Here is a 57,671-nt window from a genome sequence, read left to right on the forward strand (position 1 = left end):
CAAGGATCAGGGCATCCTGTACGCCTTGGTCAGGCACAAAATAGGGGCTCGTGATCCAGAAGCGCTCATTGGCCGAGTGAATGGCATGTTGCATCAAGAGACTCGCCGTATCCTGAAGATCAGCCGGTCCCGAAGGGATGACGACGGCAAACTGATCGAAATGCTTCGCAGGTAAAGGCTGCCATTCAAGGCCCAATATTTCACCCGTGGCCCAATGCCAATCTTCCCAGAACGCCTCCTGCAGACCAAGAACAGCAGGCCCAGTCAGTTGAAGATGGGTGTCGCGCCAAAGCCCATAACGCGGGTCTTCCCCCATGTATTCATCACCGACGTTGAGTCCTCCGACCCAACCACGCTTACCATCGACCACCACGATCTTTCGATGATTGCGGAAGTTGACCTGAAAACGGTGCCGCCATCCTTTTGAAGAGCCGAACTGATGCACTTCGACACCCGCGTTCTGAAGCTCGTTGATATAATTCTCCGGCAGCTTCCGGCTGCCTATCTCATCGTATAAAAAGCAGACACGAATACCGTTCTCGGCTCGATTGATCAGACGTTGCTTAAGCTCGCGGCCAAGCCTGTCATCTCGTACGATAAAAAACTGAATCAGAATGTACTCTTCGGCAGCTTCAAGCCCCGCGAAAATACTCTTGAATGTTGCCGTGCCATCCACGAGCAGCTCAGCGTGATTGCCACGGGTCATGGGCATCATCGCTAGACGTTCGACCGTACGAATGCGGCCATTGGGATCGTCGGGACGGGCAAAAAATGGCTCAACCTGCTTACGAAAACGCGTCAGTACACGCCGCAGCGTACTGTCGCGCTCTTCGCGTGCCGAAATGTAGCCATAAAAGCGTGGTCGGCCAAATATCCAGAACGCCGGTACAGCCAGATAGGGGAAGGTGAGAAGAGAAATGATCCAGGCAATCGCACCCTGCGAAGTACGACTGGACATAAGTGCCATGATACTGGAAAGCGCGCCCAGAATATGAATGGCGACAATCAAAAGGCCGCCAAGTAAAGCTGTCATTGTGCTCCTTAATCCGTAATGGCCACGTTATCTGCGCCGTTCATGGAGCATACATGAGCCTATCAGCAGGGTCATCTGGGCCTCCCGGCCGGGCTCTAAGCGCAGATTAAGAAAGGCTGCGCGCGAGATACCGGCGTGAAAGGCCCTAGATTATCCTCTGAATCTTATCTCATGACTGTTGAGCAATGATTTCACGCCACTTTGCCGGTCCGAGTTTATGGATAGATTCACCACGGCTATCGACAGCGACCGTCACAGGCATATCTTCCACTTCGAACTCATAGATGGCTTCCATGCCCAGATCTTCAAAAGCAATGACGCGGGAGCTCTTGATTGCCTGAGCTACGAGATAGGCAGCCCCCCCTACCGCCATCAGATAAACAGCCTCGTTGTCGCGAATCGCCTCGATCGCCGTCGGTCCTCGCTCGGCCTTGCCCACCATTCCCAGCAGGCCGGTTTGCTCCAGCATCGTGCGAGTGAATTTATCCATCCGTGTCGCCGTGGTAGGTCCTGCCGGGCCAACCACTTCATCACCGACAGGGTCGACGGGGCCAACGTAGTAGATAAAGCGTCCTTTTAAATCAACCGGTAGCGCCTCGCCCTTGGCCAACATATCGGCCATACGCTTGTGCGCCGCGTCGCGGCCCGTCAGTAACTTGCCGGACAGCAGGACCGTATCTCCCGGCTGCCAGCGCTTGACCTCTTCCGGTGTAATATCATTAAGATTGGCACGCTTGACACCCTCGCCTGCCTCCCAGGCAATTTCCGGCCAATCATCAAGCTTGGGCGCGGGCAAGGATGCAGCACCACTGCCATCAAGCGTGAAATGGACGTGACGAGTTGCCGCGCAGTTGGGAATAATCGCGACCGGCTTGTTGGCCGCGTGGGTCGGGTAGTCTCTGACCTTGATATCGAGCACGGTCGTCAATCCGCCCAGCCCTTGAGCGCCAATCCCCAGCTTGTTGACCTTGTCAAACAGCTCAAGACGCAGTTCTTCGGCCCGATTGGACGCCCCCCTCGCTTGCAATTCGTGAATATCGATCGGGTCGAGTAGCGCTTCCTTGGCGATCTTCATTGCCTGCTCGGCAGTACCACCGATGCCGATGCCAAGCATGCCGGGAGGACACCAACCTGCGCCCATCTTTGGCACCTGTTCAAGCACCCATGCGGCCACGTCATCAGACGGATTGAGCATCGCGAACTTGGTCTTTGCCTCGCTGCCGCCGCCCTTGGCCGCAACGTGAATCTCGATGGTATCGCCCGGCACAATCTTGTGATGAATAATCGCTGGCGTATTGTCCTTGGTATTGCGACGGGCACCGTCGGGATCAGCCAGCATCGAGGCGCGCAGCACATTGTCAGGATGGCTGTAGGCGCGACGTACGCCCTCGTTGATCATGTCCTCAAGGCCCATGTCCGCTTCCCAACGTACGTTCATGCCGACATTGACGAAGACCGTGACGATGCCGGTATCCTGACAGATCGGACGATGGCCGGTGGCGCACATGCGTGAGTTGATCAGGATTTGAGCGATGGCGTCGCGTGCTGCCGGATTTTGCTCACGCAAATAAGCCTGATGCATCGCATCGATAAAATCCTTGGGATGATAATAAGAGATATATTGCAGAGCATCGGCGACGCTTTGAATAACATCGTCCTGACGAATCACGGTCATGAGAAGGCGGTTCCTTCATTGTTATGCATCAAGCATTGATAGCGATACGGACACCATCACAGTGAAGCGGAAGTATACCGCGATCCAACTTAAATCTTTTGTCTCTTACAGAAATATTGATAGCTTTATATTGTTAGCAAAGATAACGGTATAACTATAAGGAGCGACGCTGGCATTGCGGGCAAAGGTAAAGCCGACGCGATGCCACATTATGCCTTTCAATCATTGTCCCGCAGGCAAAACAAGGCTCGCCCGCACGACTAAAGACGGCATGCCGCCAGCGTTGGCGAGATGCTCCCTCCTCCTGCATAAGTTGACGCCACGGCTCGATATTGGTTACCCCGGCCAGCGCATAGGCACGATGTACCGTGCCATGAATCGAGCATGCCAGCCGCTGGCGAGACGCATCATCGAGCTCAGAGGGCCGTACATCAGGCAACAATCCGGCAAAGAACAGGATTTCCGAACGCAGATAGTTGCCAATGCCGGCATAAAAGCCTTGATCAAGCAACAGCACGCCAAGACGCCGATGCTTGAACAACGGATCCAGTAAACGCCTCTCAATATCCCTGATACTGACATCATGGGTCAGCAGATCGGGACCGAGCCGCGCAATGAAAGGATGGGTACCGATCGTATCGATGTGCCACATCGAGATATCGGAGGCACTGTAAAGCCACGCCGCATGTGTAGAAGTCGTCAGTTTTACGCGCAGCGAGCGAGACGTATCGGGAGTGTGAGAACGACGGGCAATCTTCCACACCCCATAAAGCTGATTGTGCGAGTAGAGAACATGGCCATCCTCGAAGCGTGTCAGCAACGCCTTGCCCCAGTTATCAACGCGCATTACCCGCTGCCCAGCGAGCACCGCTTCAAATATTTTCAGCTCATCGAACGCAAACCAGACATCATCCAGCCTATGCCCTGCCAGTATCTTACCGAGCCGATCGGCACTGCGGCGAATTTCCGGACCTTCAGGCATAGCGATTCCTGACACTCATTCATAAAAAAGGCCGCGATGCGGCCTCCTATCATTATTTCAATTCAATGAGACGTTCATTGAGCACATTGATGCGATCACGCAGCGCAGCGGCCGTTTCAAACTCCAGGTTCTGCGCCGCTTCATACATTTCATCTTCAAGCCGAGTAATCTCTTTGGTGACGTCGGCAACACTCATGGTCTTGAGCGTCTTGGCATCATATCGAGCTTCCGGCTCCGCCGCCTGACGATCACCACGCTTACGACCGCGCCGAGAGCCCGGCGCTTGCGCGGCTTCCATGATGTCAGCAACATTTTTCGAAATAGTGCGCGGCGTAATGCCATGCTCTTCGTTGAACGCCACCTGTTTGGCACGGCGCCGTTCGGTCTCGTCAATGGCCTTCTGCATTGAATTGGTAATGCGATCACCGTATAAAATCGCCTTACCGTGCGCATTACGCGCCGCGCGCCCGATTGTCTGAATCAGCGACCGCTCGGCACGCAGGAAGCCTTCTTTATCAGCATCAAGAATCGCTACCAGCGAGACTTCGGGGATATCGAGTCCTTCTCGTAGCAGGTTGATACCTACCAGAACGTCGAACTTGCCCAGCCGCAGGTCACGAATGATCTCGACACGCTCAACGGTATCGATATCCGAATGCAGATAGCGTACGCGGATATCATGTTCATCGAGATACTCGGTCAGGTCTTCGGCCATACGCTTGGTCAGCGTCGTCACCAGCACACGCTCACCGACTTCAAGGCGCAAATGAATTTCGGAAAGCAGATCGTCTACCTGGGTCGTTGCCGGGCGGACTTCAATTTCTGGATCGACCAGCCCCGTCGGGCGCACGACCTGCTCAACCACCTGACCGGCATGCTCGGCTTCGTACGGCCCAGGCGTTGCCGACACAAATACCGTCTGCGGTAGAATACGCTCCCACTCCTCGAACATCATGGGACGGTTATCCAGCGCCGAAGGCAGCCGGAAACCATATTCCACCAACGTTTCCTTACGAGAGCGGTCACCACGATACATACCGCCTACCTGAGGCACACTGACATGCGACTCATCAATGAAGACCAGCGCATCATCAGGCAGGTAATCGAAGAAGGTAGGTGGCGCCTGACCGGGTGCACGGCCCGAGAGATAGCGTGAGTAGTTCTCGATCCCGTTGCAGTAACCCAGTTCCAACATCATCTCGATGTCATAAAGCGTGCGCTGCTCAAGCCGCTGAGCCTCGACCAACTTGTCATGCTTGCGCATCCAATCCAGTCGCTCCTTGAGCTCACCCTTGATACTCTCGATCGCTTCAAGAATGGTGTCACGCGGCGTTACATAGTGGCTCTTGGGGTAAATTGTCATGCGCGGCAGCTTACCGCGCACTTCACCAGTCAGCGGGTCGAAAAGGCTGATCGAGTCGATCTCATCATCGAATAACTCGACACGCACCGCCTCCTCCTCCGAATCAGCAGGAAATACATCGATGACATCACCGCGCACCCGGTAGGTACCGCGCCGAAAATCCATGTCATTGCGTGTATATTGCAGCTCGGCAAGACGACGCAGGAAGGAACGCTGATCGATCTGCTCACCGCGCGTAAAGTGCAAACGCATCTTCAAGTACTGATCGGGATCGCCTAGACCGTAGATAGCTGAAACCGATACCACAATCAGCGCATCGCGACGCTCCAGCAGCGCTTTGGTCGCCGAGAGACGCATCTGTTCGATATGGTCATTGATCGAGGCATCTTTCTCGATAAATGTATCCGAAGACGGCACATAAGCTTCGGGCTGATAGTAGTCGTAATAAGAAACGAAATACTCGATAGCATTATCGGGAAAAAACGATTTGAATTCCCCGTAAAGCTGCGCAGCGAGCGTCTTGTTCGGGGCCATCACGATAGTGGGCCGCTGCAAGCGCTCCACGACATTAGCCATGGTGAACGTCTTGCCCGAGCCGGTTACGCCGAGCAGCGTCTGATGAGCCAGACCCGATTCAAGGCCGTTGACGAGGCTTTCAATCGCCTTGGGCTGATCGCCCGCTGGCTGATACTTGGAATTGATACGAAACTGCTTGGCCATGCATGCCCTCCCCGTCAACGACAAAGACGACGCTAAAAACGCCGTCTCAGTACACTCTGTCCATCGGGTTCAGTAGTCAGAATAGACAATGAAAACGTTATATGAGGGCGAAACGCCACGCTTCAAGACCAGGACGCTAAACCGTAGTCATATGTGCAGACGTGGAAGTTTCGACCGCACTGGTGGTCATCAATTTATGGATAGGGCAATTCTCAGCCACCTCAAGCAGGCGATCACGCGCTTGTGCGCTGAGCTCCCCCGCTAGTTCGATAGTCACCTCAAGGCGATAGTGGCCGTTGCGTTCATCGCTATCATCACGGGAGACGCGAACAGTGACCCCCTCAAGCGGCATTTCCTTTTTTCGGGCATAAAGCATGACCGTTAGCGCCTTGCAGGTACCCAGCGACATATCAAAATAATCATGTGGATCCGGCACGCCACCTTCACCGCCTTTATCTAAAGGCACGTCTGCATACAAGGCATCAATATTAGCGGCAGTGATGCGTTGACGCAGGGCGCCTTGCCGTTCGGTTTCGATCAGGATGCTCATGACTGCTCTCCGATTCGATGGCATCGTTTGAGGAGATAACTACGCAGGCAGATTCTGCCTGCGTATTGACCCACTGCAAGATATTGCCCAGCAGCTAATATTAGCGTTTAACCCGATAACCTAGACGTTCTACGGTCTGGACCAAGGTACTTTCCTTGACCCGTCCTTCAATTTCGGCCCACTCACGTGCCACCTCGACACTATCGACGCCATCGAGCTCCATCAGTGCGGTCGTGACGCGGTTGACGTCATCAACCCCTTTCAAGCCTTCCAACGTTAATGAAACAGCCATCATATTCTCCTGCTACTGCCTCAACACGGCAGATTGATCATGCACCAGCCTAGTTGCAAAAAAGGCTGCTTGCCCACATATCATCACGTTAACAAATCCTTGCGGCCAGCGCAGCCGCCCGCAAACAGCCTTCCCATGCTCGGAGATCGACATGCATGCAAAGACTCCAAATGACAATAGTGCCTGGCATACGCATTTAAGCGCACAAGGGGGTCAATTTGACGCTCATCACCGGATTATCTTCCACCTCCCTGTGAGCGAGACAGATACGGCCCTTATTCCGCTCGTCCATCTGGCAATCATTGAAATCGAGGGTCCGGACAGCGAAAAATTTCTTCAAGGCCAGACGAGCGCGCAGGTCACTCAGGCCAATGGTCATGTAGCGCCACCCACCGCGTTCTGTACTCCGAAAGGCCGCATGATTGCCAATGCGCAGCTGATGCGTGTCGACACCGAGCGCTACTGGTTGTTGCTCGATGCCAGCGTTGCCGAGACGCTGCGCGCGCATCTAGCCAAGTATGCGGTGTTTTATAAAACCGAATTACGCCTGCGTCAGGACCTTGCCATCGTCGGCCTCTCAGGGCAGAACACAACTACCGCGCTAAAGGCCTACAGCGCTGTCCCTTCTCATGACTGGACCATGACGCTGCACGAGGAAATGGTTGTCACACGTCATCCTGGTGAGCCCTCTCGTTTTGTCATGATCGCTGATGTCCAGACCATGATTGCGCGCTGGGATACAGTGACGACAGTAGCCAAGCTCAATAGCAACGACGTATGGAAGCTCCTGGATATTCGTGCTGGGCTTGCATGGGTGAGTGAAGCGCAGCGTGAGGCATTTCTGCCTCAGATGCTCAATTGGGAAGCACTAGGCGGTATCAGTTTCAAGAAAGGCTGCTATACCGGTCAGGAAGTCGTGGCGCGCGCCCATTACCGAGGGCAGGTCAAGAAACGTCTGATGCGATTTGGAAGTAAAGACATCGATGATATGCCCATAGGCAATGAAGCCGCGCTTACTGACGCCACAGGCAAATCACTTGGCGACGTAGTGCTTGCCGCGCCAGTGCAGGAAAGCGGGATTGAGTTCTTGGCTGTTGTGACACAGAAAGATGTCATGCCTGAGTTCAGACTCAATGACATGCCGGTCGAACTGCTACCTCTGCCTTACCCACTCGAACGGCTGGACCCAGAAAGCTTTGCCACTATGCAAGACGGCGTCATATCTTCCTGATGCTGCTGACAGACAGCTTGTCGATTACTGCCAGGCCAGCACGTATCACGATAAATCGAGCGCAAAAACGCGCTCGATGTTTCGCTGCGTATTCGCTATCAAGGTGGCGTAATCCGTGTTACGTAGCCGAGCGACTTCTTCGATGACTTGAATCATGTTGCCTGGCTCATTACGCCCTTCTAAGCCCTGAGGCACCATGTCAGGCGCATCCGACTCAAATACGAAGCCATCATCTGGCAACTTCTCGATCACGCCCTTGAGCTTCTGCGCGCGATCATGGGTGACCGGCCCACCCACACCCAGCACATAACCGAGATCAAGAAAGCGCTCGGCTTGCTGCCAGCTTCCGGCATAAGCGTGCACAACTCCCCTGCGCGGCAAATCAAGTTGTCTCAGCCGCTTGGCTACTTGATCATTGAGATGAACGCAGTGAATCACCACCGGCAGATCGAGACGCTTGGCCAATTTTAGCTGGGCATCAAACAGAGCCCACTGGCGGTCATCTTCAACGCGGGCATCAACACCGCATTCGCCAATGGCGATTACATGCTCGTTGTGCTTCAAGGTATCTTCAAGCGCATCGACATCATCATCACCGTGCTCATCCAGAAAATACGGATGCAGCCCAAGGCACACGCTGACATCAGCCCGTTTCCCCAAGGTCAACACATCCGGCCAGCGCTTACGCGTCGTGGCCGGCACGATGAAGTGTTCCACTCCGTTTTTCTTCGCACGTTCAAACATCGCCTCGCGATCGGGTTCGAACACATCGAAATCGAGATGGCAGTGAGCATCTATCAGCATGGCATTAAATATTCACTAGATTGAAGGTTGTTCAGACGCAGGCTGCTCTGATGTACAGGCAGGACAGCGCGTCGCCTCGATGGGAATCTTGCTGATACAGAACGGGCAGCTCTTGGTTGTCGGCGCGGTCGGCTGTGCTTCCGGCTGGTGATGAAGATTCTTTAGCCTGTTGATGTTCTTGATCAACAAGAACGCAGCGAAGGCAACAATCACGAAGGTAATCATCGAGTTGATGAACATGCCGTAATTGACCGTTACCGCCCCGGCCGCCTGAGCATCCGCAAGCGTAGTGTATGGCCCCGGCGTGGCGCCTTGCTTGAGCACAGCGAAGAGATTGGCAAAGTTCATCCCCCCGGTGACCAACCCGATAAAGGGAGTAAAGATATCCTTAACCAGACTGTTGACGATAGAGGTAAAGGCCGTACCTACAACGATACCCACCGCCATGTCGACGACGTTACCTCTAACCGCAAACTCGCGGAATTCCTTCAAGAAATTGCTCATACAAGACGTCCTTGTCACCAAAATCTGGCCTAGCTTGATTCCATCGACTTCAGCATAGCGTATCTATTGCTCAGTGCTCGCGCGTCGCTCTGAACTCGATATCCGGCCAGCGCTCCTGCGTCAGCTGGAGATTCACACGTGTAGGCGCCAGGTACGTCAGATAGCCTCCGCCATCCAGCGCCAGGTTATCACTGGCCTTGTTGCGGAATTCATCAACCTTTCTGGCATCACCGTAAATCCAGCGCGCGGTTTGTACGTTGACCGGCTCATAGATACAGTCAACCTTGTATTCATCCTTGAGACGGTGCGCGACAACGTCAAACTGCAGCGTTCCCACCGCGCCCACGATCAAGTCATTATTATCAAGCGGCATGAACACCTGCGTAGCGCCCTCCTCGGATAACTGCTGCAAGCCTTTTTGCAGCTGCTTGGCCTTGAGCGGATCACGCAGTCTTACGCGCTTGAAAAGCTCCGGTGCAAAGTGAGGAATACCGGTGAAACGCATATCTTCACCTGCGGTAAACGTATCACCGATCTGAATCGTGCCGTGATTGTGCAGACCAATGATATCGCCCGGCCATGCTTCTTCGACGTGCGCACGGTCAGCCGCCATAAACGTCAAGGCATCGGCAATTTTCACATCCTTGCCCAAGCGTACATGACGCATCTTCATATTCTTGTCGTACTTACCGGAACAGACACGCAGAAAGGCAACACGGTCGCGATGGCGCGGGTCCATATTGGCCTGAATCTTGAACACAAACCCAGTGAAGCGTTCATCATTAGCATCCACTTCACGCGCATCAGTGTCGCGCGCTTGGGGCCCCGGCGCATATTCGACGAAGCCGTCGAGCATTTCACGCACCCCGAAGTTCCCCATCGCCGTGCCGAAAAACACCGGCGTCATTTCGCCGCGACGATAGGCCTCGAGATCGAACTCGTGGGAAGCGCCACGCACCAGTTCGATTTCACCACGCAGTTCTTCAGCAACATATTTACCCAGTACCTCGTCGACCTCAGCACTATCGATACCTTCGATGCGAACATCATCGGGAATACGATTGCCCTGCCCCTGCTTGTAGAGATGGATGGTGTCATTCACCAGATGGTAGACGCCGCGAAACTGCTTACCCATTCCAATCGGCCAGGTGATCGGTGCGCACTGGATGCTCAGTACTGTCTCGATCTCATCCATTACTTCGATAGGATCACGTGTTTCACGATCCATTTTATTGACGAAGGTCAGGATCGGTGTCGTACGCAGGCGGCAGACTTCCATCAACTTGATGGTCCGTTCCTCAACACCTTTGGCGGCATCTACTACCATCAAGGCGGAATCGACCGCAGTCAGCGTTCGGTAGGTATCTTCGGAGAAATCCTCATGCCCTGGTGTATCGAGCAGATTGACGATGCGCTCCTTGTAGGGAAACTGCATCACCGACGTGGTGACGGAGATCCCACGCTCCTGCTCCATTTTCATCCAGTCGGAAGTGGCATGGCGTGCATCACGCTTGCTCTTAACCGCTCCGGCGATCTGAATGGCATTACCAAACAGAAGGAGCTTCTCGGTGATGGTTGTCTTACCCGCATCAGGGTGAGAAATGATGGCAAATGTTCTTCTGATGCTGGCTGCCTGAGCAATAGCAGTATCTGTCATATAGGAATTTCACAATAAGAGTGGCATGCATGTAGACGCGATTATATGCCTGAACATGCGAGCTGAATGTTGGTGCGTATTGTAGGGCAAATGACATACAGGAAGAAGCGGACCTAAAGCAGGCGCAGCGATAAAGCAATCATGTCCTTCAAGTGTTTCTCAAGCTATTCGCAAAAAATGTAGTAAAATTACTTTCACAAGACCTTAGTCTAATCTAGAATAACCTCATCAGACATTGGGATTGACCTGATGACTCGCTAACCACCTGAAGGAGGCGGTTATGAAAGGCGGACATGAAATTATGCTTCAGGAAGATGAACTGATGCGGCAGCGCAGGAATCAGGAGCGCCATCAGGCCATGGCGCCCAAATCGGTTTCCTATCGCCGCTATGATGTGAAAGCGACCGATACCCAGCAGTACGCCGTCGAGTCGTTTGGTCATCTCATCAGTCATCCTGCGTCTCTCTCTCCTACGCTGTAATGCAATAGAGAGCCAAGGTCACCGTGCCATGAACGGTGACTGGCAACACTATCAGTGGCCAACCCATTCGGGTTGGCCATTTTGCATTTAGAGCTAAATATGTAGTTATATTACAAGGACGCATAAAAGCATTCTTCCATAGCACTGTTGCTTTTATCAGCAGGCAAACAAGCGCTATCTCATCTTACCCAGCCATGCATGAAACCTTTCTCCCGTTCTTTTAGCTCAATACAGGATGGAGACTTATCTTCGCGCAAGGATGAGTTAACATAAGGTTGAAATGCTTTCCTCTTACGGGCTCATGAAGCCTTCCGGACGCTATCGATGCATCAACCGCTGCCACTTTCCACGCCCAACCTCAATCTTATTCGCCTGACGATCGCTCGTGGGATCAGTTGGACAGGGTTCCTCGGCGCGATCATCTTCGGCATTGAAGTCATCGGTTTTCAACTTCACGTCTTGCCGATCATCACGACCATCGTGCTGATGGGGTTGATCAATGTGGCTACCTGGTGGCGCTTGGGCCAACCCCGCGCAGTGACGGATACCGAGTATGTCATTCATCTTCTGTTCGACATCATTGGCCTGACGGTGGTGTTCTATTTCACCGGTGGGTCGACCAATCCGGTGGTCATGTACTACTTGGTACCGATTACCATTGCCGCCGCGACCCTCTCTTGGCGTCATACGCTGATCATCGCGATAGCCGCCATATTGGCGTATACCTTTTTAATGCTTTTCTACGAGCCCCTTCCCGAACTTCGCGACACTATTTTCGGTACGGCCGTATCACTGCATGTGCTGGGAATGTGGCTGACCTTTGGCTTGTGTACAGTACTGGTGACGTTTTTTATCTACAAAATGGCCCATGCGCTCCGGCACCGTGACAGCAGTCTTTCCCGTACACGCGAAGCTGTCCTACGCAACGAACAGATTCTTGCTGTTGCAAGTCAGGCAGCAGGAACTGCCCATGAGTTAGGCACACCACTGGCCACCATGGCGGTTTTGCTCTCCGAAATGAGGGAAGACGCCAAGGATAATGCCCTGCTCCAAGAAGATATTGCTTTACTGAAGGGGCAAGTCGAGTCATGCAAGAAGCATCTGCGCGCACTTGTTGCCAACGCTGAAAGACACCATGCCGATAAACCCCAGTATTACGATCTCGTGCAGTGGTTCGAAAAGGTGGTCCAGCATTGGCTCGTCATTCGCCCTGACGTTACCTATCAGCTTAACGTTGCTGGCAAACGGCAGGCACAGATCGCTGTGGACACCACACTTGAGCAGGCGTTGATGAATCTGCTTAACAATGCTGCCGACGCCAACCCTGACGATATCGAGCTTCAGCTCGACTGGAGCGAAGAGGAAGTGGTTATTGATATTCGCGACCACGGCCCCGGCATCCCTCTGGAAATCGCCCATCAGCTTGGTGACACCTTCGTATCGACCAAGTCAAAAGGCATGGGAATCGGCCTGTTTTTGACCCATTCAACGATCAACCGTTTCGGAGGTGGGGTAAGATTGTACAATCATGAAGACGGCGGAACTCTGACGGAAGTACGTCTACCTCGTGCCAGCGAGCGCGCTTAAGGTGAGAAGATGGAAGAAAAGATACCCTTTCTAATCGTTGACGATGACGAACTGTTCTGCCAAGTCATGGCGCGCGCCATGAAGCGTCGCGGATATGACGTGATGGTAGCCAACACACCCGAAAAAGCACTGGAGCTCGCCAAGGGCAATCCGCCGGATTATGCCACCATTGACCTGAAGCTGACCGAAAGCTCAGGGCTTAAGTTGTTGCCTGAACTGCTTGATATCCAGCCGGAATGCCGAGCTGTCATCCTCACCGGTTATTCCAGTATTGCTACCGCCGTCGAGGCTATCAAGCTGGGCGCTGTCAATTATCTCTGCAAGCCCGCCGATGCCGATGAGATTCTAGCCTCACTCGATAGCGAAGCCGGTAATCCAGATACGGAAATCGCAGAGAATCCTCCTTCGGTCAATCGGTTGACTTGGGAACACATCCAACGCGTGCTGCAGGAAAACGATGGCAACATTTCAGCTACAGCCAGAAGCCTTGGCATGCATCGGCGTACCCTGCAACGTAAACTGCAAAAGCGTCCGGTAAAACGTTGAATGGCTCTGGTACCATCTATGCGAAGTTAGCGCTGCGAACTATCCGTGTTATGCCAGAGTGCAGTACCTATCGTCTATCTTGACATAGCGCTTCAAGGATTATGTCAGCCTGGCGCTCAAGCCACACAAACTACTACGGGAGACGGCATGACCCCCGAACGACGACTAGCCATAGCCATCGAGATCGCTCAGGAAGCGGGTGAGCGCATCAAGCAAGCTCGACAGAACGCAGACTTCAAGCAGAGCTACAAGTATGGTAGCGAATTGGTCACTGAAGTGGATGTCGCGATCGATGAGTACATCGCTTCGGCGCTTGAAGAAGCCTTTCCCGGTGAAGCCAGACTGACCGAGGAGCTGTCGCCCGATCGGGACATGCTCAATCAGGAAGGACCGCTATGGATAGTCGACCCGATTGACGGCACGGTCAATTTCGCCCATGGGCAACACCATGTCGCAGTCTCCATTGCCTGGGCAGAAAACGGTAAAACCAGGTTGGGTGTCGTTCATGCTCCTTTTCTTGACGAAACGTTCACTGCACTGCGTGGCGAGGGTGCTAACATGAACGGCCAGCCGATAACCGCGAGCAAAGCCAAGCGTCTTGAAGAAGCACTGGTAGGCACGGGATTCCCTTATGACCGTGACGCCCGCCTCCCACTACTGCGCCGCTTGCAGCTGATACTCGAACACTGCCGCGATATTCGCCGTAATGGCGCCGCTGCCCTGGATTTGTGCGCCGTCGCATGCGGTCGGCTTGATGCCTATTATGAAAGCACATCGCCATGGGATTTTGCCGCAGGTTTGCTGATAGCACGTGAGGCAGGTGCCAAGGCCGGCCATATCTATCGTTGCCCGGACGGTATTCCACCTGAACTCTACGGTGAAAACTTACTCGTCTCTGCCCCCGATCTTCATGCCGAGATCAAGCAGTTGATCGAACGCGCAGATAGCGGGCAGTTGCATTAATCAGCGTCAACGTTCACACATAACGTTTTCAATGCATTGAGTTCAACGTATACATAGCTACATCGGAGAACATTCGTTTTATGCTCGCTGAGATTTTCGGTCGTCCTGGTTGTTCATTTTGTGTCCGCGCCCAAGCACTCGCTGAAAAAATTCAATCACAGCGCGACGATTTTCAGTTTCATTACATTGATATCTATCAACAAGGTATCAGCAAGGCAGATATGGCAAAAAAAGCCGGCAAGCCCGTTGAAACCGTGCCGCAAATATTCCTTGATCAGGTTCACATCGGCGGTTTTACCGAATTCAACGATTACGTCACTACGCACGCGCTTTTGCCTGATTAAAACGATTTTTGCCACTTCTTCATGCTGCGACAAAACAAGTAGCGTAAATACAATCAATCATGACGCTGGTTCTTATCAGGCCAGCGCTTTAGCATGGGCCATCACACATAAGGAAACACCCCATGTCTTTCTTCGTCGAAGCTGCGATCTTGCTCGGCGCCGCTGTCATTGCTGTTCCTCTTTTTCAACGTCTTGGCCTGGGCTCGATACTGGGTTACCTGTGCGCGGGACTTATTCTTGGCCCTTCGATTACAGGCTTTATCGCCGAGCCGGAAGCCGTTCTTCATTTCGCCGAGTTCGGCGTTGTCATGCTTTTGTTCATCATTGGCTTGGAACTGCAGCCCTCTCGGCTATGGGCCATGAAGAAGCGATTATTCGGGCTAGGTAGCGCACAGCTACTGCTATGCGGGGCACTGCTTACGCCGCTGGGACTTTTTCTCGGCCTCAACACGGGGCCTTCCATTCTACTCGGGCTGATTCTGGCGCTATCGTCCACCGCTTTCGCTCTGCAGGTACTGACCGATAACCAGCATCTGGCTACGGCTCATGGCCAATCAGCATTTGCTATTTTGCTTTTTCAGGATCTGGCGGTTATTCCGCTCCTTGCGCTACTGCCCTTGTTTGCCGGGGATATAGGCAAACATTCAGGTGATACCTGGCTGGCCATTGGCCGTGGTGTTGGCATGGTCGTAGCAGTTATTGTCGTCGGGCGCTTTGTGGTCCCACGTGTGCTCCGCCTTGTGGCGCGCAGCGAAGTGCATGAAGTCTTTACTGCTGCTGCGCTTTTCATGGTACTAGGCACAGCGCTGCTGATGGAATGGGTCGGTCTATCCATGGCGCTGGGTGCCTTTCTCGCCGGGGTACTGCTGGCGGACACCGTTTATCGTCATGAACTCGAAGCCAACATTGAACCGTTCAAGGGGCTTCTGCTTGGGCTGTTCTTCATTGGCGTAGGCATGGCTGTCAATTTAAGCCTGGTTTTCAGTAACCTGTTCACCGTCATTATCATTACTCTTGCCCTACTCGTGGCCAAGCTCGTGGTACTGGCACTGATTGGCCTTGTGGCACGATTACCACGTTCAAGCATTCCCTTGTTTGCCACGGTACTTTCCCAAGGCGGTGAATTTGATTTCGTGTTATTGACCACAGCGGTCACTGCCGGAGTGTTCGATCAGCGTATTGCGAGTCTCTGTATTGCCGCAGTAACTCTCTCTATGGCGCTCACGCCATTTCTCTACCAACTAGGCGGAAGACTCGGCAATCGTCTAAAGGATAATCGTCCTTTTGATAATGACTTTGGCGAGGACACGCCTCCCGTGTTGATTGCCGGATTAGGTCGTTTTGGCCAGATGGTGGCCCGTGTCTTGAAAACGCAGAATATCCCCTTTACTGCGCTTGACCCCAACATCAAGCAGGTCGAATTCATTCGACAATTTGGCTCACGCATTTACTACGCTGACGCTACACGGCTGGAGCTCCTGCGTGCTGCAGGTGCCGAACAAGCCCGGATGCTGGTCATTGCAGTCGATGATGAAGAAGCGGCCTTGACCATTGGCCGTCTAGCTCGCCAGCATTTTCCGCATTTAAAAGTATTTGCCCGGGCCCGCAATCGCCACCACGGGTGGAGATTAATGGAGTTAGGCATCACATCCGTTGTGCGCGAAACCTTCGCTTCCAGCATGGAAATGAGTGTCGAGGTACTACGTGAACTCGGCTATCCCGGCACCTACGCCAATGATGCCGTGCGCACCTTCAGAGAGTTCGATAACGAACTCCTGAAGCAAGGTTATCAGCATCGTAACAACAGCGATGAGCTAATACGCAGCGATCAGCAAGCGATGATGGAACTACAGAAGCTGTTTCAGGAAAGCCAGAAAGCCTTTGACAACAGAGACAGAAAGGTCAAACCAGAGCCATCGACGCGAGCATCGAGCGACCCGGTCACATCCTCCTCTGAATGAACAAGAAAACAGGCCTATGACTGCTATCGAACCGTCTGCTGTACTCAAATCTATCGGCCTGACCGCCTATGGCAAGGCGATACCGCTCAGCGGTGGCGATATCGGTCAGGTCTGGCGTGTCGACAGTGATCAGGGGCAAGTAGTGGTCAAGCACGCTGACACCTGCATGATCCAGGCCGAAGCCGATGGACTACGCGCACTGCGTGGCGCCGGTACTGGCTTGATCATTCCAGAAATCATCGGTGTGCTTGATGATGTCTTGGTGACGGAGTATCTCGAGAGCGGTAGGCCTAACCCCACCCAACTGGGCGAAGGCCTACGCCAGTTGCATGGCGTAAAAGGTGAACAGCACGGATGGTCACAAAACAACGCCGCCGGCACGACGCGACAGAACAATACCCTCAGTGACGATGGGCGCATATTTCAGCGCGAACAGCGCCTGCTTCCGCTTGGCCGCGCCTGTCTTGAGCAAGGCAAGCTTGATGAACAAGACATGCGAAACCTTGAGCATGTCGCCAACACCTTAGAAGAATGGCTGCCCGACGTTCCGGCCAGTCTGCTGCATGGTGATCTATGGAGCGGTAACGTTCTCTATAGCGATAGAGGGCCAGCGCTCATCGATCCCGCTGTATACCGGCATTATCCCGACGTCGATATAGCCATGCTTGAGCTGTTCGGCACACCCGGCGCCGCCTTTTATGAGGCTTACTGGAACGGGCAGCGCCCCGAAGACTGGACGCGCCGCCGCGCACTTTTCCAGCTATACCCGCTACTCAACCATCTACTGCTATTTGGCACGACATACCGCCGAGCGGTGCAACAGGCTATTGCTCAGTTGCGCTGATTAACACCCGCAAGACGCCACATGAACATGACATGGCATCAGGCAGCTTCACCAAAATTGATCTCGAGCTGCTGAGGCTCGTAACGGGGATCGAGATCAATATAGTGCGAGGTCGACTCCATAAGCGTTGGCGTCGGCACATAAGGCTCCTGTGCCACCTCGGGACGCCAGCTACGCCGCCCATGCAGACGGGTCATGACGAAAATACCAAGCGCCAATGCCACGGCTCCCAGGAACATCCATAATCCATCAGGACCGAAGGCTTCCATCGCAAGCGATGCACTGTACGGGCCGATGACCGAACCGATGCCATACCAGATCAGCAGCTTGGCATTGGCCTGTATCGTCTCTTCCGGCTCCAGCCAATCATTGGTATGTGCCAGACAAATCGAATAGAGCGTATGCAGCATGGCCGTATGCAGACAGGCCGCCAGCAGCAATATAAGGTAATCAAACCGCGCCACCTGAGAAATCAGCGCGCCTGAAAAAGCCATTACCACACTCATGAACAAAATAACCTTGCGACGATCGAGGTGATCGGAAATGCGCCCCAGCGTCCATTGTGCGAAAAGTGCCACCAACGTCGTAATCGCCATGAATTGTGCCGTCTGGGCGGTAGAAAGTCCGATTTCCTGACCATAATACGGCGTCATTGCAAAGAAAGCCTGGACCATCAAACCTGCCACAAACGCGCCTACCAGCCCGACCGGTGCGCGACTGTAGAGCGTCTTTAGCGGCAATTTATGCGCGGTTTCATGGCTTGATCGGCTCGGCCCATGAATACGGTAAATCGACAGCGGAATTAGCGATAGCGCAAACAGAATGCCACTGATCGTGAAGAGTACCGTAGTAGTGGGATCAGCCAGGTTGAGCATCCACTGACCGCCCGCCAGCGAGGCGGTTGATAGCACCAGATACCACGCCAACACTTTGCCGCGATTATCGTTTGTCGACTCGCCTGACACCCATGATTCCATGACCATCAGAAGACCGGCGGTTGCCGCACCGCCAAAGACGCGCCATACGAGCCACGCCCACGGATTAACCCATAACCCATGCAACATGGCGGTGACCGCGAGTATCGCGGCACAGGCTGCAAATACACGAATGTGGCCTACCGAGCGGATGCGCTTTTCCAGCAGATAGCTTCCTGCCACGAAGCCAAGCGAGAAGCTCGACATCAAGAGACCTGCCATCTGCGAAGGAAAACCTTCGAGTGACATGCGCACCCCTAGCAGAGTCATGATCAAACCATGCCCCAGCAGGAAACAGATTTCACACACAAACAAGATGGGCAGTGTCGCTGGAAGACCCCGCAATGGTTACCTCCTCTGATCCTCTCTGAATCAGCCAAAAAAAATAAGCCGTGCAGCAGCACGGCAACGGTATTTTTCAATGCACCGCAGTATAGGCTATCCCCATGATCGGGTCATGACGGCACTGATAAAATCACTCCCCGCTGAAGCACTGCTGCTCAAAGCTGGGCAGCAGTGTTGCTATCCAGTAGCATGGGCTTCGAAATCATGACGACTTTAGAGTAATGGTCAAAAAGAATCTTGGCACAGAGATAGCTGCAACAGGCAAAGGGCTGGTTAGCCTCATGCTGCTGGTCTTGAACACACTGTTCTGGTGCGTACCTCTGTATATACTTGCCATTATCAAGTTACTCATGCCGACACATCGCCTGCGCCTTGGTGTGCTCAAAGGACTTAACCGTATTGCGCTGGCATGGATAGCCACCAATAACTGGTGGATACGGCACTGGCTAAAACCACGCTTTGATATTCATCTTCCCGATGATCTCTCGCCTGATGCCTGGTGGCTGATCCTGGTCAATCACCGTAGCTGGACCGATATTTTCATATTGCAGTTTGCACTCTACGGGCATACGCCCATGCCACGCTTCTTTCTCAAGCGCCAGCTGATATGGATCCCTGTTATCGGATTTGCTTGGTGGGCGCTTGAATTTCCCTTCATGCGCCGCTATTCACGGGAGCATCTGGCACGTGACCCTGGCCTTGCCCAGCGTGATTTGGAAACAACCCGCAGGATGTGTGAAAGCGCTCAGGAATTACCCATGGCCATTTATAATTTTGCCGAGGGCACGCGATTTACATCCGCCAAACACTCCGCCCAGCAAAGCCCGTATAATCATCTTCTTAAACCCAAAGCCGGTGGCAGTGCCCAGGTCATTCATCTGCTTGGTGCGCGCTTGGCCGGGATCATCGACATTACACTTGATTATCGGCAGTCCTCGACCAGCTTCTGGGCATTTTTATGCGGACGTAGCGACGATATTTCACTTTATGCTCGCCGCCTCGACATACCGGACTGGATGATTGGCGGCGATTATTCCAGCGACATGATGTATAAGGAACGCTTTCAGGCATGGCTCAACGCACTTTGGCACGACAAGGACAGGCTTCTTTCCCGCTGCAGTGGTTGATATTGGCGGCCTTGCTCGTACTCGGTGGCTGTGCTGGCAGTGTGACATCATCATCGGGCGGATGGGTGACCGTGCAGCGCGGCGACACGCTTCACCGACTGGCGCGCCAGGGCAACATACCGCTGTTACGTCTGCAGCGCTTCAATCCTGGTGTCAACGCCACCGATTTGCGTATCGGACAGCGCTTACTGATGCCCACGCCTCAGGAACGTGCCCCCGGTAGTGGCGCATATCGTTATCAGATACGTCCTGGCGATACCTACGGCAACATAGCCGCGCATTTTGGCACTTCGGTCGCCCGTCTTTCGGCGGCCAATTCCGGCCTCGATCCGCGCAATCTGCGTATTGGTCAATTGATATCCATTCCCATGGGAAGCGGCAGTGTCAGTAAACGCCAGCAAATCGCCAAGGCGCGTCAAAGCCCGCCTGCACCGTTACCCAAGGGTGTCGGAAATTGGCCTTGGCCTCTCACCGGTGGTCACGTACGCCGAGAATTCGGTCCAGATGCTCGTGGTAGCTTGCAGCCAATGCTTATCGAAGCAGGCGACGAGAAAGTGGCTCGGGCCGTCGCTTCAGGCACGGTCAAATTCGCCGGTGGGATGCGCCAATTGGGAGAAGTAGTCATTATTCATCATGCCCATAATCTGCAAACCGTTTATGCTCAATGCAACCATCTAGAGATTACAGAAGGCGTCCAGGTAAAACCCGGTACGCCGCTATGTCGTATTGGGCGTAATGCGCGTACTGGTCGCTATGATTTGCTGTTTGATACTCGTAATGCAGGCAAACCTGTCGATCCAAGACGGCTGTTACGTTGAGCATAATGTTTAATTTCATTTTGGCAGTCGCGACAATGTCATGAAGCCTTTGCATAGTCATCAAGCGCATCCACGGAAACACGCCATGTCGCGTATTGCTTTCGTCAGTGAAACATGGGCACCGGAAATTAACGGCGTCGCCCATACCCTGGGGCATCTGGCTGATCACCTCGCTTCACGAGGATTCGAGCTGCAGTTGATACGCCCCAAACCCCGCGATGGTGCGCTCGATAGCAATATGAGCGCGGAACTCCATAGCTTCGCGATTCCCATCCCCGATTATGAGGGTGTCAGCATGGGGATACCCATGCCGCTCAAACTGCGTCGCTTATGGAAAGAACAACGCCCCGATGTCGTTTATATCGCTACCGAAGGTCCATTGGGGTTAAGCGCTCAGCGTGCCGCCAGACATCTCGATATTCCTGTGGTCAGTGGCTTTCATACCAATTTCGATCAGTACAGCACGCATTACATCATGCTGAAACTGCTGCGCCCGTTGGTGCGGCCTTACCTGCGTCGCTTCCACAACCGTACCGCAATCACCTTGGTGCCCACTCAAGCTCAGGCCAATACATTAACAGCCTGGGGGTATTGTAATGTTCAGGTCATGAGCCGTGGATTAGACTGCAGGCATTTCTCACCGGCACGGCGTGACATGACATTGCGAACACAATGGCAAGCCGACGAAAGCCGCCCCGTTGCGTTGTACGTCGGGCGCCTCGCAGCAGAAAAGAACATGGATCTACTGATCAAGACATTCGAGGCGATGCGTCAACGTCATCCAGCGCTCATTGCGGTATTGGTCGGAGACGGCCCCCAGCGCCAGCATCTGGAGCGTCGCCTGCCGTGGGCCATCTTCGCCGGCTTTCAGCGCGGTGAAACGCTTGCTCGTTACTATGCCAGCGCTGATATCTTCGTCTTCCCTTCTCTTTCGGAAACCTTTGGCAACGTGGTTACAGAAGCGATGGCCAGTGGCTTGGCCATAGTAGCCTTTGACTATGCCGCTGCCGGAGAGTTGGTTGAACATGGCATAGAGGGATATCTTGTGCCCACGGATAACGCCAATAGTTTCATCGACGCCGCAGCATCGCTTTGCGATGATGTGGATATGATCAAGCAATTTGGCGCCGCTGCACGCAAGAAAGTTGAGCCATTGGAATGGCATCGAATAGGTGACACTTTTGTCAACTATCTGCATCAAGCACAGGAGGTGGGAGATGGCAGATCGCATATATCCCGTATTTAAACGACTCGACTTGCTGGAATGGAAAGCGTGTAATCGTCTAGCCCGTCTTGGCGCCTATCGTCCCGTATTATTTATTCTGCGCTGGGTTAGCCGCTTGGGCGACGCCCCCGCCTGGATTGCATTATGTCTGAGCATTCCGCTATTCAAGGGCTGGTATGGCTGGGTCATTGCCGTAGAATTTGGCCTAACCGCAGCTGTCGGCGGATTACTCTATCGTGGCCTGAAAAATTGGCTATGCCGTGAGCGTCCTTACATCTCGTTTGAAATTCCCTGCACAATGCCACCATTGGATCGCTACAGCTTCCCCAGCGGCCATACGTTGCATGCCGTTATGTTCACTACTCTCACGGCAACGTTTGTACCGCAATTATTGGTTGTGGTGCTTCCCTTTGCCGTGCTGGTCATGCTGTCACGCGTCATACTGGGATTGCACTATTTGACCGATGTGGCCGCAGGTGCCCTGATCGGTTTCCTGCTCGCTGAATTGAGCATCCTGCTCATCTCGTTCACAGGTACAAGCTAGCGATGTCTTTAGACGAACATCTGCCTAATTGGCTACGTGTTCATCCCGATTATGTCCTCTGGCGGCAGGATAATTTTCTCTCCGCCCGAGAGGCTAACCTTCTCTTTGACACGCTCGAACATGATCTGGAGTGGCAGCGCCCAACGCTGACACTGTACGGTAAGCAGCATCTCATACCACGCAGCCAGGTCTGGATGGGAGATGCTGACGCTCATTATCGCTATTCTGCGACCAGCTTCGAACCTGTGCCATGGCATCATGATGTCACGGCACTTTGCACCGCGATTCAAGCTCACCTCAAAACGTTGCTTGGGCCTTTGCCACGTTTCAATAGCGTACTGATTAATCGCTATGCTAATGGAGATCAGCGGATGGGCTGGCACAGTGATGACGAGCCTGAACTTGGCAGTAATCCCATTATCGCCTCGGTAAGCCTGGGCACAGAACGGCCGATGCGCTTTCGCCCTCGCAAGAATAGAAGCGGCGATGCGTTCAATGTTGCCCTGCCGCATGGCAGCCTATTGATTATGGGCCACGATACTCAACGTCAGCTGCAACATGCGTTGTTACCACGCCGGTTGGAGGGTAGCCGTATCAACCTTACCTTTCGCGCCATTCATGTCTGAGCTTGTTCATCAAGTTTGGACTATTTGAAGCAACTTAATAAGATAACGGTATAAATATAAAAAAACGCAACCCTTCCAGAGTCGCGTTTAAAATTATTTACCTAAGAAACGGAAGTCTTTAAATACCGCTCAACCTCGATAATAGTGGGGCGTGATGAAAGGCATTTTGGAAACGGTGAGGGGTAAGCGTTTTCCGCGTACCTCAGCATGCAATACTGTACCCAGCGAGACATACTCGCGATCAACATACCCCATGGCGACTGGCTGCCCCACACTCGGTCCAAACGTACCCGAGGTCACCACACCAATTTCATGTCCTGACTCACTGTATAGCAGCGCCCCTTCACGAATCGGTGCCCGCCCTTCACCGATCAACCCCACCCGCTGGCGAAGTTGATCCTGATTGGACAGTTGAGTGAGAATTACATCGGCACCAGGAAAGCCACCCTCGCGCTCTTCACCCTGACGCCGCGCCTTGCCGATTGCCCAGCCGAGTCCTGCCTCGACAGGAGTGGTATCTTTTGCAATGTCATGCCCGTATAGACACAGGCCGGCTTCCAGGCGCAAAGAATCGCGCGCACCTAAACCGATAGGCTCTACATCTTTGTCCTCAAGCAGTAAGCGCGCCAAGCGCTCAGCCTGATGCGCCGGAACAGAGATTTCAAAGCCATCCTCACCGGTATAGCCTGAGCGGCTGACCCATAGCTCCATATCTTCCACATTAACTCTGCGATGCTGCATGAACGTCAATTGACTTGCTTCGGGGCATAACGCCTCCATCACCCGATGCGCTTCAGGGCCTTGCAAGGCAAGCAGCGCACGATCATCAAGTACATCAATATCCACTGCCGTACCAATACCACTGCGCAACAGCGCGATATCGGCATCCTTACAGGCGGCGTTGACGACCAGATAGAGATGATCCCCACCATTGACCACCATCAGATCGTCATGGATACCTCCATCGTTGCTGGTGAACAGTGCGTAACGCTGCGCGCCCGGCTTCAACCCGACTATGTCCGCCGTGACCAACTGCTCAAGCATGAGCGCTGGATTTTCACCACGGATAAGAATTTGTCCCATGTGAGACACATCAAACAAGCCACAGCGCTGCCGAGTATGCTCATGCTCACGCTTAACCCCAAGGGGAAACTGAACCGGCATGGCATAGCCCGCGAAAGGAACAAACTTGGCGCCGCACTCCTCATGAAGTGCGTGGAGGGGCGTATGGTACAAGTCTGACATCCTGCTCTCCTTGGATAATGAATCGCCAGTTCAAGAATACCCGAGCCATCTGCAGACCCGGAGGATTACCGATTGCCTTATAAAACCATTAATGCTTTGGACCGCTGTTATGCGTTGTCACATCGCGGCCTGCAAAATAATCGCGAGTCAACTTGAAGACCACCGGAGATAGGAAAATCAGGGCGATCAGGTTAGGAATGGCCATAAGCGCATTGAAGGTATCTGCCACCAGCCAGATAAAGTCCAGATGGGCAACCGCACCGAGCGGAATAGCGAGTACGAACAGGATGCGATACAGCATATTTCCACGCGTACCGAACAGATATTGGAAGCAGCGCTCACCGTAATAGGACCAACCCAGAATAGTAGTAAAGGCAAAGATGGCTAAGGCAAGCGCAACGATATAGTCGCCCGGTCCTGGCAACGCGGTACGAAATGCCAATGAGGTCAGCTGCGCGCCGGTATCACCGTTCAGCCACTGTCCAGAAGTAATGATAGCGAGCGCCGTAATCGAACAAACAATGATGGTGTCAATGAATGTGCCCAACATCGCCACGAGCCCCTGTCGGACAGGATTACGTGTTTGGGCCGCAGCATGCGCGATCGGAGCACTACCCAACCCCGCCTCGTTGGAGAAGACGCCACGAGCCACACCAAAACGGATAGCCGCTGCAACGGCCGCGCCAGCGAAACCACCGGTGGCTGAGATCGGCGTAAATGCATGAGAGAAGATCAGGCCGAACGCTTCACCGAGTTGGCCCGCATTAACAATCAAAATTGCAATGCCAGCAATGAAGTAGGCAATCGCCATAAAAGGCACCAACTTGCCTGCAACCTGTGAGATACGCTGGATTCCGCCCAGTATAACCCCACCGGCCAGCACCATGATGACAAGCCCGGTTACCCAGGCAGGAATGGAGAATGAAGATTGCAGCGCATCGGCAACAGAGTTGGCTTGAACGGTATTACCAATGCCAAAGGCTGCTATGGCGCCAAAGAATGCAAACACTCCACCTAACCAGGCCCATCTTTTGCCTAGCCCATTGCGGATGTAATACATCGGCCCGCCGACATAGTTGCCTTTCTCGTCAATTTCACGAAAACGCACTGCACATACTGCCTCGGCATATTTGGTCGCCATCCCGACTAGCGCCGTCATCCACATCCAGAACACCGCGCCGGGACCGCCCAGGGCAATCGCCGTTGCCACGCCGGCAATGTTGCCGGTACCGATTGTTGCAGAAAGAGACGTCATCAAGGCATTGAAAGGTGAAATCTCACCTTCATCGCCCTTCTCGCCGGTTCTGCCTTGCCAAAGCAGTCTGAACCCTGTGCCTATTTTGCGCACCGGCATCAACTTCAGTCCTAACTGCAAATAAAGCCCGACGCCAAGTAACAACACAAGCATGACAGGGCCCCACACCACGCCGTTGATGACGGTAAACAAGGCATTTAGCGTTTCCAAAATCCATCTCCCATTGTTTTTCTTGAGCAGTATCACACCGCCCCTAAACTCATATCAGCCTTACCATAGCGGAACGTAGGCTTTAATCACTACCCTTGAAGGAGCGATACACAAGGTTTTTATATTAACTCCTGAAAACTGCCCCTTATGGCCTTACGCCTTGTAACGTGATGGACATCAAGCGAGGCCACTATCACAGCTGAGCTGAAAATAAGTTTCCTATTGGAAACATCACGGTTCGAAACATGCCTTGATTTAAGTTCAGGCGCCAATGCTCATTCTTATGGGCTTTATCTATAAACCAACTCCCCCATCGACATGTACGTCACATTATCTGGTTGAATTCAGGAGCGTCATTAAATTCCTGTCTGCACCCCAGCCCGGTATTAGTAAGGGTAAACTCTTCCTTTAACGAAGCGCTAGACGGCTTTCGATTATCCAGCCACCCTAAGGGAGGCGGTCAGGTCAATTTATTGCATGCTGTAGGACAGCTACGGGGTTTAAGGCATAATGCCCTTAAGCATCAACGTTGAACAAAGTTTCTTATAGGAAATTTATAATGAGCAACATTCCAAAAACGCTTCGCTACACCGATAGTCATGAGTGGATACAGGATAACGGCGATGGCACCGTCACCATTGGCATTACCGACCACGCTCAAGAAGCCTTGGGAGATGTGGTTTTCGTTGAACTTCCTGAAGTCGGACGCGACATCGAGACTGGGGAGGAATTTGGTGTCATCGAGTCCGTGAAGGCGGCTTCCGACTTATATGCCCCTGTCAGCGGAGAGGTTATTGAAACCAACGAGACGCTGGAAGAAACCCCAGAAAGCGTCAACGAGAGTCCCTATGATGATGCCTGGTTGATCAAGGTGCGTGTCGCTGATGCTACTGATCTGGAAGCGTTGCTTGATGCCGAAGCATATGCCCATCTGATAGAAGCGGAAGAAGACTAACCGCCTGTATAGACAACAAATTTAATAACTAATTTTGGGTCTGACCGCCCTCCAGATTCAACAGGAACAAGCATGTCATTCGAAACGCGATCACTGGCTGAACTTACCGGTCACGATGCTTTCATTCGTCGTCACAACGGCCCCGATACCGACGACGTCACCGTGATGCTTGCAACACTCGGCGAAAGCACCATCGACTCATTGATCAACAAGACCCTGCCGGCCTCCATCCGCCTGCAGGGCGAGCTTTCTCTCGAAGGGCCGCGTGGTGAACACGAGACGCTGGCTTACCTGAAGCGTCTGGCAGGCCAGAACCGAGTCTTCAAGAGCTATATCGGCATGGGGTATTACAATACCCTTATGCCGCCAGTGATCGTTCGTAACGTCCTGGAAAATCCCGGCTGGTACACGGCCTATACGCCCTATCAGCCAGAAATCGCACAGGGGCGTCTCGAAGGCTTGCTCAATTTCCAGCAGGTCGTGATGGATCTGACCGGCATGGCGCTGGCCAACGCCTCGCTACTTGATGAAGCTACCGCCGCTGCTGAAGCGATGGCGCTGTGCAAGCGTGCCAATCGCAAAGCCAAGAGCATGGCGTTCTTCGTCGCTGATGACGTATTCCCGCAGACCCTCGACGTGCTGCGTACCCGCGCCGATTATCTTGGTTTCGAACTGATCGTCGACGCGCCAGAGCGTCTGGAGGCATACGATGTGTTCGGCGCTCTGCTCCAACACCCCGGCAGGCAAGGCGAGGTGCGTGACTACACCGCACTGATCGACACCGCGCACGGACGCAATATCATGGTCGCGATCGCCGCCGACATCATGAGCCTGGTCGTTTTGAAATCACCCGGCGAGATGGGCGCCGACATTGTGCTTGGCAGCGCTCAGCGCTTCGGCGTCCCTATGGGCTTCGGTGGCCCTCATGCTGCCTATTTCGCCGTCACTGACGAGCTCAAGCGGATGATGCCTGGGCGCGTGATTGGCGTGTCCAAAGATAGTCGCGGCAACCCTGCGCTTCGCATGGCAATGCAGACCCGCGAGCAGCACATCCGCCGTGAGAAGGCGACTTCCAACATCTGTACCGCCCAGGCACTGCTTGCCAATCTGGCCGGCTTCTATGCGGTCTACCATGGCGCTGAAGGCTTAAGGAGCATCGCTACACGCATTCATCGTCTGACGACTATTCTCGCCGAGGGCTTAGGCCGCCAGGGTGCTACACGGGTCAACACGCATTTCTTCGACACCTTGACCCTGGCCGGGCTCGATCTCGACACAGTACGCGGCCGCGCGCTGACCGAGCAGATCAACCTGCGCTACGGTAACGACGGAACGATCAGTATCAGCCTTGACGAGACGACCACCGCTGCTGATGTAGCGACACTGTTTGACGTGCTGCTCGGCGTGGAACATGGCCAGACCGTGGCCGAACTTGATCGCCTGGTTGTTGCCGAAGCGCGGCAAGGCATCCCCGCCACACTCGAACGCAAGAGTGAGTTTCTCATCCATCCCACCTTCAGGCGCTACCGCAGCGAGACTGAGATGCTGCGCTATCTGAAGCGTCTCGAGAACAAGGACCTGTCGCTGACCCACGCGATGATCCCGCTCGGCTCGTGCACGATGAAGCTCAACGCCACCAGTGAGATGATTCCAGTTACTTGGCCCGAATTCGCCAATATTCACCCGTTCGCGCCTGATGAACAGGTAGCGGGCTATCGCCAGATGATCGAGGAACTCTCACATTTCCTGATCGAGATCACCGGCTACGACGCTATTTCGATGCAGCCCAACTCCGGTGCCCAGGGGGAATATGCCGGACTGGTTGCGATCCGGCGTTACCAGCACGCTGCTGACGAAGGCCATCGCGACATCTGTCTGATCCCGAGCTCAGCCCACGGCACCAACCCCGCCTCCGCCGCGATGGCCCAGATGCGTGTAGTGGTGGTCGAATGTGACACCAAAGGCAATATCGACATCACGGATCTACGTGACAAGGCTGAGCAGCATCGCGAACAGCTGTCGGCCATTATGTTGACCTACCCTTCCACCCACGGCGTGTTCGAGGAGAACATCCGTGAGGCGTGTGAGATCGTCCATGCTAACGGTGGTCAGGTGTATATCGATGGCGCCAATATGAATGCTCAGGTCGGTCTGTGTCGTCCGGGCGACTACGGCGGTGACGTTTCGCACCTCAATCTGCACAAGACCTTCTGCATCCCTCATGGCGGCGGCGGCCCCGGCATGGGTCCAATCGGCGTCAAGGCGCACCTTGCGCCCTATCTGCCCAACCACTGCGTCACGCCGCAGGCGGGCCTCGAAGCGACGAGTTCAGCGGTTTCCTCTGCTGCCTTCGGTAGCGCTTCGATCCTGCCGATCTCATGGGCTTACATCAAGATGATGGGCGCACGTGGTTTGCGCGAAGCGACGCAACTGGCGATTCTCAACGCCAATTACATTGCCAAGCGCCTCGAAGGCCACTACAGCGTGCTCTATAAGGGTGCCAACGGCACGGTCGCACACGAGTGCATCCTTGATATCCGTCCGATCAAGGCAACGTCCGGGATTAGTGAAGAGGATATCGCCAAGCGCCTGATGGACTACGGTTTTCATGCCCCGACCATGTCGTTTCCCGTCGCAGGCACACTGATGGTCGAACCGACCGAGTCCGAATCACGTTACGAACTTGATCGCTTCTGCGACGCGATGATCGCAATTCGCGAAGAGATCCGCCACATAGAGCATGGCGAATGGACGCCGGACAATAATCCGCTGGTGCTTGCACCGCATACCCAGGCCGATATCTGCAGCGAGGAGTGGACGCGTCCTTATACGCGCGAGCAGGCGGCGTTCCCGAGCGATGCGGTGAAAGCATCCAAACTGTGGCCGGCCGTCAATCGCGTCGATAATGTCTATGGTGACCGCAACCTGATCTGCAGCTGCCCGAGCATCGACGCCTATCGCGATTGAACACAGGACAGGTTACTGCCATAGCGGTCACGACAGATGGGGCGCCTCGGCGCCCCATCACTATTCTCGAATCATCCGCAGCACAGAAAGGAAATGGTTATATGGCCAAACCCGTCCATCGCCTGTTCATTGGCCTGGCTCCCGATCAGGAAACTTGTCAGGCGCTAGTGCGCCTGCGTGCACGCGTGGCGCCCCACATCGACGAGATCCGCTGGACGCCGCCTGAGAACTGGCACATCACGCTGCACTTTTTGGGCGCCTGCAACGCCGAACAGGCTGCGGGTCTGACAGCGCAACTCCCTAACCAGGCAGAGGGCTTTACTCCACTCTCATTGGCCGGCAGCCAACTACAGGGCTTCCCCCATCCTCAGCGACCAGGCCGCATCTGGGCACTAACACTCGAAAGCAGCCCGACACTAAGGGACTGGCATGCCCGCCTAGGACATTGGCTCGAAGCCATGGGGCATGCAGTGGAAAGACGCTCTCTGAAGGCACACATTACGCTGGCACGTAGCGGCAGAGCACGTCACTGGCCAATGCGTGAGACACCGCTCATGTGTCGTTTCGACAAGCTAGCGCTTTTTGAGAGCGTCTCGACACCACAAGGGCCTCGCTATCAATCATTGTCAGCGGTGGGCACTTCAGCATAACCATAGAGCACATTACGACGTTCCAGCCTGAACTCACCCAACAATTGCTCATATCGTTTAGGTAGTTCGGTGCCCACTTTGGTTACCACATGCAGCGTTTCATAGACAGGTGTATGCACCGGAAGCTCACGCACCTGACGCTGCCAAGGCGAGGTTTCAAGCACGGCGCGAGATACCACAGTGAACCCCAAACCACGAGCGACAGCATCGAGCACCTGACCTACTTCATTGGTGAATCCCTTCTGGGGAAAATGGCTCATGGAGCGAAATTCCCCTGCATAGTTTTCACGCAGTAGAAGGCTGGCATTATTGACACCGTCGGCGTAATTCATAAAGCCCAGCGCCATTAACTCATTAAGCGTTGTACCACGAAAGTCAGCAGGGACGATCAAGCATAGCGGTTCATGATGCCAGAGCTCATAGTGCAAATCAGAATGCCTGATCGTGTCAGTGACAATGCCTAAATCGTAACGTCCTGCCAGCACGTCCTGCACGATTTCACTATTGAAAGCAAAACTGTAGCTGACCGTCAGTCCGGTATGAACTTGCTGATAGCCCAGTGTGAACGGATAGAACATGAGCCCGACACTAGCAGGACTAGCAATACGACACTCACCGCTATCAGGGGAATCATCGTCAAGTGAATGACGAAAGTATTCATGCTCAGCAAATAGACGAATGGCATAATCATAAGCACGACGCCCAGCCTCAGTCAGGGTAAACCGTCGACCATGGCGTCGCAGTAATGTCTTGCCAAGGTACTGCTCGAGCTTGCGGATATGTTGGCTCACACCAGGTTGAGTCATATCCAATTTGCGCGCCGTATGCGTGAAGCTTCCTGTCTCCACTAGTGTGATGAACGTACGAAAATATTGGGCATTAAACATGGGCCGATCAGCTACTCGCTCGACTAAATAAAGAGAGACACTATGTGTAACGCTTCCCTGCATTGATGAAGCGTATCGAGTAATGACTTACTCAAATGATCTCATTTAAAGGATAGTACCAGAGTCGTCGTCGACGCGCAGCGCTGAGGTTTTATGGCGTGCGTGTTAGCATCATGGCACAGCTTTCAACATGGATTGTGAACGATGACAGACCCCTTTACCGCACGCGCCGATGCCGTGCAGAACATACTGCTGGAAATGGAGCGCAAAGCCGCTCCGGACGATCTCTTCGCCCTAGGTTATATGATTCCACAGATCGGTCTTGTACTCGAAATGGCGGAATACGAGCCTCAGGATGTCAGCTCGGATGATTTTGACCACACTTACTGGCAGTGGCTAGAAATCGCCTTTGGCCAGGACAGCATGAACGATAACGACCGTCAGCGCATCGAGGAACTCTGGCATAGCGCCACCCTACGCGCTGACACAGCAGGCAGGACACAAGCGTAATGACCGATAAGATTTCAACTGTCATATCACCCGAAGGCAGCCTCGAAGTACTGTCGCAACTGGAAGTCAATCGGCTGCGTGATACTTCCTCTAGCGGCGCTCATGATGTGCTGCGCCGCTGTGCGCTGGCCATCCTGAATTCCGGTGCGCTGACCGACGATACGCGCAGCGTGATGGAAACCTATCGCGACTTCGATATCGAAGTACTTCAGCAGGACAGAGGCGTACGCCTGAAGCTCGATAATGCGCCGGCACATGCTTTCGTCGATGGCCGCATGATTCGCGGTATTCGCGAGCAGCTTTCATCAGTATTACGTGACATCGTCTATGTCGCTAATGAAATTCAGCAGCCCAACAAGTTCGACCTCGACAGCAGCGAAGGCATCACTAACGCCGTCTTCCATATTCTGCGCAATGCCGGTACTCTAAAACCATCGAACGAACCCAGCATGGTGGTGTGCTGGGGTGGGCATTCGATCTCGCGTGAGGAGTACGATTACAGCAAGTCAGTCGGCTATCATCTCGGCCTACGCGATCTCGATATCTGTACTGGCTGCGGTCCTGGCGCGATGAAGGGTCCGATGAAAGGCGCCAATGTAGCGCATGCCAAGCAGCGCCGAGGCAAAAGCCGTTACGTGGGCATCTCGGAGCCAGGCATTATCGCTGCCGAATCGCCCAACCCAATTGTTAACGAACTGATTATCATGCCTGACATCGAAAAGCGCCTTGAGGCGTTCGTACGTGTCGGCCATGGCATCATTGTTTTCCCGGGCGGCGTAGGCACTGCAGAAGAGATTCTGTACCTGCTTGGCATCCTGCTGCATCCCAATAATGCTGACATGCCCTTCCCGGTCATTTTCACCGGACCGCAGTCGAGCGCTGATTACTTCCGCCGTATCGATGAGTTCATTGCATTTACGCTAGGCGATGATGCACGCAAGCGTTATCAGATCATTATCGATAACCCGGTTGAAGTGGCTCGCGCCATGCGCCGCGGTATCGAAGAAGTCACTCAGTTCCGCCGCGAGAATCAGGACGCTTTCTATTACAACTGGCGTTTAACCATCCAGCCCGGCTTTCAGCAACCATTCATGCCTACTCATGAAGCCATGGCAGGACTTGCCCTGCATCGTGACCAAGTCGTGCATGAACTCGCCGCCAACTTGCGCCGCGCCTTCTCCGGCATCGTTGCGGGTAATGTCAAAGATCATGGTGTTCAAGCCATCGAGAAGTATGGTCCCTTCAAGCTTAATGCTGAGCCTGAGCTCATGACACGCCTCGATGACTTGCTTAAATCCTTCGTGGCGCAAAGCCGCATGAAGCTGCCTGGCAGCGAATACATCCCCTGTTACACTCTATAGTTATTATGCTCGGTGTGAGTATCTGATAGGCACGAAAAAGGCGGGTAGTCAGCCCGCCTTTCCTGCTACAGCACTTTTTATAGCTATCGATCAATGACTACGCTTTTCTTGTCTATCACTTAGCCACCAACACAGCACTACATGCATGATTACCCCTAACGTCATTCCCGACGGGAGTACTTGTACCCATAGCGGCAAACGACCAGCTGAGTCGGATGTCTCCATTAAAAATCGCCATCCTCCCACTAGCACGCAGCCCACAACCCACATACACAAGAGCAACAGGCAAAAGCGCACAACATAAGACCAAGCGTCAGAGGGAAGCTTCCTGACGGTCATTACGGTAATTACCGTAATACTAACGAAAGCAACGCCCATCAATATCAGACGTTCATGATCGCCAAGCAGTAGATAACCCGGCAGCGCTGCCAGCATGGCGCCCAATAACCCAATCAATGTAGAAATGCGCTCGGGAGAAGCCTTGAGCACGCCGATATTTCCCGCTTCACGCATCATAGTCACCGCTTAAGCTCAGGAATCCATGTTTCCGCCCAGGGCAACGCTGCTTCATCAGCCATGTAATCTTCCATAGCATCAATTTCAAAACGCTCTCCAACACGCGTTGCGCCATACTCCTGCAACAACGCATCAAATTTCCGCCCAGCGCCACAGAAAGTATCATAAGAGCTATCGCCCATGGCGATCAGGCCGTAACGCAGACCATTAAGATCAGCCCCCTTTTCGTGCAAGGCATTGGCAAATTCCATGAAATTACCCGGATAATCGCCGCTTCCTGTCGTTGAAATACAAAAGAGCGCTACATCGGGGCGTTCAACAGTCAAATCATCAAGCGTGGGCTGCTCAAAAATTTCAACGTCAAATCCCGCCTGCTCAAAGAGAGGACTTATTTGTTCTGCTACATCAAGCGCACCGCCATAGACCGTTGCAACAAATATTTTCAGATTGGGCATCGTTATCACGCCATCATGTGGATTTGCCAAAATGCTACCATAACCGCCAAGCAGCAATCGAAAGCGCAAATGAAAACGCCCATCATAGGATGGGCGTTTTGTCAGGTAGGAAATGATCCATTAACCAGAGCGTTCGTTTTCAAGGCGCATGCTTTCGAAGTATTCGGCAGCATAATCCTCAACACAGCTTTTGAGTTTTTGTCCCGGCCGAAAAGTAACCACACGTCGCGCTGAAATAGGGATTTCTTCTCCAGTCTTGGGATTTCTCCCGGGACGTTCGCTCTTATCGCGCAAATCAAAATTACCGAACCCCGACAATTTAACCTGCTCGTTTTCGCGCAGACATCCTCTGATTTCGTCGAAGAAAATTTCCACCATATTCTTGGCATCGCGCTTGGAAAAGCCCAGCTCGGTATGCAAATGCTCTGCAAGTTCCGCCTTGGTCAACGCGCTCATAGTCATTTCCTCGTTAAGGCGTCAGCCTCACCCTCTTAATGTGGCGTTATACCGTGTCTTTACGCCATCCACAATATTATCAATCAGTTGGTTGATTTCCTCGTCATTCAGCGTGCGTGAAGGATGCTGCCAGGTCAAGCCCAAAGCAAAGCTCTTGTGCCCTTCCTCAACGCCTTTCCCTTGATAAACATCAAATAGACGAAGATCGGTTAGCCATTCCCCTGCCTGAGCTCGGATCGTATCCATCAATGTCTGAACAGATAAATCCTGCCTGACGGCCAAAGCTAAATCACGCCGTACTTCCGGGTAACGCGACAGTGAACTAAAGGCAGGCAAGCGCCCCTGACGCGCTGTTTCGAGATCGATCTCAAATACGAACACATCGGGTTTTATGCCCAACTTGGCACGCACTGCGGGATGTAGCGCACCGATACAACCCACTGGTGTAGAACCATAGAGGATTTGTGCTGACTGACCAGGATGCAGCGCAGGATGTTCAGCAGGCTCAAATCGCCATGCATCTAATTCCCCACCCAGGGCAAGCAGGCCTTCCACATCCCCTTTGAGATCGAAGAAATCCACTTTTTCCCGACGCCCCGACCATCCTTCTGCGTCTCGCTCACCGCAGAGTAGACCGCCAATCTTTGCACGCTGAGAAAGCTCAGGAAGCTCACCCTGAAACACCTGCCCCGTTTCAAATATCCTGACCCGATTTTGCTGCCGATTCAGGTTATGCATCAGCGTCTTGACCAAGCCCGGCCATAAACTGCTTCGCATTACCGACATGTCACTGGAGATCGGGTTAGCCAGCGTTGGAGAAACAGCTTGCGGCGTTAAGGCCATCTGCAACTCGGGCGACACAAAACTATAAGTGATCGCCTCTTGATAACCACGGGCAACCAACTGGCGACGCAGATGTGCCAGCGGATGCTGACTCTCTTGAATGGCACGGGGCGCTAGACGGGCACTTGGATACCTTACCGGTAAACGGTTATATCCGTAGACACGTGCCAACTCTTCAATCAGATCTGCCTCAAGTGAAATATCGAAACGCCAGCTCGGTACAATGATATCCCAGACATCGTTGCCTTGCGCCGCGATTTCCATACCCAAGCGAGTCAGGATATCAGTGATTTCCTCGCCCTTTAGCGCAACGCCCAACACCCGCGCAACCTGACCTGCACGCAGTGTCACATGACGCTGGCTCGGCAGATGGTCGGGACTAGCCACCTCAACTAGAGGGCCCGGCGCTCCCCCTGCAATCGGGAGCAACAATTGAGTGGCCCGCTCAATTGCCTTGCGCTGAAGTTCGGAATCAACCCCTCGCTCGAAACGATGAGAGGAATCGGTATGCAATCCATAGGAGCGCGCTTTACCCGCTATAGCCAAAGGAGCGAAAAATGCAGACTCAAACAGAATATGGCGGGTACTGGCATTAACACCAGAGTGCTCTCCCCCCATCACCCCTGCGATAGCCAACGGACCACGATCATCGGCAATCACTAGCGTATCGTCACGCAGCGCGATGCTCTGATCATTAAGCAGCGTTAACTGCTCCCCTTCTCGCGCCATACGAACCTCGATACTGCCCTGCAGCGTCTCCAGATCGAAGGCATGCATTGGCTGACCGAGTTCAAGCATCACATAATTGGTAATATCGACAACCACGTCGATCGAGCGGATACCGCTGCGACGCAGTCTTTCGCTCATCCACATGGGTGTTGCTGCTGTAACATCAACGTCTCTGACTACACGCGCCACATACCGCGGACATGCTTCAGGCGCGTTGATGCTGACAGGGAAAGTATCTGTATTTAGCTCTGCAACATCATCTATGTGAAGAGCCTCAACAGGCAAGCGGTTCAATACACCTAGCTCACGTGCCAGGCCCTGCACGCTCAGACAGTCGCCACGATTAGGGGTAAGATCAACATCTATTGTATGGTCATCAAGTGATAACCAGTGACGAAAATCTTCTCCTACAGGGGCATCATCTGCCAGGACTAGAATGCCTTCTGAACGCTCTTCCTCAAGCCCCAACTCAGAAGACGAACACACCATACCCCGCGACTCTACACCGCGCAGTTTGGCTTTCTTAATCTTGAAATCACCGGGCAGTACGGCGCCTACACGTGCAAATGCAATTTTTTGCCCTTCAGCCACATTAGGTGCGCCACAAACCACCTGAACACTTTCACCCGAGCCGTCATCTACCTGACAGACATTCAACTTGTCAGCATCTGGATGCCGGGAAACGCTCTTGACATGAGCAACCACGACGCCGCTGAACGTTTCAGCTACAGCCTCGACAGCATCCACCTCGAGGCCCGCCATGGTAATCTGATCGGCAATACCTTGAGCGTCCATATCGAGCGACACCCATTGACGCAGCCATTGTTCGGAAACTTTCATCTCGCCTCGCTGGATGTCGAATTACTGAAACTGACGCAAGAAGCGCAGATCGTTATCAAAGAACAGGCGCAGGTCATTGACACCATAACGTAGCATTGCCAGCCGCTCGCCTCCCATGCCGAATGCAAATCCGGAATAACGCTCTGGATCGATGCCTACATAGCGAAACACTTCCGGATGCACCATGCCGCAGCCCATCACCTCCAACCAACCTGTATGTGAGCAGACACGGCAGCCCTCACCGCTACACATCACACACTGGATATCAACTTCAGCTGAAGGCTCTGTAAACGGAAAATAAGAAGGCCTGAAACGTACATCCAGTTCGTCACGTTCAAAAAACGCTTTGAGAAATTCTTCAATCGTGCCTTTCAAGTCAGCAAAACTGACATTCTCATCAACAAAGAGGCCTTCAACCTGATGGAACATAGGGCTATGTGTCAGGTCGGAATCACAGCGGTATACACGTCCCGGGCAAACGATGCGTATAGGAGGATTACCCTTTTCCATGGTACGTATTTGTACAGGAGACGTATGGGTACGCAACAAATGTCGCGCGTCAAAATAAAACGTATCGTGCATCGCGCGTGCTGGATGGTGCGCTGGAATATTCAATGCCTCGAAATTGTGGTAATCATCTTCAACTTCTGGCCCTTCAGCGACGTCATAACCAATATGGGTAAAGAAGTTCTCGATGCGCGACAGGGTATTTGTAACTGGATGCAAACCGCCCGGCATTTCTCCTCGGCCAGGAAGCGTGACGTCAATACGTTCAGCAGCCAAGCGTGCGTTCAAAGCTTCGTCTTCAAGCTTTGAACGGCGCGTCTCGAGCTCAGCGGTTAATTGTTGCTTGGCCTGATTTATAGCTTCGCCCGCAGCGGGGCGTTCCTCTGCAGGCAGTTTGCCGAGCCCCTTGAGCAGGGCGGTAATCTCGCCCTTTTTGCCTAGATAGCGCACTCGAACATCATCGAGAGACTGCATATCGTTGGCAGCCTCGATAACGGCACGGGCCTCGGAGACCAATGAGGAAAGATGTTCCATCCGTTGAGCTCCAATGGCTGTCAGGAAAAGAAGGTCATGTATCTTCACCTGACAAGAAATAAATAAACCTAATTATAAAAATAGGGGAAGAGCTGCCGCCCTTCCCCTACGTCTTTCGAACGTTAACATCGTATTAACGAGATAACGAACTGATTAAGCGGCCTTGGCTTTTTCAACAATAGCGCCAAAAGCAGCTTTTTCATGAACAGCCAGATCAGCTAATACTTTACGGTCGATCTCGATACCTGCTTTCTTCAAGCCAGCCACGAATTTGCTGTACGACAAGCCATGCAGGCGAGCAGCAGCATTAATACGTGTAATCCACAGCGCACGGAACTGACGCTTACGCTGACGACGGTCGCGATACGCATACTGACCAGCTTTGATAACGGCCTGTTTAGCAACACGGAAAGTGCGCGAACGGGCACCATAATAGCCCTTGGCGAGCTTGAGTACTTTGTTGTGACGACGGCGTGCGACGACACCACGTTTAACGCGAGGCATAGCGCTCTCCTGACAATATTAAAAAATGAACCAGCGTTTAAAGATTGGGCAGCATGCGGGCAATCAGCTGACGATCAGCTTCATGCACCTGCTTCATACCGCGCAACTGACGCTTACGCTTGGTCGATTTCTTAGTCAGGATATGGCTACGAAAAGACTGCTTATGCTTGAAACCATTCGCAGTTTTCTTGAAGCGCTTGGCTGCGCCACGGTTACTTTTGATTTTCGGCATGAGAAAGACTCCGCTCGATATTTTTAAGAAAACCCAAGGCCAACGCTAGTCCAGACAGCTGCAACTAGCGTTCGTTTACTTGCCTTTGGATCACTTCTTCTTAGGGGCAAGCATCATGACCATCTGACGACCTTCAAGTCTCGGGCGTGATTCAACTACTACCAAATCACCTAGATCGTTCTCGATCCGGTCCATTAGCTTACGGCCAATGTCTTGGTGAGCCATCTCACGACCACGAAAGCGCAGAGTAACCTTGCCTTTATCCCCTTCTTCCAGAAAACGAGTCAGATTACGAAGCTTAATCTGATAATCGCCTTCATCAGTACCAGGTCGGAACTTAACTTCCTTGATCTGGATCTGTTTCTGCTTCTTCTTTTGGGCAGACTTCTGTTTCTTCTGCTCAAAGCTAAATTTGCCATAATCCATGATCTTACAAACGATCGGATCGGCATTGGAGATCTGCACAAGATCAAGACCAGCCTCTTCGGCTTTCGCGAGCGCTTCCTCCATGGGCACTACGCCCAACTGTTCACCCTCGCTGTCGATAAGCCGGACTTCATCTGCACGAATACGGTCATTGATGGGTGCGCGTTTGTCTTGCGGGCGCCCGCGTTGATTATTCCGCTTGATCGTTACATCTCCATATTAGTTTATGAACTGTCGCTAACCACGCTCGGCATTCAGACGTTCTATCAACGCCTGTACCGACAAGGTGCCGATATCTTCACCTGTTCGTGTTCTGACTGCGACACTATCAGTTTCAACTTCCTTATCGCCAACTACTAGCAGGTAAGGAATTTTTTGCAATGTATGTTCACGAATTTTAAAACCAATCTTCTCATTCCTCAAGTCCGCATTGACACGAACCCCGGATTTCTGCAGGCGCTGCTCAAGCGCTTGCACATAATCGCGCTGAGCATCGGTAATATTGAGCAGCACAGCCTGCACAGGCGATAGCCAAAATGGCAAGGCACCCGCGTAATGCTCGATGAGAATGCCAATAAACCTCTCCATTGAGCCTACAATAGCACGATGGAGCATGACCGGTGCGCGACGTGTACCGTCTTCGGCCACATACTGCGCCCCTAGCCGCGTTGGCATCATGAAGTCCACCTGCATCGTACCGACCTGCCATTCACGACCTAGGCAATCTCGCATGTGATATTCAATCTTAGGTCCATAGAAGGCGCCTTCTCCTGGCAGCTCCTTCCAATCTACATGGCAATGGCCAAGTGCGTTACGTAGCGCAGCTTCAGCCAGATCCCAAGTCTCATCACTACCCAAACGCTTTTCAGGGCGTAGCGCAATCTTGACGGCAATATCCTCAAAGCCAAAATCGCTATAAACATCGAGTGCCTTGCGATGAAATGCCTTAACCTCCGACTCGATCTGCTCTTCGGTGCAGAACACATGCCCATCGTCCTGAGTGAAGGCACGGACACGCATTATACCATGCAATGAGCCTGACGGCTCATTACGATGACAACCGCCAAATTCCCCGTAGCGCACGGGCAATTCACGGTAGCTGCGCAAACCGGAATTGAAGACCTGAACATGTCCAGGACAGTTCATCGGCTTGAGTGCGTATTCACGCTTTTCCGATTCCGTGAAGAACATGTTCTCGGCGTAATTATCCCAGTGTCCGGACTTCTTCCAGAGGGACACGTCCATGATCTGCGGGCAGCGAATTTCCTGATAGCCGCTGTCCTTATAGACCTTGCGCATGTACTGCTCAACAATCTGCCAGAGCGTCCAGCCACGCGGGTGCCAGAACACCATGCCCGGCGCCTCTTCCTGCATATGGAAGAAATCCAACTTGCGCGCCAGCTTGCGATGGTCGCGCTTTTCAGCCTCCTCCAAACGCTGCAGGTACGCTTTTAGCTGTTTCTTGTCAGGCCAAGCCGTACCATAGATCCGCGTCAGCATGGGGTTTTCAGCATTACCTCGCCAATAAGCCCCTGCAAGCTTCAGCAATTTAAAAGCTTTCAAATGACGCGTATTGGGCACATGCGGCCCACGACACATATCGACATATTCTTTATGATGATAGAGACGTATGGTCTCGCCTTCAGGAATGCGAGAAACGATGTCCTGCTTGTAAGGTTCACTACGCTCTTCGAACGTATCCATCGCCTTGTCGCGATCGACATACTCACGAACGACATCATAATTTTCATCGATCAGTTTACCCATACGCGCCTCAATCTTCTCAAGATCTTCAGGCGTTACAGGTCGGCCAAAGTCGATATCGTAATAAAACCCGTCGTCAATTACCGGCCCAATTGCCATTTTGGCGTCAGGATATAGTTGCTTAACGGCGTGACCGACTAAGTGAGCGCAGGAGTGACGTACAATTTCAAGCCCATCTTCGTCCTTGATGGTAACTATAGCGACATTCGCATCATGATCAATGACGTCGCTGGCATCCACAAGCTCACCATCAATCCTACCGGCCAAGGCCGCTTTAGCAAGGCCTGGCCCGATAGACTCGGCTACCTGCATGATAGTAACGGGAGAATCAAACTGACGTTGACTGCCATCAGGCAGGGTAATGACGGGCATGGTATTTCCTTTCATTCAGTGGTGACCACCTACCAAGGGTCACTTGATGAATATAATGACGAAGAAACCAGATATAAACATGAATAACTGTTCCTACTTGAACAGCTGCCTTCATGAGGCTCGCTTGCATAGGGTCAAGTAAACTATCAGCGGTTATGACAGTCGTCCAGTCTTGCCTAGAACAAGAATAAAAAAAGAATATTAGTAATAAAAAAGAGGCCTCTTGAAGAGGCCTCTTCTACAGCGAACCTACGTTTATTGAACGTTGGTACGACGGTCCATAACCTGACCAGCGTCGCCAAGCGGTACAACTTCAGTACGACGGTTCTGAGCACGGCCTTCAGCAGTATCGTTAGATGCTACCGGACGGCTTTCGCCGAAGCCTTTAGTTTCGATGCGACTTGCATCGACACCATGAGAGGCCAAGTAGTTCTTCACGGCATCTGCACGACGCTGAGACAACTGCTGGTTGTACTGCTCGCTACCTACAGAGTCAGTATGGCCTTCCAGGCGAACCCTAACATTCTCGTTGGCAGCCAACTTATCAGCTACGCCATTAAGAATCTGTTCTGCATTTCCAGTTAACTCAGCAGAATCAAACTTGAAGTTAACGTCACGCAGAACGAGGTTTGCTGGGCAACCGAGCGCGTTGACCTTAGTACCGGCCGGGGTATTCGGGCACTGGTCCTTGAAGTCCGGCACGCCATCTGCATCGGAATCAAGCGGGCAACCCTTGGAGTCAACCTCGACACCAGCCGGAGTTCCCGGACACTGGTCAAGATAGTCAGCTACGCCGTCACCATCCGTATCAAGCGGGCAACCACTGGCATCAACCGCTACACCTGCAGGCGTACCCGGGCACTGATCGCGATCATCCGGAACTCCATCATTATCGGAATCAGAAGCAGCAGATTCCCCACCAGAGCACAACAGCGCGCCAGCAGTAGCACCAGCGACACCGCCGATTGCACCACCGGTTTCTTCATCATCATCACCGCTGACACCGTAACCGATGCCGCCACCGATCAGACCACCAGCAAGCCCGCAAACGAATGGGGACGAATACCAAGGTTGATCGGATGAAGATGAAGATTGGGTACCTGAGCTGGCACAACCAGACAGACCCAGTACTAAAGCAGATCCCAGCAATAAGCCAGACGCAGATTTATTCATGCAAGACTCCTTCTTTATACAGCGCCAAGGTAACGATAGTTACTAAGCGGCTCCGAGTATAGGCGCGTAATAGACCAAGCGAAAGATTTCCTTCAGTTCTTCTGGAACTAAAGCACATCTATACTGTCCTGACCAATCAAACACCATATCTCATCAAGGCATTTCCGTGCCATTGACGATGTACTTTCTTTTTCCATACCCAACGGGCAAATATACAATACTCGAACACTGTTTCCGACTCAAATAGTTAACGCAACCTTGTGCGCTAAAACCAAATGATAGAATGCAGCCTCTCTAAAGACATTCGCCGTTTTATCGAAAGCATCGAAAAAATCATAGCTGCCTTATGATCATACCACACCATTTTATATGCAACTAATTGTGAAACTAGCACACAGATTTATGGTTTGCTTCATTATGAAAAGGATCGATTACTTAAATAATTACACTAATTCCATCACTCAATCGAGTTATCTTATTTTGTTACACTGAAATCCAAAATAGCTAACGCTCAGGCGTACGATTAGTTCTTATTAGTTGCATCACATTCCGAGCCCCATCCCGTATCTTTTCGCGATTGAGAGCCATTAACTGCATCCGTTCACGGTCTTCCTGCATACGTTCTCTTGGTGTTAGTTCATTTCTTGCCTGATGAGTATGAAGATGAGCGGCTTGGTTAGAAACATGTTGAAAAATTTGCAGCTCATCACGTCTTAACAAAGTAGGGTCCATAATATCGAGCATCACACGGCACCGCAGACAACCCTCAACCAAATCCACTTGATCAGCCAGCATGGCTCTCGCAATAACATCAAGATTCTCTGCACAATTATCGTGTGCCCGACGAACCTCATTGCGTCGGAATGCTTCTCTACGCTTAATTTCAGCTATTAAATAACGTACATAAAGACCAAGAATAACCACAATTATAAAACCGCTAACCAACAGTGCCCAAGCCCAAGGCATTGTCATACATATCTCCTTAGGTAAATCTCACATCGCTGAAACAAACACGTAAAATATATAATGGGAAATATTGATAAAAACTTTTGACGACTCATTCTGATACTATTTAGTGAAGCTATCAGAACAAATTCATTCCAGACTTTTAAAGGTTAGCTAATTGCCTGAAAGATTTTTTTAACTTTTCATACTGTTTGAGGTGTGAGTAGCTTGTTGCCACGTCAGCAAGGCGCGCGCCTAGGATATCGCGATTTTCAGAACGTAATAGTGCCTCAATACGTGAAGCCCACTCTTCAGGAGATTCATCTGCCACTATTAGCTCGGCAAACTCATCGCGAATCAACTCCGATGCCCCCACCCAGGCTGACAAGACGACAGGTGTTGCACAGGCCATAGCCTCTAATGCAACGCGCCCAAACTCCTCAATATGAGCTGGTAATGCAAAAATATCCAACGCACCATACAGCCGTTCGACATCAGCAACTGTCGATCGCCAAATGAAACTCTTCTCTAATCCCAACTCTTTAGCGCGCTGCTGATAAGGCGCAGCATCGTCCTTCCCAACCACTAGGAACCGACAGCTTCCGGGTAGCTTTTGTTCGATCAAGGCGGCTGTCTCGATAAATGCAGCCACATTGCGTTTCTTGAAATTGCCGGAGGTAACCAAACCTACCAAGTGTTGGCCTTCACCAACACCAAGCGAACCACGCATGGTGGCCCGATCAATTCTCGCTCTGCTCGGATTAAATTGCTCAGGATCGTAACCTGGATAGCTGACTTCTATTCGTTCTTGAGGAATACCATAGCGCGCCTTGAAATCATCAGCCATCATTTGTGAATTAACCGCTACTCGCTTGAAATGCCCTCTTTTCAATACATAGTCATGAATAGCGGCGACTTCATGATGTTTAGGCAACGCTTGACCATGGATACGCTGACTCGCCAAATGCACACAGTTATGCATATACACCACATCATTACTCTCAACATCACCATGACTGACGAGAAGATCCGGCTGATGACGGCGACACCAGGCATGAACACGACGATTGAACCAGAAACGACGAAATGCGCCTTTAAAAGGCCAGCGCGGTAAGCGTACCAGTTGAGCACCATAGCGCTCAGCCAAGGCCGGCCGGCCACGCTCAGCCAGAATAACCACACGATAGCCAAGCGCCTGGAGAGCTGCTGCCTGTTCAAAGGCATTACGACTCGCCCCGGTACTTTTCTCGACCTGACGGATGGCAACGGCAGCCAGGGGCTGCCGTTGTGTTGATGCGCTCACTTATCCGTGACTCTTCTCAACTTTCATCAGCGACTCGCCCCGCCCGATCGCGTAATACAGCATGCCGGCGTCTTTCGCCGCCGCCGGATCGTACAGGTTACGTCCATCCACTACTACCGGGGTGGCGAGCTGCGCCTTGAGCCAGGTGAAATCCAGCGTGCGGAACTCCTTCCACTCCGTCGCGATCACCAGGGCATCGGCACCCTTCACGGCCTGAACGCGATCGGCCACAAGAATCAGATCATCGCGTTCACCATAGATACGGCGGCATTCCTTCATCGCTTCCGGGTCGTAGGCCTGCACCTTGGCCCCGGCCGCCCAGAGCGCTTCCATCAGCGTCCGGCTCGGCGCCTCACGCATGTCATCGGTGTTGGGCTTGAAGGCCAGGCCCCACAGGGCGATGGTCTTGCCGTTAAGATCGCCATCGAAGGCGCGGTTGAGCTTATCGAACAGGGTCGTCTTCTGGCGCAGGTTAACGCTTTCGACCGCATTGAGCAGTTCAGCTTCATAGCCAATCTGGGAGGCGGTCCGGGCCAGCGCCTGAACGTCCTTGGGGAAACAGGAGCCCCCGTATCCGCAGCCGGGATAGATAAACTGATAGCCAATCCGCGGATCGGAGCCAATACCGCGGCGTACGGCTTCAATATCCGCGCCCAACCGCTCGGCCAGATTGGAAATTTCATTCATGAAGCTGATCTTGGTGGCCAGCATGGCATTGGCGGCGTACTTGGTCAGCTCTGCGGCCCGCACGTCCATGAACATCAATTTGTCATGGTTGCGATTATAAGGACCGTAGCATTCACGCATCAGTTCCTTGACCCGCTCCGCCTCGGTGCCGACGACAATACGCGCGCCGCGCGTAAAATCTTCCAGCGCCGCGCCTTCCTTGAGGAATTCAGGATTGGAGCAGACATCAAAAGGCACATCGACACCGCGATCCTTGAGCGTGGCGGCCACGGCCTGACTGACACGGTCGGCGGTGCCTACCGGCACGGTAGACTTGTCGATGATCACGCGGTAATCGGACATGTACTGGCCAATGGTGCGGGCCACCGCCAGGACATACTGAAGGTCGGCGCTGCCATCCTCATCGGGCGGCGTCCCCACCGCAATGAACTGCAGTGTCCCGAACTCGACCGCTGTCTGTGCATCGGTCGTGAAACGTAGCCGACCGGCCTCAACGTTGCGCTTCACCATGCCTTCAAGGCCGGGCTCGAAGATAGGGATCTCGCCAGCTTCCAGGCGAGCGATCTTGTCGGCGTCCACGTCCATGCAGATGACATCGTGGCCGACGTCGGCCAGACAGGTACCGGTAACCAGGCCTACATACCCTGTGCCGAATACGGTGATGTTCATTTCTTTCCTTAAAGCTTAGCTTTCAATTTAGAAAAAATCTTATTTGAGAAGGTAGTAACAAGTTCATTCTTAATAAGAATGCCTAGTAATAAAGTAGCTAAGAGTTGTACCCCCACACCTAAAAACAGAGTCGATATATGTTTTACATAACCGTCAGAAAATTGTGAAAAAACCATATCTATAAACAAGTTTTTAAACAAAAACATAACCAACAAAACTATAATAAAAAGAACTATAATACCAATAAATCCTTTAAACACCACCATCGGATGAAAGGCACTGCTTTTTTTATTAAACAGCCAGAAACATTGAATAAAGCTTAAAATACTACTTGATGAAAGAAGAAAAGCGATCCAATTCAAGTCATGCAAATAAACACCCACACTAATAGCACTCACATTAACTATTGAAGCAAAAAGCCCGCAATAAAATAATGATCTAGCCATTCCCATTGCCTGCCAAACTGCACCCGTCGTCGATAGTATTATTTGAAAAATAATAAACCCTGACAACAGCCTCAAAATCTCTGCAGACAATTCCCATCCAGGCCCATAAATAATATAAATTATATCTTCGGAAAAAAATATTATCGTCAAGAAAATAAAGATTCCAGCGAACAAGAGGTATTTCAAGACCGTATTGTAACTTACAACAATATCTTCAAGCTTATTATTACTATACACCGGCTGTAATGCTCCGGAGGCAACACCAGATAAATTTTGCACCGGCAAAAGCATTAAACGATATGCCATATCGTAGAAACCTACCGCAGTTTCTCCCATGAATTTTGATATGAGAAATTTATCTGAGTTTCTAGAAAAATAATACATACAATTAAATAAGAATTGGTAAGAAGAGAAACCAAACACCTTCTTTACGCCATGAAACGACACAGATCCAAGCAAAAATTTCCTGCCAAAAAAAGCAAACACTATAAAAAATCTAACGCCGCTAAATAATATAGCTTTCCAAACTAGTGAATAAACACCATATCCAATATAAGCAAGGATACAAGCTAGCACACCTGATATAACAGCTACTGAAAATGTAACAATAGCAATTAGCCTGAACTTTTTATCTCGTCTTAAAAGAGTCTCAGGTACGATAGATGCACAAGAAAAAAATACCATTATCCCTAACAATGGCATTATGTTTATATATATCTCATTGTTAAAGAAATCTGCTACTTGGTTAGCCGAAAATGCTAAAATAGCGTATAAAACAGCGCCAATAATCACACATATTAAAAATATACCTCGTATTTCTTGTAAGCTCAGCTCTTTATGATAAATAATAGCCGGGCCAAAACCCATTTCACCTATAAGATTAAAAAAGAAAATAACAACCATTACAGTTGCTATTACACCAAAAGCGGCCGGAGAAATAAAGCGGGCCAAAAACATCATCACCAAAAACTGAACAATTAAATTAGAGTAGCGCTCAATAAATCCGAAAAAAAAACCAGACTTTAAATCTTTATTAAAATCACTTTGACTACTCATAGTACATTTAATTCTCTTTTCTGTAGGGATCTCTAGGATATGTTTTATTTAATTTCCCACTCATGTTTGGGAAATTTTACCTGAACGCCAATATTACTGGCTACATAGCCCTGAGTAACAGTAACTAGCTCAACTTCACATAGAATAATTATTAAGCCAATATGCCACACAAACTCAAGCACGATGCTCTTAGCAATTTATCACCGACGTTAACCTTTAGCGCCCATCATATAATTTAATTGTAATTAGCAATAGATAAGCATGAATTTTATTTATTAATAACTCAATGGGAATGTTAAACACAAAAGGGAGACCCCCACTAAATTAATAATATGTTCTAACATCCACCTTCATGTGAAAATCCACGTATGATGTACCCATCATCTACTCATGAAAAACTCTATTTCCTGAGTCATCTTTTAGCGGGGCCGAAAGTAAAATTAAAAAACAAGGTACAGTATTAACTACTGTACCTTGCCTTAAATAGCTCTCTCAGAATAAGTATTCTATCGCGCGCCAAAACCTGTCAGCATGGTTTTTATCGTACGTATAACGATCAGAATATCTAACCAGAAAGAAAAGTTCTTTATGTAGTAAAAATCATACTCTAACTTTGTTGTCATACCCTCCACTTCGGCAGCATAACCCTGCTCTACTTGTGCCCAGCCAGATATGCCAGGGCGGACAACGTGCCGATAATGGAAAAAGGGCACATCTCTTTCATACCACTCCGCCAAATTAATTGATTCTGGCCTAGGCCCAATCAGACTCATATCGCCTTTTAGCACATTAAAAAGCTGTGGTAATTCGTCAATCCGATACTTGCGTATTACTTTACCAATACGCGTGATACGTGGATCTTCACCTTCAGAAGTAAAGCCAAGCCCTTCATGATGCAAATACATACTACGGAATTTATATACTTTGAAGGGGCGGCAATGGAACCCCATCCGTTGCTGGGTAAAGATGGCAGGGCCCGGATCATCACGCTTAATGAGCAATGCGGTTACAGCCATAATAGGTAAAACAAATGGCATGACCAATATAACAGCAATAAAATCAAAAAATCTTTTAACTATTTCATAATCTTCTCTTGGAATTAAACTTCCATATCTATTTTCATAAAGATGATCAAGATGCACCCTACCGGTGATAGATTCATAAACTTGTCGCGCGTTATAAACGGGAATACGATGTATAGTGCACTCAGCAAGAAATTTTTGCCATTCATCGCTCAGTTCACCACGTAAATCGGCAACCACACCATCTACACGCATATCTTGAAGAGACGGCTCTGACAACCAGCGCCAATCAGCTCCGGGAATTTTGCAAAATTGATGTACCTTTCCATACGGTACAACAGCAAGCTTCTGTACCTTGTATTTGCTGCCAACTAAGTAACCTAAACAGCAGTAAAATCCAGCCACTACATAAGAAATGAAAAGAAATGTTCGTGAATATTCTAAGCCGAGGAATAGAACAACCCCAACCATAACCACATAAGCTATAGTTATAGTTGGTACGATATAAGCAAATGCTCTCGCACCAGGAAAACTAGAAAGATGACGAACGGCACTAATTGAAATAGCATACGCGATCATCGCACCTAGTAAGGAAACAGTATGCTCCTGATTTAAATCATGCCAAAAGCCCCAGCCCCAATATATAAGAGCTGGCAACATCAGAACAATTATTAGTCCGAGAAACGCTTGAAACCACCGGTTGAAAAAGAGTTTTTCATACCAAAGGGAATGACGACGATTTTTTTCCATAGTATTAATCAATATACCCATAATTCATCCCTCATTGAGGTACCAAATTCCCTATCCCTGGAAGCCTATTTATGAAAAATATAATAATTATTTAAATCTTCTCGAATAAAATGGCGGCAATGACTGCCGCCATAAAGTTTATCTATATGAATACTGGTAATTATCATAACCACCGCCATAGCGCATGCTAGCTGTACGCTCAACCGCGTTCAGTATGCATCCCCTGACTTCAATACCATTTTGCTCAAGGCGGCGCCATGCCTGCTCAATCTCTTTAGGAGGATTCTGACCAAACCGCGCAATCAGCATGGTTGTGCCTACCTGCTTGCCGACAATAGAAGCATCGGTAACAGCTAAAACAGGTGGCGTATCAATAATAACCAAATCGTAATGCTGATCGGCCCATTCCAGTAAACGTGTAAAACGCTCACTCATGAGCAATTCTGCTGGATTAGGTGGAGCCATACCACGTGAAATATAATCTAGGCCTTCGATCCCACCACTTCTTACCACTTGCTCAACAGTCATTTTTTGAGAAAGTAAATCACTTAAGCCTCCATCTGAAGGCCCTTGAAATGCATGATGTAGATGGCCTTTACGCATATCTCCGTCAATCACTAGAACTTTCTGTTGTGCTTGAGCACATACAGCAGCCAAGTTAGCAGTAACAAAGCTTTTACCGATTCCAGGACTAGGGCCGGTAATCATGATACGTGCGTTTGGAGCTTCCAGCATTGCAAAATGCAAACTTGTTCTTAGCCCACGAACGGCCTCAACAGACATGTCTGCAGGATCTCGGGCGGCCAAAATACCAATATCAACGGAAGTCCCACCGCGTTTCTGGCGAGTTCTGACTCTTTTAACTAAACGAGACTGCTCAGTTGAAAGTGGAATACTTGCATAAACTGGCATGCCCATATCTTCAAGTTGATCTGGGCTTTCAATACCCTTATTCATCATCCCACGAATCAAGACGGTAACAATGCTAACCACTAAACCAATAATGAACGCCAAAAGCACTATTAATGTCTTTCTCGGTTTTATTGGTGACGGTTGAACGATAGCTTTGTCAATAATCCGGACATTCCCGATGGCGCCAGCCTTTGCAATATTCATTTCTTGCATTTTATTCAAAAGCTGAACATATATGCCTTGAGTGACATTCACGTCTCTCTGTAAGCGCAAAACCTCCTGCTGAGTTTCAGGTAAGTTATCTACTCTTTTTTGCAGCTGCTTTTTATCATTTCTTAATTGTTGTTCCTTTTCTAGTAATGCCTGGTAAGCAGGATGATTTTTAGTAAAGCGACGAGAGAGATCTGCTTCATCGAACTTTAACTGATTTAACTGCGAATCTATGTCAACCAGGCGACTTAAGACTGACTGCGTTTCTTGAGTTAAATCGACAGAATCCTGATTAACCCTATAATTGTTTAATTTATTTTCAGCTTCAGCAAGTTTTTGACGTACTTCGGGAGCCTGTTGTCTTAAAAACTCTAAACTCTTTTCAGCTTCAGCAGATTGCCTTTCAATATTCTGTGTCAGGTAAACCTGAGTGATTTCCCTAAGGCTATCTTCTGCCTTTTGCGGATTTGTACTGGTCAAAGTTAGATTTAAGATGCCCGTACCAGAGCGTCCTTCCTCTGTAACTGTAAACCGACTACGTAGGCTATTGATAACAGAAAGGTCAGAATGTTTAACAACAGTAAACTCAGCTCCTTTACTGGCATTTAAATCCATTACACGCACTTCTACATTGCCGTCTCTTGACTGGGCCAGCTCTCCGACACGTCCGGTCAGTATAGTTTTATCATTTCTTAACAATTCATAAGAATCTGAACCGGTCGATTTTAATGTAAAAGCATTACCGATCCACTCACCAGGAATAACAAAACGAGTAAGATTAACGCTCTCTCCCGCCCATACAGAAGACCACCCTTGTGCGAAATCAGGCCGCTTAATATTGTGACGAATAATGAAGTCGCCAATAATAGGCAGTTTATTGGGCGTTACCGTTAATGGAAGATTAGCCTGATTAGCCGCTTGCCCAAGAACATATCTTGACTGCAAGATTTGGATTTCTGAAGTTGATTGGGGCTGGCCACCGCCAAATAATCCGCCAATGTCTTGTACCGGATTACCTGAATTACGACGAGCTTCAATTTCAATCAATGAATCTGCTTGATAGACAGGCGTAGTAAGCATTGCATTGAGTAAACCTAACAGGGTGAAAAATCCTGTTATAGCAACGATTAGCCACTTGTGATCCATTAACAAACCGAACAAGCGTCCCAGATCGATCTCATCGTTCGATTCCGCAGCCTGTTTCTTTTCCATCGATGAGGCCATAGGTTTTGTCGCTCTTTTAAACACTAATTTCTGCTACCAAAAGCTGGTGGCACATGATTTCACATGAACAGCAGAATTAATAACGGTTGACCAAATCTGCTTCTTTATGCCACATCCAATGTAGCTATTTGATCAATATCAATACTGCATCATATATAACACCTTATGCCTAGTTGCTTTAGTAACTAGGCATAAGGCTAAAAGCGAAGCTTTCTATCTATAGATCATTATAATCGTTACTTGTTCCAATAGCCTGCCGAGTAAGATTCGTAGACGGTAATAATTGGCTTATCACACGGTTCCAACGACTAATAGGCTCAGCAGTTACATAAATAATATCTTGAGGCTCCAACTCAAATTCTGTACCCAAAACAAATGCTACAGCATTCGCTGCATTTAATTGATAAACTGTGGCGAGTTTATCTTTATTCAAGGATTTTCTTATAACAAAGATCCCTGAAGCATCTGCAGTATCTTCATTGATACCACCTGCTTGGGAAAGAGCATCCGTTAAACTATAAGCATACCCGCCCATAGGGATACCGCCGGGCTGCCTTACCATCCCCATCACATATACTTTCTGCTTTCCAATATCCGGAACATGCAGAACATCGCCATTTTGCATTAACTGATTAATGCCCAATTGACCATTCTGCAACAAGTCGTAAATTGAAATAATGTGCTCTTTGCCATTGCGGGTAAGTACAACATGATGCCAATCAGCGTTTTGCGTCATACCCCCTGCTTGTGTAACAGCATCAATTAACGTCATAGGAACGTTAGTAATAGGCTGCAAGCCTGGATTTTGGACTTGCCCAGTAACATATACTTTTTGTGATTGGAAACTTGCGACGTTAACCTCAACTTGTGGTTCTGCCACAAAGTCGCCAAGAGCGCGAGTAAGAATAGCGCGAACTTCTCTAACCGTTTTCCCTAGAACCTGAACACGTCCAATATAGGGGTAGAAAATGGTGCCATCATTGTGAACAACGTTCCCACTTTCAACTGTGCTTCGCTCACTTCCAGCAGGAATAGTCAGTTCAGGGTGGTCATACACAATAATGCTGAGAATATCACCTTTGCCTATATGATATTCATAAGAGGCGAGGTTTTGCGCCAATGCTATAGAGGTTTGTTTAAGCTCAGAATTCTGCACTGCAGTCGTGCGGGTATGTGATTGTGACTGAACCAACCCAAAGGTGATTGGCTCCACATCCACGAGATCATCGATCGGCGGCGCAGAAGTGTCATAATCAATATCACCGCCCGGAGCAAGAACACACCCTCCGAGAGCCAATGCGCTTCCCATTAGCGCGCAACTAAGCAATCGTTTCATCAATCCGTCCGTCTCCTAATCGTGAATGGTAAGCCATTCAGACACGCTACCGCCCCAGGATTCAAGTTCGGCGTTCCCTGATGCCTGAAGCAGAATGTCAATCTGCTTCGTCTGTTTTGTTAACATGACGATTGCCTTTCAATCCATGAAAGACATGCTCACCCAGCATAAGCTCAGCCATCTCTGTGCAAAGCGAGTTTACACAAGATTTATTTAAATCAAATGCCCAATAAAGGATATTGATCAATTTCGAGTAAAATAATGTAATTTGATAGTATCAAAGGCTACTAGAATCATGTATGCCGTTTCGCGCATCATTAGTAATTAGATATCTAATACTTCGAATCATGAAATATAACTATTTTTATTTATTGCAATTTGCGCTAGAAAAACTTCCGCATAACTATCTGGTCAATTCCTTCGCCATAATACAGCATAAATGCATCGAGCAACTCCAAGCATCAATAATTTAGCTTCAGCCTTGGCTGCCGGTCAAAGTGATAAAGTCTTCATAGGGATTGTAAACCTTTGAAAAAATAGACTATTCTCAAATATTTTTGTAAGCTACACACGTCTCTTTTACTTTCATCTGTATACTGGTACCGTGACTAACAGAAAAGAAATTTCATATATTTAACGGCATATCCAGTTATGCTAGGCATTTATAACTATGGCTAGGCTATTAGCTTTTTTAAGAACCCGTCACTTGTCAGTCTTGATATTTCCTTTATTAAGTGCTTGCAGTTCAACAAGTACCGCGCCACTTGGCAGTTACGTATGGCACTTCTTCTCATCGGACACACCATCTTCTGAATATATATCCAACCACATGTCACCTTCTGTCGTAGTTAAAAGTACAGACAATGCTAATAACTTCTATCTTTTGGCGCTTCGAAGTGCTGAAAACACCTACTGGCAAAGCAGTAAAAACACCGCATTCATGTTGCATAATGAACGGCTTGCAAGCACTGGCGGCTTTAAACATGAGTTATTGAGCACACGATATTTATATGACGGTATTCCCCCTTGGCAACGATCATTAGATGAGTTGCCCGCTTATTATCAAGTCGAAGCTTATTATCAAGATATGCTCTACCAAGCAAGCAAGGGGAAAGCCACATTGCGCTGCAAATCCACGCCAGAGCATGTCAATTTGCCTTTAACGAATATGTTGCTGACCCCATGCATTGAAAAAATAGAATGGGCTAATGGTGAAAATACTTATAACTATTTGTGGCGGGAACCACGCACATCACATATCCGTCAAGCAGAGGAAACCCCTTGGCCTGGAGCCCCTACATTCATATGGAAGGCAGCCAAACCATGGTGATAAAGCGAACGGTCATATTAATGATGGGTATAGTGTTACTGGGCTTCCTGCCTTTAGCACACGCATATACTCTGCATGAAGCAGTAGTGAATGCTTTTGCAGAAAAAGAAGATGTATTCTGGCCTGCGGCATTTTATCATAATGCTGAAACTGACAATGAACATATTAGTGCCGAACGCTTGGCAGCCGAATTGGACAATTTAGCCTTACAGTTTCGTATTAATGGGGAGATTCAGTCACGTTCCGCCATTTTACAATGGCAAAAAACTGTACTTTCCTTGCAAGGCCGGCGCCGTACCGTTGCCAGGATAGATCCCGTCATGCTTCTTGCACACCCAAGACAGAACGTCACGATTAATAACCCTGTCGTTTTCGGCATGTGTAGCCCAAGTGATTTTATAGAAATCTGGAGCAGCAAGGGTGTTGTACGAAGACCATGGCACAGCGGGATAACTACTAACGATATAAAGCAAGAATTACCGCATTCTCAGGGAATATCATCTCAATGGGTAAATTTGATCACCCCTGATGGTCATATCCAGAGGCTCGGTATTGCAGCGTGGAATAACACCTCCAAACCCCTGCCTCCAGGTGCCCGCGTGGTTTCGGAGATTTCCCTGAACATTGTTGCAGCTCACTGGTTTAATCAAGCTCTGCCACAGTGGCTGGCCACTCGTTGGCCAGGCGACCATTGCCAGTCTTGGATCTATTCACCAAATATGACGCCCTCTAATGAAAACTAGGACTATCTCTTCCTTTGTGGCCGCTTGTTGTATCCCCTCCTTGGCGCATGCACAGCCTAATGTCATCCAGTCTGACTTTGGCGGCGTAGGATTACAGCAAATACCAACAGCGCGAATGGCTGCTCCTGGCGCTTTAACGTTCAATTTCAGCCGTACAGAACCATATGAGCAATATAGCGTCAGCACCCAACCCCTCAGCTGGCTCGAGTTGGGTTTCCGATACACAAGATTAAGTGGGCCAGCAAGTGAGTTGGACGCCTTGCTGTCAGGCTATGACTATTTGAATAACGGCATCGACGCCAAGATACTTCTGAAGGGTGAGGAACGGTATTGGCCCGCTATTGCATTGGGCTTCCGTAATCTTGGTGGCTCAAGTCTCTTTAGAAGCGAATATTTAGTTGCCAGCAAACGCTGGTACAGCTTCGACTTTTCATTAGGCATGGGCTGGGGTTATTTAGCGGGTGATGATGACATTGATAACGCTATCGACAACCTTGAGGTCGATAGCCAAGGCACGGTCACATCCAATTCCGATTACTTTTCTACTGACCGCCTATTTAGAGGCTCGCCTGCCTTGTTCGGGGGCATCGGCTATCAAACGCCCTGGGAGCCACTGCGCTTTAGCGTAGAGTATGATGCAAACGATTATAAAAATGAGCCATTGCCATCAAACCGCGATCAAGATTCGCATATCAATGCGGGAGCTCATTATCAGCTTACTGATAATGTAGATATGCACCTCGGCTGGGAGCGTGGCAGCACACTTATGTGGGGTGTCAGTTTGAGCACTAATCTTTCTGGATTGCCCCAGTTCCAGAGTGATCCCCCGGCAGAGCCAGTATCAGCTTCATCTGAGCATCCTATTGAAGCAAACTGGCAAGAGACCGCAGATAAGCTTGACAGCAATGCCGGTTTCGCTGTACGCCGCATAACACGCGATGACAACACTCTGACGATTGAAGGTGAGCCTACTCGTTACCAGTCGCTACGCAAGTCTGAAGGCCGCGCAAATAGAATTCTTCATAATCGCCTGCCTGAAAATATCGAAACATTTAGATATCGACAGACGAATCATGGGCTAGTGTTACGTGATGACGTACATAACCGAGACATGTTCGTCGATGCCGTCCAGCAAGATAGTAACTCAACGCTGTACGAACAAAGCATTTATGCGCAAACCAAGTTGGCTAAACCAACCGGTAACGTTGTATATGAGCATGAGCCAAAACGTTTCACATATGGCCTCAGCCCTGTATTGGTACAAAATGCCGGGGGTCCAGATGGCTATCTTTATCAGTTATATCTCTCTCTGGATGCCGAACTACGTACTGATAGTAACGGATGGTTCTCAGGACAGGTGGGTTGGACACTAGCGGATAATCTAGATGACTATAATTACAGCGACAATGGAAATGTTGATCGCGTTCGCTCGCATAGAAGTGATTATCTAGATGAAAGTTCTGTTGGGCTTTATAACCTGCAATATACGCGTGTTGGCCAACTGAATGATAACTGGTTCGTCATGGGATATGGCGGCATATTGGAAATGATGTACTCAGGCGCTGGTGGTGAAATACTTTACCGCCCGCTCGATAGTATCTTCTCTTATGGGATAGATGCCAACTGGGTCAAGCAACGAGATTTTGACCAAGGTTTTGGTACGCGTGACTACGATACCTGGACCGGGCATGCTACAGCCTATTTTGATACTGGCTATCATGATGTTCTGGCAGCCCTTAGCGTAGGCCGCTATCTGGCGAAAGACTTTGGCGCAACTATCGATCTTTCTCGTGAGTTTGCTAACGGCGTCAATATGGGATTATGGGCAACCTTCACTGATGCTGATGATGACTTCGATGAAGGCGACTTCAATCGCGGCCTATATGTTAGCCTACCCTTGGATGCATTATTTTCGGGTGCGGGCCGTCAGAAAGGAGGCTTATCTTGGCAACCCCTTACACGAGATAGTGGTGCTCGCCTAAATCGCCGTTATTCATTATATGAACTCACGCAAGAGCGTGACACTCAATATTACTGGCGCAACCCTGAAGAAAGTTACGAATAACGCCCTACCAATAGCAGCAGAGAAGCCTTTAGGCTTCTCTGCTGCTATTAATCCTCAAATTAGCTCAAAGCAATTATTTATAATATGTAAATCTTGTTGTTACACTGATTTTACTTATTGAGACTTCTCGTTAACTTGTCAGACAGGATCCAGTCAAATGGGCAAGCGATAGGTTAATCGTGACATCCAGTACTATTGTAGTCAGTAGACATCACATCATTACTAGCCATCAAAGCCAAATAATAGTCGCCATAAAAACGTATATCTAAAGAAAAATGGTTAAAGGGAAGCATTAAACTCCCCTTCTACGTCTCCCATGACAGAAAAGTGACCTGCATTAATCAGCTGTGTTTTCCACCCAGCTTTCAACAGTATCGTTACCGTAT

General features: G+C 50.7%; 52 protein-coding genes (2 of these 52 cut by a window edge). 21 read left to right on the plus strand and 31 right to left on the minus strand.

The annotated features are described in order from the left end of the window. From cls to C3Z11_RS12215, 6 genes are all read right to left on the minus strand, one after another. Positions 1-1,033, minus strand: partial view of a cardiolipin synthase gene (cls, locus tag C3Z11_RS12190; RefSeq protein WP_106478228.1) — the 5' portion only. The gene continues 392 nt to the left of window position 1, outside the view; the window shows 1,033 of its 1,425 coding nt (coding positions 1-1,033); it begins with the start codon at positions 1,031-1,033; its stop codon lies beyond the left edge, outside the window. A gap of 169 nt (positions 1,034-1,202) precedes the next feature. Continuing rightward, positions 1,203-2,708 carry a fumarate hydratase gene (locus C3Z11_RS12195; RefSeq protein ID WP_106478229.1) on the minus strand — a complete coding sequence of 502 codons (1,506 nt, stop codon included), beginning with the start codon at positions 2,706-2,708 and terminating at the stop codon, positions 1,203-1,205. Between the two features lie 154 nt (positions 2,709-2,862). Beyond that, positions 2,863-3,690, minus strand: a complete 828-nt coding sequence (nei, locus tag C3Z11_RS12200) for an endonuclease VIII (RefSeq protein ID WP_106478230.1) — start codon at positions 3,688-3,690, stop codon at positions 2,863-2,865. A 52-nt stretch (positions 3,691-3,742) separates the two neighbouring features. Beyond that, positions 3,743-5,773, minus strand: coding sequence for an excinuclease ABC subunit UvrB (gene uvrB, locus C3Z11_RS12205; protein ID WP_106478231.1), 2,031 nt, complete (start codon positions 5,771-5,773; stop codon positions 3,743-3,745). Positions 5,774-5,909: 136 nt separating this feature from the next. Further along, the gene (locus C3Z11_RS12210) at positions 5,910-6,323 is read right to left on the minus strand and encodes an OsmC family protein (RefSeq protein ID WP_106478232.1); all 414 of its coding nucleotides are present in this window, start codon (positions 6,321-6,323) and stop codon (positions 5,910-5,912) included. A gap of 100 nt (positions 6,324-6,423) precedes the next feature. Next, positions 6,424-6,615 carry a heavy-metal-associated domain-containing protein gene (locus C3Z11_RS12215; RefSeq protein WP_317450675.1) on the minus strand — a complete coding sequence of 64 codons (192 nt, stop codon included), beginning with the start codon at positions 6,613-6,615 and terminating at the stop codon, positions 6,424-6,426. 151 nt (positions 6,616-6,766) lie between these two features. Here C3Z11_RS12215 and ygfZ point away from each other — a divergent pair, with 151 nt between their 5' ends. Beyond that, positions 6,767-7,846, plus strand: coding sequence for a CAF17-like 4Fe-4S cluster assembly/insertion protein YgfZ (gene ygfZ, locus C3Z11_RS12220; protein ID WP_106478234.1), 1,080 nt, complete (start codon positions 6,767-6,769; stop codon positions 7,844-7,846). A gap of 45 nt (positions 7,847-7,891) precedes the next feature. On the opposite strand, the gene C3Z11_RS12225 is transcribed toward ygfZ, so the two are convergent. The 3 genes from C3Z11_RS12225 to C3Z11_RS12235 all read right to left on the minus strand — a co-directional run bounded on the left by C3Z11_RS12225 (position 7,892) and on the right by C3Z11_RS12235 (position 10,811). Continuing rightward, positions 7,892-8,650 (minus strand): TatD family hydrolase, encoded by a 759-nt coding sequence (locus C3Z11_RS12225; protein ID WP_106478235.1) that lies wholly within the window; start codon positions 8,648-8,650, stop codon positions 7,892-7,894. Positions 8,651-8,665: 15 nt separating this feature from the next. Continuing rightward, on the minus strand, positions 8,666-9,154 hold the full coding sequence (gene mscL / locus C3Z11_RS12230; RefSeq protein WP_106478236.1) for a large conductance mechanosensitive channel protein MscL: 489 nt from the start codon (positions 9,152-9,154) through the stop codon (positions 8,666-8,668). Positions 9,155-9,224: 70 nt separating this feature from the next. Further along, positions 9,225-10,811 carry a peptide chain release factor 3 gene (locus C3Z11_RS12235; RefSeq protein WP_106478237.1) on the minus strand — a complete coding sequence of 529 codons (1,587 nt, stop codon included), beginning with the start codon at positions 10,809-10,811 and terminating at the stop codon, positions 9,225-9,227. A 280-nt stretch (positions 10,812-11,091) separates the two neighbouring features. Between C3Z11_RS12235 and C3Z11_RS12240 the strand changes: the two genes are divergently transcribed. The 7 genes from C3Z11_RS12240 (at position 11,092) to C3Z11_RS12270 (ending at position 17,537) form a co-directional block, all read left to right on the plus strand. After that, the gene (locus C3Z11_RS12240) at positions 11,092-11,292 is read left to right on the plus strand and encodes a hypothetical protein (RefSeq protein ID WP_106478238.1); all 201 of its coding nucleotides are present in this window, start codon (positions 11,092-11,094) and stop codon (positions 11,290-11,292) included. 324 nt (positions 11,293-11,616) lie between these two features. Then, a complete protein-coding gene (locus tag C3Z11_RS12245) occupies positions 11,617-12,879 on the plus strand; it encodes an ATP-binding protein (protein ID WP_106478239.1) in 1,263 nt (420 codons plus the stop codon). A 9-nt stretch (positions 12,880-12,888) separates the two neighbouring features. Continuing rightward, the gene (locus C3Z11_RS12250) at positions 12,889-13,425 is read left to right on the plus strand and encodes a response regulator transcription factor (protein WP_106478240.1); all 537 of its coding nucleotides are present in this window, start codon (positions 12,889-12,891) and stop codon (positions 13,423-13,425) included. 147 nt (positions 13,426-13,572) lie between these two features. Next, entirely contained in the window at positions 13,573-14,388 is an 816-nt protein-coding gene (locus tag C3Z11_RS12255; protein WP_106478241.1) for an inositol monophosphatase family protein, read from the plus strand. 80 nt (positions 14,389-14,468) lie between these two features. Further along, positions 14,469-14,732: a GrxA family glutaredoxin gene (locus tag C3Z11_RS12260; protein ID WP_106478242.1), complete on the plus strand. Its 264-nt coding sequence runs from the start codon at positions 14,469-14,471 to the stop codon at positions 14,730-14,732. Between the two features lie 122 nt (positions 14,733-14,854). Beyond that, positions 14,855-16,693 (plus strand): monovalent cation:proton antiporter-2 (CPA2) family protein, encoded by a 1,839-nt coding sequence (locus C3Z11_RS12265; RefSeq protein ID WP_106478243.1) that lies wholly within the window; start codon positions 14,855-14,857, stop codon positions 16,691-16,693. A gap of 16 nt (positions 16,694-16,709) precedes the next feature. Continuing rightward, positions 16,710-17,537, plus strand: a complete 828-nt coding sequence (locus C3Z11_RS12270) for a fructosamine kinase family protein (protein ID WP_106478244.1) — start codon at positions 16,710-16,712, stop codon at positions 17,535-17,537. 38 nt (positions 17,538-17,575) lie between these two features. On the opposite strand, the gene C3Z11_RS12275 is transcribed toward C3Z11_RS12270, so the two are convergent. Beyond that, entirely contained in the window at positions 17,576-18,820 is a 1,245-nt protein-coding gene (locus C3Z11_RS12275; RefSeq protein WP_262927403.1) for an MFS transporter, read from the minus strand. A 317-nt stretch (positions 18,821-19,137) separates the two neighbouring features. Between C3Z11_RS12275 and C3Z11_RS12280 the strand changes: the two genes are divergently transcribed. The 5 genes from C3Z11_RS12280 (at position 19,138) to C3Z11_RS12300 (ending at position 23,196) form a co-directional block, all read left to right on the plus strand. Next, complete coding sequence (locus C3Z11_RS12280) at positions 19,138-19,983, plus strand: acyltransferase (protein ID WP_317450676.1); 846 nt, start codon at positions 19,138-19,140, stop codon at positions 19,981-19,983. After that, positions 19,926-20,801 carry a M23 family metallopeptidase gene (locus tag C3Z11_RS12285; protein WP_106478247.1) on the plus strand — a complete coding sequence of 292 codons (876 nt, stop codon included), beginning with the start codon at positions 19,926-19,928 and terminating at the stop codon, positions 20,799-20,801. The genes C3Z11_RS12280 and C3Z11_RS12285 overlap by 58 nt, the downstream gene beginning before the upstream one ends. Before the next feature lie 85 nt (positions 20,802-20,886). Next, positions 20,887-22,047, plus strand: a complete 1,161-nt coding sequence (locus tag C3Z11_RS12290) for a glycosyltransferase family 4 protein (RefSeq protein WP_106478248.1) — start codon at positions 20,887-20,889, stop codon at positions 22,045-22,047. Next, entirely contained in the window at positions 22,019-22,570 is a 552-nt protein-coding gene (locus C3Z11_RS12295) for a phosphatase PAP2 family protein (protein ID WP_106478249.1), read from the plus strand. Before C3Z11_RS12290 ends, C3Z11_RS12295 begins: the two co-directional genes overlap by 29 nt. Before the next feature lie 2 nt (positions 22,571-22,572). Then, positions 22,573-23,196, plus strand: coding sequence for an alpha-ketoglutarate-dependent dioxygenase AlkB family protein (locus C3Z11_RS12300; RefSeq protein ID WP_106478250.1), 624 nt, complete (start codon positions 22,573-22,575; stop codon positions 23,194-23,196). Positions 23,197-23,325: 129 nt separating this feature from the next. Here C3Z11_RS12300 and gcvT read toward each other — a convergent pair whose 3' ends face one another. Continuing rightward, the gene (gcvT, locus tag C3Z11_RS12305; RefSeq protein WP_106478251.1) at positions 23,326-24,441 is read right to left on the minus strand and encodes a glycine cleavage system aminomethyltransferase GcvT; all 1,116 of its coding nucleotides are present in this window, start codon (positions 24,439-24,441) and stop codon (positions 23,326-23,328) included. Positions 24,442-24,529: 88 nt separating this feature from the next. Then, entirely contained in the window at positions 24,530-25,906 is a 1,377-nt protein-coding gene (locus C3Z11_RS12310; protein ID WP_106478252.1) for an alanine/glycine:cation symporter family protein, read from the minus strand. 559 nt (positions 25,907-26,465) lie between these two features. Here C3Z11_RS12310 and gcvH point away from each other — a divergent pair. The 3 genes from gcvH to thpR all read left to right on the plus strand — a co-directional run bounded on the left by gcvH (position 26,466) and on the right by thpR (position 30,478). Next, positions 26,466-26,861 (plus strand): glycine cleavage system protein GcvH, encoded by a 396-nt coding sequence (gene gcvH / locus C3Z11_RS12315; RefSeq protein WP_106478253.1) that lies wholly within the window; start codon positions 26,466-26,468, stop codon positions 26,859-26,861. A 72-nt stretch (positions 26,862-26,933) separates the two neighbouring features. Beyond that, on the plus strand, positions 26,934-29,828 hold the full coding sequence (gcvP, locus tag C3Z11_RS12320; RefSeq protein WP_106478254.1) for an aminomethyl-transferring glycine dehydrogenase: 2,895 nt from the start codon (positions 26,934-26,936) through the stop codon (positions 29,826-29,828). A gap of 101 nt (positions 29,829-29,929) precedes the next feature. Beyond that, positions 29,930-30,478 carry an RNA 2',3'-cyclic phosphodiesterase gene (gene thpR / locus C3Z11_RS12325; RefSeq protein WP_106478255.1) on the plus strand — a complete coding sequence of 183 codons (549 nt, stop codon included), beginning with the start codon at positions 29,930-29,932 and terminating at the stop codon, positions 30,476-30,478. Here the strand turns inward: thpR and C3Z11_RS12330 are convergent. After that, positions 30,445-31,365 (minus strand): LysR family transcriptional regulator, encoded by a 921-nt coding sequence (locus C3Z11_RS12330; RefSeq protein WP_106478256.1) that lies wholly within the window; start codon positions 31,363-31,365, stop codon positions 30,445-30,447. The genes thpR and C3Z11_RS12330 overlap by 34 nt on opposite strands. Before the next feature lie 204 nt (positions 31,366-31,569). Here C3Z11_RS12330 and C3Z11_RS12335 point away from each other — a divergent pair, with 204 nt between their 5' ends. After that, positions 31,570-31,875, plus strand: coding sequence for a YfcL family protein (locus C3Z11_RS12335; RefSeq protein WP_106478257.1), 306 nt, complete (start codon positions 31,570-31,572; stop codon positions 31,873-31,875). Then, positions 31,875-33,236, plus strand: a complete 1,362-nt coding sequence (ppnN, locus tag C3Z11_RS12340; RefSeq protein WP_106478258.1) for a nucleotide 5'-monophosphate nucleosidase PpnN — start codon at positions 31,875-31,877, stop codon at positions 33,234-33,236. Before C3Z11_RS12335 ends, ppnN begins: the two co-directional genes overlap by 1 nt. A 90-nt stretch (positions 33,237-33,326) precedes the next feature. Here the strand turns inward: ppnN and C3Z11_RS12345 are convergent, their stop codons facing one another. The 17 genes from C3Z11_RS12345 to C3Z11_RS12425 all read right to left on the minus strand — a co-directional run bounded on the left by C3Z11_RS12345 (position 33,327) and on the right by C3Z11_RS12425 (position 53,147). After that, positions 33,327-33,758, minus strand: a complete 432-nt coding sequence (locus C3Z11_RS12345; protein ID WP_158701040.1) for a hypothetical protein — start codon at positions 33,756-33,758, stop codon at positions 33,327-33,329. Further along, positions 33,755-34,207, minus strand: a complete 453-nt coding sequence (locus tag C3Z11_RS12350; RefSeq protein WP_106478260.1) for a flavodoxin domain-containing protein — start codon at positions 34,205-34,207, stop codon at positions 33,755-33,757. Before C3Z11_RS12350 ends, C3Z11_RS12345 begins: the two co-directional genes overlap by 4 nt. Before the next feature lie 120 nt (positions 34,208-34,327). Next, positions 34,328-34,663, minus strand: a complete 336-nt coding sequence (gene ihfA / locus C3Z11_RS12355; RefSeq protein ID WP_106478261.1) for an integration host factor subunit alpha — start codon at positions 34,661-34,663, stop codon at positions 34,328-34,330. 27 nt (positions 34,664-34,690) lie between these two features. After that, entirely contained in the window at positions 34,691-37,075 is a 2,385-nt protein-coding gene (gene pheT, locus C3Z11_RS12360) for a phenylalanine--tRNA ligase subunit beta (protein ID WP_106478262.1), read from the minus strand. 21 nt (positions 37,076-37,096) lie between these two features. Further along, entirely contained in the window at positions 37,097-38,116 is a 1,020-nt protein-coding gene (gene pheS / locus C3Z11_RS12365) for a phenylalanine--tRNA ligase subunit alpha (RefSeq protein WP_106478263.1), read from the minus strand. A gap of 153 nt (positions 38,117-38,269) precedes the next feature. Then, a complete protein-coding gene (rplT, locus tag C3Z11_RS12370) occupies positions 38,270-38,620 on the minus strand; it encodes a 50S ribosomal protein L20 (protein WP_106478264.1) in 351 nt (116 codons plus the stop codon). 37 nt (positions 38,621-38,657) lie between these two features. Continuing rightward, on the minus strand, positions 38,658-38,852 hold the full coding sequence (gene rpmI / locus C3Z11_RS12375) for a 50S ribosomal protein L35 (RefSeq protein WP_106478265.1): 195 nt from the start codon (positions 38,850-38,852) through the stop codon (positions 38,658-38,660). A gap of 90 nt (positions 38,853-38,942) precedes the next feature. Further along, complete coding sequence (gene infC, locus C3Z11_RS12380) at positions 38,943-39,482, minus strand: translation initiation factor IF-3 (protein ID WP_262927405.1); 540 nt, start codon at positions 39,480-39,482, stop codon at positions 38,943-38,945. 33 nt (positions 39,483-39,515) lie between these two features. Next, positions 39,516-41,414: a threonine--tRNA ligase gene (gene thrS, locus C3Z11_RS12385; protein WP_106478267.1), complete on the minus strand. Its 1,899-nt coding sequence runs from the start codon at positions 41,412-41,414 to the stop codon at positions 39,516-39,518. Positions 41,415-41,669: 255 nt separating this feature from the next. Continuing rightward, positions 41,670-42,587 (minus strand): OmpA family protein, encoded by a 918-nt coding sequence (locus tag C3Z11_RS12390; RefSeq protein WP_106478268.1) that lies wholly within the window; start codon positions 42,585-42,587, stop codon positions 41,670-41,672. Between the two features lie 504 nt (positions 42,588-43,091). Further along, positions 43,092-43,559 carry a DUF2489 domain-containing protein gene (locus C3Z11_RS12395; RefSeq protein WP_106478269.1) on the minus strand — a complete coding sequence of 156 codons (468 nt, stop codon included), beginning with the start codon at positions 43,557-43,559 and terminating at the stop codon, positions 43,092-43,094. 136 nt (positions 43,560-43,695) lie between these two features. After that, a complete protein-coding gene (locus tag C3Z11_RS12400; protein ID WP_106478270.1) occupies positions 43,696-44,835 on the minus strand; it encodes a glycosyltransferase family 4 protein in 1,140 nt (379 codons plus the stop codon). Further along, the gene (locus tag C3Z11_RS12405; RefSeq protein WP_106478271.1) at positions 44,836-46,191 is read right to left on the minus strand and encodes a UDP-glucose dehydrogenase family protein; all 1,356 of its coding nucleotides are present in this window, start codon (positions 46,189-46,191) and stop codon (positions 44,836-44,838) included. 8 nt (positions 46,192-46,199) lie between these two features. Further along, positions 46,200-47,693, minus strand: a complete 1,494-nt coding sequence (locus C3Z11_RS12410; RefSeq protein ID WP_106478272.1) for a lipopolysaccharide biosynthesis protein — start codon at positions 47,691-47,693, stop codon at positions 46,200-46,202. A gap of 506 nt (positions 47,694-48,199) precedes the next feature. Beyond that, complete coding sequence (locus tag C3Z11_RS12415) at positions 48,200-49,486, minus strand: sugar transferase (RefSeq protein WP_106478273.1); 1,287 nt, start codon at positions 49,484-49,486, stop codon at positions 48,200-48,202. 117 nt (positions 49,487-49,603) lie between these two features. Further along, positions 49,604-51,799 carry a polysaccharide biosynthesis tyrosine autokinase gene (locus C3Z11_RS12420; protein WP_106478532.1) on the minus strand — a complete coding sequence of 732 codons (2,196 nt, stop codon included), beginning with the start codon at positions 51,797-51,799 and terminating at the stop codon, positions 49,604-49,606. A gap of 229 nt (positions 51,800-52,028) precedes the next feature. Next, positions 52,029-53,147 carry a polysaccharide export protein gene (locus tag C3Z11_RS12425; RefSeq protein ID WP_106478274.1) on the minus strand — a complete coding sequence of 373 codons (1,119 nt, stop codon included), beginning with the start codon at positions 53,145-53,147 and terminating at the stop codon, positions 52,029-52,031. Positions 53,148-53,817: 670 nt separating this feature from the next. On the opposite strand from C3Z11_RS12425, the gene C3Z11_RS12430 reads away from it, so the two are divergent. From C3Z11_RS12430 to C3Z11_RS12440, 3 genes are read left to right on the plus strand one after another with little or no spacing between them, the layout of a single operon-like run. After that, positions 53,818-54,477 carry a YjbF family lipoprotein gene (locus C3Z11_RS12430; RefSeq protein WP_106478275.1) on the plus strand — a complete coding sequence of 220 codons (660 nt, stop codon included), beginning with the start codon at positions 53,818-53,820 and terminating at the stop codon, positions 54,475-54,477. Then, on the plus strand, positions 54,429-55,220 hold the full coding sequence (locus C3Z11_RS12435; protein WP_158701041.1) for a capsule biosynthesis GfcC family protein: 792 nt from the start codon (positions 54,429-54,431) through the stop codon (positions 55,218-55,220). Before C3Z11_RS12430 ends, C3Z11_RS12435 begins: the two co-directional genes overlap by 49 nt. After that, positions 55,210-57,285: a YjbH domain-containing protein gene (locus tag C3Z11_RS12440; protein ID WP_106478277.1), complete on the plus strand. Its 2,076-nt coding sequence runs from the start codon at positions 55,210-55,212 to the stop codon at positions 57,283-57,285. The genes C3Z11_RS12435 and C3Z11_RS12440 overlap by 11 nt, the downstream gene beginning before the upstream one ends. A 337-nt stretch (positions 57,286-57,622) precedes the next feature. On the opposite strand, the gene C3Z11_RS12445 is transcribed toward C3Z11_RS12440, so the two are convergent. Next, a protein-coding gene (locus C3Z11_RS12445; protein ID WP_106478278.1) for a histone-like nucleoid-structuring protein, MvaT/MvaU family crosses the window boundary here: on the minus strand, positions 57,623-57,671 show its final stretch. Its footprint extends 338 nt past the window's final position; only the last 49 of its 387 coding nucleotides appear in the window; its start codon lies off the right edge, out of view; the stop codon is at positions 57,623-57,625.

The sequence above is a fragment of the Phytohalomonas tamaricis genome (genome assembly GCF_003012345.1).
Classification (GTDB): Bacteria; Pseudomonadota; Gammaproteobacteria; order Pseudomonadales; family Halomonadaceae; genus Phytohalomonas; species Phytohalomonas tamaricis.

Excerpts from the sequence above, each read along its gene's own strand:
- C3Z11_RS12195 (WP_106478229.1), bottom strand. The coding sequence starts at position 2,708 with ATGACCGTGATTCGTCAGGACGATGTTATTCAAAGCGTCGCCGATGCT.
- nei (WP_106478230.1), bottom strand. The coding sequence starts at position 3,690 with ATGCCTGAAGGTCCGGAAATTCGCCGCAGTGCCGATCGGCTCGGTAAG.
- uvrB (WP_106478231.1), bottom strand. The coding sequence starts at position 5,773 with ATGGCCAAGCAGTTTCGTATCAATTCCAAGTATCAGCCAGCGGGCGAT.
- C3Z11_RS12210 (WP_106478232.1), bottom strand. The coding sequence starts at position 6,323 with ATGAGCATCCTGATCGAAACCGAACGGCAAGGCGCCCTGCGTCAACGC.
- C3Z11_RS12215 (WP_317450675.1), bottom strand. The coding sequence starts at position 6,615 with ATGGCTGTTTCATTAACGTTGGAAGGCTTGAAAGGGGTTGATGACGTC.
- ygfZ (WP_106478234.1), top strand. The coding sequence starts at position 6,767 with ATGCATGCAAAGACTCCAAATGACAATAGTGCCTGGCATACGCATTTA.
- C3Z11_RS12225 (WP_106478235.1), bottom strand. The coding sequence starts at position 8,650 with ATGCTGATAGATGCTCACTGCCATCTCGATTTCGATGTGTTCGAACCC.
- mscL (WP_106478236.1), bottom strand. The coding sequence starts at position 9,154 with ATGAGCAATTTCTTGAAGGAATTCCGCGAGTTTGCGGTTAGAGGTAAC.
- C3Z11_RS12235 (WP_106478237.1), bottom strand. The coding sequence starts at position 10,811 with ATGACAGATACTGCTATTGCTCAGGCAGCCAGCATCAGAAGAACATTT.
- C3Z11_RS12240 (WP_106478238.1), top strand. The coding sequence starts at position 11,092 with ATGAAAGGCGGACATGAAATTATGCTTCAGGAAGATGAACTGATGCGG.
- C3Z11_RS12245 (WP_106478239.1), top strand. The coding sequence starts at position 11,617 with ATGCATCAACCGCTGCCACTTTCCACGCCCAACCTCAATCTTATTCGC.
- C3Z11_RS12250 (WP_106478240.1), top strand. The coding sequence starts at position 12,889 with ATGGAAGAAAAGATACCCTTTCTAATCGTTGACGATGACGAACTGTTC.
- C3Z11_RS12255 (WP_106478241.1), top strand. The coding sequence starts at position 13,573 with ATGACCCCCGAACGACGACTAGCCATAGCCATCGAGATCGCTCAGGAA.
- C3Z11_RS12260 (WP_106478242.1), top strand. The coding sequence starts at position 14,469 with ATGCTCGCTGAGATTTTCGGTCGTCCTGGTTGTTCATTTTGTGTCCGC.
- C3Z11_RS12265 (WP_106478243.1), top strand. The coding sequence starts at position 14,855 with ATGTCTTTCTTCGTCGAAGCTGCGATCTTGCTCGGCGCCGCTGTCATT.
- C3Z11_RS12270 (WP_106478244.1), top strand. The coding sequence starts at position 16,710 with ATGACTGCTATCGAACCGTCTGCTGTACTCAAATCTATCGGCCTGACC.
- C3Z11_RS12280 (WP_317450676.1), top strand. The coding sequence starts at position 19,138 with ATGCTGCTGGTCTTGAACACACTGTTCTGGTGCGTACCTCTGTATATA.
- C3Z11_RS12285 (WP_106478247.1), top strand. The coding sequence starts at position 19,926 with ATGGCTCAACGCACTTTGGCACGACAAGGACAGGCTTCTTTCCCGCTG.
- C3Z11_RS12290 (WP_106478248.1), top strand. The coding sequence starts at position 20,887 with ATGTCGCGTATTGCTTTCGTCAGTGAAACATGGGCACCGGAAATTAAC.
- C3Z11_RS12295 (WP_106478249.1), top strand. The coding sequence starts at position 22,019 with ATGGCAGATCGCATATATCCCGTATTTAAACGACTCGACTTGCTGGAA.
- C3Z11_RS12300 (WP_106478250.1), top strand. The coding sequence starts at position 22,573 with ATGTCTTTAGACGAACATCTGCCTAATTGGCTACGTGTTCATCCCGAT.
- gcvT (WP_106478251.1), bottom strand. The coding sequence starts at position 24,441 with ATGTCAGACTTGTACCATACGCCCCTCCACGCACTTCATGAGGAGTGC.
- gcvH (WP_106478253.1), top strand. The coding sequence starts at position 26,466 with ATGAGCAACATTCCAAAAACGCTTCGCTACACCGATAGTCATGAGTGG.
- gcvP (WP_106478254.1), top strand. The coding sequence starts at position 26,934 with ATGTCATTCGAAACGCGATCACTGGCTGAACTTACCGGTCACGATGCT.
- thpR (WP_106478255.1), top strand. The coding sequence starts at position 29,930 with ATGGCCAAACCCGTCCATCGCCTGTTCATTGGCCTGGCTCCCGATCAG.
- C3Z11_RS12330 (WP_106478256.1), bottom strand. The coding sequence starts at position 31,365 with ATGTTTAATGCCCAATATTTTCGTACGTTCATCACACTAGTGGAGACA.
- C3Z11_RS12335 (WP_106478257.1), top strand. The coding sequence starts at position 31,570 with ATGACAGACCCCTTTACCGCACGCGCCGATGCCGTGCAGAACATACTG.
- ppnN (WP_106478258.1), top strand. The coding sequence starts at position 31,875 with ATGACCGATAAGATTTCAACTGTCATATCACCCGAAGGCAGCCTCGAA.
- C3Z11_RS12350 (WP_106478260.1), bottom strand. The coding sequence starts at position 34,207 with ATGCCCAATCTGAAAATATTTGTTGCAACGGTCTATGGCGGTGCGCTT.
- ihfA (WP_106478261.1), bottom strand. The coding sequence starts at position 34,663 with ATGAGCGCGTTGACCAAGGCGGAACTTGCAGAGCATTTGCATACCGAG.
- pheT (WP_106478262.1), bottom strand. The coding sequence starts at position 37,075 with ATGAAAGTTTCCGAACAATGGCTGCGTCAATGGGTGTCGCTCGATATG.
- pheS (WP_106478263.1), bottom strand. The coding sequence starts at position 38,116 with ATGGAACATCTTTCCTCATTGGTCTCCGAGGCCCGTGCCGTTATCGAG.
- rplT (WP_106478264.1), bottom strand. The coding sequence starts at position 38,620 with ATGCCTCGCGTTAAACGTGGTGTCGTCGCACGCCGTCGTCACAACAAA.
- rpmI (WP_106478265.1), bottom strand. The coding sequence starts at position 38,852 with ATGCCGAAAATCAAAAGTAACCGTGGCGCAGCCAAGCGCTTCAAGAAA.
- thrS (WP_106478267.1), bottom strand. The coding sequence starts at position 41,414 with ATGCCCGTCATTACCCTGCCTGATGGCAGTCAACGTCAGTTTGATTCT.
- C3Z11_RS12390 (WP_106478268.1), bottom strand. The coding sequence starts at position 42,587 with ATGAATAAATCTGCGTCTGGCTTATTGCTGGGATCTGCTTTAGTACTG.
- C3Z11_RS12395 (WP_106478269.1), bottom strand. The coding sequence starts at position 43,559 with ATGACAATGCCTTGGGCTTGGGCACTGTTGGTTAGCGGTTTTATAATT.
- C3Z11_RS12405 (WP_106478271.1), bottom strand. The coding sequence starts at position 46,191 with ATGAACATCACCGTATTCGGCACAGGGTATGTAGGCCTGGTTACCGGT.
- C3Z11_RS12410 (WP_106478272.1), bottom strand. The coding sequence starts at position 47,693 with ATGAGTAGTCAAAGTGATTTTAATAAAGATTTAAAGTCTGGTTTTTTT.
- C3Z11_RS12415 (WP_106478273.1), bottom strand. The coding sequence starts at position 49,486 with ATGGGTATATTGATTAATACTATGGAAAAAAATCGTCGTCATTCCCTT.
- C3Z11_RS12420 (WP_106478532.1), bottom strand. The coding sequence starts at position 51,799 with ATGGAAAAGAAACAGGCTGCGGAATCGAACGATGAGATCGATCTGGGA.
- C3Z11_RS12425 (WP_106478274.1), bottom strand. The coding sequence starts at position 53,147 with ATGAAACGATTGCTTAGTTGCGCGCTAATGGGAAGCGCATTGGCTCTC.
- C3Z11_RS12430 (WP_106478275.1), top strand. The coding sequence starts at position 53,818 with ATGGCTAGGCTATTAGCTTTTTTAAGAACCCGTCACTTGTCAGTCTTG.
- C3Z11_RS12440 (WP_106478277.1), top strand. The coding sequence starts at position 55,210 with ATGAAAACTAGGACTATCTCTTCCTTTGTGGCCGCTTGTTGTATCCCC.